The organism is Pseudomonas sp. TMW22089 (assembly GCF_022496645.1).
GTDB lineage: Bacteria > Pseudomonadota > Gammaproteobacteria > Pseudomonadales > Pseudomonadaceae > Aquipseudomonas > Aquipseudomonas paraversuta.
The window spans coordinates 171,596-228,364 of the sequence record NZ_SCFG01000006.1 but is presented as its reverse complement, the minus strand read 5'-3'; the positions used below and the strand labels follow the sequence as shown (position 1 = coordinate 228,364).

51 protein-coding genes and 1 pseudogene (2 of these 52 only partly in view) are annotated in these 56,769 nt (G+C 59.6%); 22 read left to right on the top strand and 30 right to left on the bottom strand.

All coding sequences use genetic code 11. The annotated features are described in order from the left end of the window. Nucleotides 1-332: the start of an AraC family transcriptional regulator gene (locus tag EQV90_RS08905; protein WP_240878001.1), read on the bottom strand. It extends 544 nt beyond the left edge of the window; only the first 332 of its 876 coding nucleotides appear in the window; its start codon is at nt 330-332; the stop codon falls past the left edge of the window. Nucleotides 333-466: 134 nt separating this feature from the next. Between EQV90_RS08905 and EQV90_RS08900 the strand changes: the two genes are divergently transcribed. Beyond that, complete coding sequence (locus EQV90_RS08900; RefSeq protein ID WP_003440013.1) at nt 467-1,363, top strand: DMT family transporter; 897 nt, start codon at nt 467-469, stop codon at nt 1,361-1,363. 109 nt (nt 1,364-1,472) lie between these two features. Here the strand turns inward: EQV90_RS08900 and EQV90_RS08895 are convergent, their stop codons facing one another. Beyond that, nucleotides 1,473-2,462 carry a D-glycerate dehydrogenase gene (locus tag EQV90_RS08895; protein ID WP_240878000.1) on the bottom strand — a complete coding sequence of 330 codons (990 nt, stop codon included), beginning with the start codon at nt 2,460-2,462 and terminating at the stop codon, nt 1,473-1,475. Between the two features lie 84 nt (nt 2,463-2,546). Further along, nucleotides 2,547-3,479, bottom strand: a complete 933-nt coding sequence (locus EQV90_RS08890) for a LysR family transcriptional regulator (protein WP_003440018.1) — start codon at nt 3,477-3,479, stop codon at nt 2,547-2,549. A gap of 213 nt (nt 3,480-3,692) precedes the next feature. Between EQV90_RS08890 and EQV90_RS08885 the strand changes: the two genes are divergently transcribed. The 4 genes from EQV90_RS08885 to EQV90_RS08870 are packed head-to-tail and all read left to right on the top strand — an operon-like array spanning nt 3,693 to nt 8,481. Next, the gene (locus EQV90_RS08885) at nt 3,693-5,204 is read left to right on the top strand and encodes an efflux transporter outer membrane subunit (RefSeq protein WP_003440021.1); all 1,512 of its coding nucleotides are present in this window, start codon (nt 3,693-3,695) and stop codon (nt 5,202-5,204) included. 23 nt (nt 5,205-5,227) lie between these two features. Next, nucleotides 5,228-7,414: an FUSC family protein gene (locus EQV90_RS08880; RefSeq protein ID WP_003440023.1), complete on the top strand. Its 2,187-nt coding sequence runs from the start codon at nt 5,228-5,230 to the stop codon at nt 7,412-7,414. Then, on the top strand, nt 7,404-7,604 hold the full coding sequence (locus EQV90_RS08875) for a DUF1656 domain-containing protein (protein ID WP_003440024.1): 201 nt from the start codon (nt 7,404-7,406) through the stop codon (nt 7,602-7,604). Before EQV90_RS08880 ends, EQV90_RS08875 begins: the two co-directional genes overlap by 11 nt. A gap of 10 nt (nt 7,605-7,614) precedes the next feature. Further along, the gene (locus EQV90_RS08870) at nt 7,615-8,481 is read left to right on the top strand and encodes an HlyD family secretion protein (RefSeq protein ID WP_003440026.1); all 867 of its coding nucleotides are present in this window, start codon (nt 7,615-7,617) and stop codon (nt 8,479-8,481) included. A gap of 52 nt (nt 8,482-8,533) precedes the next feature. Here EQV90_RS08870 and EQV90_RS08865 read toward each other — a convergent pair. Both EQV90_RS08865 and EQV90_RS08860 read right to left on the bottom strand, forming a co-directional pair. After that, nucleotides 8,534-8,928, bottom strand: a pseudogene (locus EQV90_RS08865) (DUF4440 domain-containing protein). A gap of 14 nt (nt 8,929-8,942) precedes the next feature. Further along, on the bottom strand, nt 8,943-10,166 hold the full coding sequence (locus EQV90_RS08860; protein WP_240877999.1) for an MFS transporter: 1,224 nt from the start codon (nt 10,164-10,166) through the stop codon (nt 8,943-8,945). Between the two features lie 109 nt (nt 10,167-10,275). Here EQV90_RS08860 and EQV90_RS08855 point away from each other — a divergent pair, with 109 nt between their 5' ends. Beyond that, nucleotides 10,276-11,160: a LysR family transcriptional regulator gene (locus EQV90_RS08855; RefSeq protein ID WP_240877998.1), complete on the top strand. Its 885-nt coding sequence runs from the start codon at nt 10,276-10,278 to the stop codon at nt 11,158-11,160. Between the two features lie 62 nt (nt 11,161-11,222). Here the strand turns inward: EQV90_RS08855 and EQV90_RS08850 are convergent, their stop codons facing one another. From EQV90_RS08850 to yaaA, 15 genes are all read right to left on the bottom strand, one after another. After that, a complete protein-coding gene (locus EQV90_RS08850) occupies nt 11,223-12,041 on the bottom strand; it encodes an SDR family oxidoreductase (protein ID WP_240877997.1) in 819 nt (272 codons plus the stop codon). A gap of 10 nt (nt 12,042-12,051) precedes the next feature. After that, nucleotides 12,052-12,516 (bottom strand): hypothetical protein, encoded by a 465-nt coding sequence (locus EQV90_RS08845; RefSeq protein WP_003440059.1) that lies wholly within the window; start codon nt 12,514-12,516, stop codon nt 12,052-12,054. A 153-nt stretch (nt 12,517-12,669) separates the two neighbouring features. Continuing rightward, a complete protein-coding gene (locus EQV90_RS08840; RefSeq protein WP_003440061.1) occupies nt 12,670-14,121 on the bottom strand; it encodes a mannose-1-phosphate guanylyltransferase/mannose-6-phosphate isomerase in 1,452 nt (483 codons plus the stop codon). A gap of 124 nt (nt 14,122-14,245) precedes the next feature. Continuing rightward, nucleotides 14,246-14,902, bottom strand: a complete 657-nt coding sequence (locus EQV90_RS08835) for an alginate O-acetyltransferase AlgF (protein ID WP_029612410.1) — start codon at nt 14,900-14,902, stop codon at nt 14,246-14,248. Between the two features lie 31 nt (nt 14,903-14,933). Next, nucleotides 14,934-16,112 carry an alginate O-acetyltransferase gene (locus EQV90_RS08830; protein WP_240877996.1) on the bottom strand — a complete coding sequence of 393 codons (1,179 nt, stop codon included), beginning with the start codon at nt 16,110-16,112 and terminating at the stop codon, nt 14,934-14,936. 12 nt (nt 16,113-16,124) lie between these two features. After that, entirely contained in the window at nt 16,125-17,675 is a 1,551-nt protein-coding gene (locus EQV90_RS08825; protein ID WP_240877995.1) for an MBOAT family protein, read from the bottom strand. Nucleotides 17,676-17,882: 207 nt separating this feature from the next. After that, nucleotides 17,883-19,004: a mannuronate-specific alginate lyase gene (locus EQV90_RS08820; RefSeq protein ID WP_202210995.1), complete on the bottom strand. Its 1,122-nt coding sequence runs from the start codon at nt 19,002-19,004 to the stop codon at nt 17,883-17,885. Nucleotides 19,005-19,012: 8 nt separating this feature from the next. Continuing rightward, on the bottom strand, nt 19,013-20,446 hold the full coding sequence (locus EQV90_RS08815; protein ID WP_240877994.1) for an alginate O-acetyltransferase: 1,434 nt from the start codon (nt 20,444-20,446) through the stop codon (nt 19,013-19,015). 11 nt (nt 20,447-20,457) lie between these two features. Next, nucleotides 20,458-22,029 carry a mannuronan 5-epimerase AlgG gene (algG, locus tag EQV90_RS08810; protein ID WP_240877993.1) on the bottom strand — a complete coding sequence of 524 codons (1,572 nt, stop codon included), beginning with the start codon at nt 22,027-22,029 and terminating at the stop codon, nt 20,458-20,460. Between the two features lie 26 nt (nt 22,030-22,055). Then, nucleotides 22,056-23,531 carry an alginate export family protein gene (locus tag EQV90_RS08805; RefSeq protein ID WP_010656006.1) on the bottom strand — a complete coding sequence of 492 codons (1,476 nt, stop codon included), beginning with the start codon at nt 23,529-23,531 and terminating at the stop codon, nt 22,056-22,058. Then, nucleotides 23,528-25,009 carry an alginate biosynthesis TPR repeat lipoprotein AlgK gene (gene algK / locus EQV90_RS08800; RefSeq protein WP_240877992.1) on the bottom strand — a complete coding sequence of 494 codons (1,482 nt, stop codon included), beginning with the start codon at nt 25,007-25,009 and terminating at the stop codon, nt 23,528-23,530. Before algK ends, EQV90_RS08805 begins: the two co-directional genes overlap by 4 nt. A gap of 2 nt (nt 25,010-25,011) precedes the next feature. After that, nucleotides 25,012-26,181: an alginate biosynthesis protein Alg44 gene (locus EQV90_RS08795; RefSeq protein WP_240877991.1), complete on the bottom strand. Its 1,170-nt coding sequence runs from the start codon at nt 26,179-26,181 to the stop codon at nt 25,012-25,014. A gap of 35 nt (nt 26,182-26,216) precedes the next feature. After that, a complete protein-coding gene (gene alg8 / locus EQV90_RS08790; protein ID WP_191985188.1) occupies nt 26,217-27,701 on the bottom strand; it encodes a mannuronan synthase in 1,485 nt (494 codons plus the stop codon). Nucleotides 27,702-27,773: 72 nt separating this feature from the next. After that, entirely contained in the window at nt 27,774-29,090 is a 1,317-nt protein-coding gene (locus EQV90_RS08785) for a nucleotide sugar dehydrogenase (protein WP_127196038.1), read from the bottom strand. Nucleotides 29,091-29,723: 633 nt separating this feature from the next. Further along, nucleotides 29,724-30,503, bottom strand: a complete 780-nt coding sequence (gene yaaA, locus EQV90_RS08780) for a peroxide stress protein YaaA (RefSeq protein ID WP_003440096.1) — start codon at nt 30,501-30,503, stop codon at nt 29,724-29,726. Between the two features lie 210 nt (nt 30,504-30,713). Here yaaA and EQV90_RS08775 point away from each other — a divergent pair, with 210 nt between their 5' ends. From EQV90_RS08775 to EQV90_RS08765, 3 genes are all read left to right on the top strand, one after another. Next, nucleotides 30,714-31,835 (top strand): polysaccharide deacetylase family protein, encoded by a 1,122-nt coding sequence (locus tag EQV90_RS08775; protein WP_240877990.1) that lies wholly within the window; start codon nt 30,714-30,716, stop codon nt 31,833-31,835. 329 nt (nt 31,836-32,164) lie between these two features. Continuing rightward, on the top strand, nt 32,165-33,559 hold the full coding sequence (locus EQV90_RS08770) for a PhoH family protein (protein WP_003440099.1): 1,395 nt from the start codon (nt 32,165-32,167) through the stop codon (nt 33,557-33,559). 182 nt (nt 33,560-33,741) lie between these two features. Continuing rightward, nucleotides 33,742-34,641 (top strand): LysR family transcriptional regulator, encoded by a 900-nt coding sequence (locus EQV90_RS08765; protein ID WP_003440101.1) that lies wholly within the window; start codon nt 33,742-33,744, stop codon nt 34,639-34,641. Nucleotides 34,642-34,847: 206 nt separating this feature from the next. Here EQV90_RS08765 and EQV90_RS08760 read toward each other — a convergent pair whose 3' ends face one another. Then, nucleotides 34,848-35,294, bottom strand: a complete 447-nt coding sequence (locus EQV90_RS08760) for a DMT family transporter (protein WP_240877989.1) — start codon at nt 35,292-35,294, stop codon at nt 34,848-34,850. A gap of 147 nt (nt 35,295-35,441) precedes the next feature. On the opposite strand from EQV90_RS08760, the gene moaC reads away from it, so the two are divergent. From moaC to moaE, 3 genes are read left to right on the top strand one after another with little or no spacing between them, the layout of a single operon-like run. Then, nucleotides 35,442-35,915 (top strand): cyclic pyranopterin monophosphate synthase MoaC, encoded by a 474-nt coding sequence (moaC, locus tag EQV90_RS08755; protein WP_010655998.1) that lies wholly within the window; start codon nt 35,442-35,444, stop codon nt 35,913-35,915. After that, complete coding sequence (moaD, locus tag EQV90_RS08750; RefSeq protein ID WP_240877988.1) at nt 35,912-36,157, top strand: molybdopterin converting factor subunit 1; 246 nt, start codon at nt 35,912-35,914, stop codon at nt 36,155-36,157. The genes moaC and moaD overlap by 4 nt, the downstream gene beginning before the upstream one ends. Nucleotides 36,158-36,159: 2 nt before the next feature. Beyond that, nucleotides 36,160-36,612: a molybdopterin synthase catalytic subunit MoaE gene (gene moaE, locus EQV90_RS08745; RefSeq protein WP_003440110.1), complete on the top strand. Its 453-nt coding sequence runs from the start codon at nt 36,160-36,162 to the stop codon at nt 36,610-36,612. Nucleotides 36,613-36,683: 71 nt separating this feature from the next. Here moaE and rhlB read toward each other — a convergent pair whose 3' ends face one another. Together rhlB and EQV90_RS08735 are read right to left on the bottom strand one after the other, a co-directional pair. Then, nucleotides 36,684-38,174, bottom strand: coding sequence for an ATP-dependent RNA helicase RhlB (gene rhlB / locus EQV90_RS08740; RefSeq protein WP_240877987.1), 1,491 nt, complete (start codon nt 38,172-38,174; stop codon nt 36,684-36,686). Nucleotides 38,175-38,258: 84 nt separating this feature from the next. Next, nucleotides 38,259-38,915, bottom strand: a complete 657-nt coding sequence (locus tag EQV90_RS08735; protein ID WP_003440112.1) for an alpha/beta fold hydrolase — start codon at nt 38,913-38,915, stop codon at nt 38,259-38,261. Nucleotides 38,916-39,334: 419 nt separating this feature from the next. On the opposite strand from EQV90_RS08735, the gene EQV90_RS08730 reads away from it, so the two are divergent. The 8 genes from EQV90_RS08730 (at nt 39,335) to EQV90_RS08695 (ending at nt 46,969) form a co-directional block, all read left to right on the top strand. Beyond that, a complete protein-coding gene (locus EQV90_RS08730; RefSeq protein WP_003440115.1) occupies nt 39,335-40,363 on the top strand; it encodes an amino acid ABC transporter substrate-binding protein in 1,029 nt (342 codons plus the stop codon). A 65-nt stretch (nt 40,364-40,428) separates the two neighbouring features. Next, nucleotides 40,429-41,610: an amino acid ABC transporter permease gene (locus EQV90_RS08725; RefSeq protein ID WP_160628355.1), complete on the top strand. Its 1,182-nt coding sequence runs from the start codon at nt 40,429-40,431 to the stop codon at nt 41,608-41,610. A gap of 10 nt (nt 41,611-41,620) precedes the next feature. After that, entirely contained in the window at nt 41,621-42,718 is a 1,098-nt protein-coding gene (locus tag EQV90_RS08720; protein ID WP_003440119.1) for an amino acid ABC transporter permease, read from the top strand. Between the two features lie 13 nt (nt 42,719-42,731). Then, complete coding sequence (locus EQV90_RS08715; protein WP_003440122.1) at nt 42,732-43,496, top strand: amino acid ABC transporter ATP-binding protein; 765 nt, start codon at nt 42,732-42,734, stop codon at nt 43,494-43,496. A gap of 390 nt (nt 43,497-43,886) precedes the next feature. Next, nucleotides 43,887-45,182 (top strand): CynX/NimT family MFS transporter, encoded by a 1,296-nt coding sequence (locus EQV90_RS08710; RefSeq protein WP_240877986.1) that lies wholly within the window; start codon nt 43,887-43,889, stop codon nt 45,180-45,182. Between the two features lie 65 nt (nt 45,183-45,247). Continuing rightward, a complete protein-coding gene (locus EQV90_RS08705; protein WP_240877985.1) occupies nt 45,248-45,718 on the top strand; it encodes a nuclear transport factor 2 family protein in 471 nt (156 codons plus the stop codon). Further along, on the top strand, nt 45,715-45,990 hold the full coding sequence (locus tag EQV90_RS08700; RefSeq protein WP_029612406.1) for a GIY-YIG nuclease family protein: 276 nt from the start codon (nt 45,715-45,717) through the stop codon (nt 45,988-45,990). The genes EQV90_RS08705 and EQV90_RS08700 overlap by 4 nt, the downstream gene beginning before the upstream one ends. Nucleotides 45,991-46,033: 43 nt before the next feature. After that, a complete protein-coding gene (locus tag EQV90_RS08695) occupies nt 46,034-46,969 on the top strand; it encodes a glutathione S-transferase family protein (protein ID WP_240877984.1) in 936 nt (311 codons plus the stop codon). Between the two features lie 507 nt (nt 46,970-47,476). Here EQV90_RS08695 and EQV90_RS08690 read toward each other — a convergent pair. Both EQV90_RS08690 and yejK read right to left on the bottom strand, forming a co-directional pair. After that, a complete protein-coding gene (locus EQV90_RS08690) occupies nt 47,477-47,827 on the bottom strand; it encodes a glutaredoxin family protein (protein WP_010655994.1) in 351 nt (116 codons plus the stop codon). Beyond that, the gene (gene yejK / locus EQV90_RS08685; RefSeq protein ID WP_003440136.1) at nt 47,827-48,831 is read right to left on the bottom strand and encodes a nucleoid-associated protein YejK; all 1,005 of its coding nucleotides are present in this window, start codon (nt 48,829-48,831) and stop codon (nt 47,827-47,829) included. The genes EQV90_RS08690 and yejK overlap by 1 nt, the downstream gene beginning before the upstream one ends. A 386-nt stretch (nt 48,832-49,217) precedes the next feature. Between yejK and EQV90_RS08680 the strand changes: the two genes are divergently transcribed. Beyond that, the gene (locus tag EQV90_RS08680) at nt 49,218-49,499 is read left to right on the top strand and encodes an HU family DNA-binding protein (RefSeq protein WP_003440137.1); all 282 of its coding nucleotides are present in this window, start codon (nt 49,218-49,220) and stop codon (nt 49,497-49,499) included. A 166-nt stretch (nt 49,500-49,665) separates the two neighbouring features. Here EQV90_RS08680 and rlmF read toward each other — a convergent pair whose 3' ends face one another. From rlmF to EQV90_RS08655, 5 genes are all read right to left on the bottom strand, one after another. Further along, nucleotides 49,666-50,682, bottom strand: a complete 1,017-nt coding sequence (rlmF, locus tag EQV90_RS08675; protein ID WP_003440138.1) for a 23S rRNA (adenine(1618)-N(6))-methyltransferase RlmF — start codon at nt 50,680-50,682, stop codon at nt 49,666-49,668. 98 nt (nt 50,683-50,780) lie between these two features. Further along, complete coding sequence (locus tag EQV90_RS08670; RefSeq protein WP_003440140.1) at nt 50,781-53,627, bottom strand: valine--tRNA ligase; 2,847 nt, start codon at nt 53,625-53,627, stop codon at nt 50,781-50,783. A gap of 173 nt (nt 53,628-53,800) precedes the next feature. Continuing rightward, nucleotides 53,801-54,184, bottom strand: coding sequence for a hypothetical protein (locus tag EQV90_RS08665; RefSeq protein ID WP_003440142.1), 384 nt, complete (start codon nt 54,182-54,184; stop codon nt 53,801-53,803). Nucleotides 54,185-54,191: 7 nt separating this feature from the next. After that, complete coding sequence (locus tag EQV90_RS08660) at nt 54,192-54,632, bottom strand: DNA polymerase III subunit chi (RefSeq protein ID WP_003440143.1); 441 nt, start codon at nt 54,630-54,632, stop codon at nt 54,192-54,194. A gap of 62 nt (nt 54,633-54,694) precedes the next feature. Further along, a complete protein-coding gene (locus EQV90_RS08655) occupies nt 54,695-56,185 on the bottom strand; it encodes a leucyl aminopeptidase (RefSeq protein ID WP_003440147.1) in 1,491 nt (496 codons plus the stop codon). 318 nt (nt 56,186-56,503) lie between these two features. Between EQV90_RS08655 and lptF the strand changes: the two genes are divergently transcribed. Then, a protein-coding gene (lptF, locus tag EQV90_RS08650) for an LPS export ABC transporter permease LptF (protein WP_003440150.1) crosses the window boundary here: on the top strand, nt 56,504-56,769 show its beginning. It continues 853 nt past the right edge of the window; 266 of the gene's 1,119 nt are visible here — the first part of the coding sequence; its start codon is at nt 56,504-56,506; the stop codon falls past the right edge of the window.

The window sequence follows — 56,769 nt, the reverse complement described above, 5'->3', positions numbered from 1 at the left end:
CAACCCAGGGCGAATTGCTCCTGGCTGACATACACATGGGCCAGGCGAATGGCGCCATTGATCACCCAGGCCGACTGATGATCGGCAGGCAGCACGCAGAGTTTGCCCGGCGCACCCGTTGCCCCCGGCTGCTCCCGGCGAAAGGTCCCGGTGCCGCCCGAGATGTAGCACGACAGGGTGTGGTGAGTCGGCGCCTGATAGTCGCGGGCATCGTGATGGTTGGTCCACAAGGCTGCGGCCATACCGTCACCGAGCTCGGCACTGTGCTCCAGACGGGCATTGGGCGAGCGGCTCATGGATTGAAAAACTTGCAGGGTATCGAATGCAGACATGGTGATTACTCCAACCCTTCGCATCCTACTCCGTCGCATCAGCGCTGCCAGCCCCGGGGCCACAAAAGCGCAAGAATCTGCAAGTGCGCCCCGGCATTGCATCGCAGACTGCAAGCCATCTCCAGGAGCTTGCCATGAACCTATCCCTGTACTTGTTGACCGTGTTGATCTGGGGCACGACCTGGATCGCCCTCAAACTGCAATTGGGGGTGGTGGCCATACCGGTGTCCATCGTCTATCGCTTTGGCCTGGCGGCACTGGTGCTGTTCGCGGTGTTGTTGCTGACGCGTCGGCTGCAAACCATGAACCGGCGCGGGCATCTGATTTGCCTGGCGCAGGGCCTGTGTCTGTTCTGCGTCAACTTCATGTGCTTTTTGACCGCCAGTCAGTGGCTGACCACAGGCTTGATCGCCGTGGTGTTTTCCACCGCCACGCTGTGGAACGCGCTGAACGCGCGGATCTTCTTCAAGCAGAAAATCGCCCGCAACGTAATCGCCGGAGGTGCACTGGGGTTGTTCGGGTTGGGGCTGCTGTTCTGGCCGGAGTTGAGCGGGCATACCGCGACCCCGCAGATCCTGCTGGGGCTGGGGCTGGCATTGATCGGCACCCTGTGTTTTTCGGCGGGCAACATGCTGTCGAGCCTGCAGCAAAAAGCCGGGCTCAAACCGCTGACCACTAACGCCTGGGGCATGCTCTATGGCGCCGGCATGCTGGCGCTGTACTGCGCCTTCAGCGGCATTGCGTTCACCATGGAATGGAACACCCGTTACATCGGCTCGTTGTTGTACCTGGTGATCCCGGGTTCGGTGATAGGTTTCACCGCCTACCTGACCCTGGTCGGGCGCATGGGCCCGGAGCGGGCAGCGTACTGCACGGTATTGTTTCCGCTGGTGGCACTCAATGTGTCGGCGTTTGCCGAGGGCTACCAGTGGACAGCCCCGGCACTGGCCGGTCTGGTACTGGTGATGCTGGGCAACGTGCTGGTGTTTCGCAAACCCCGGGTGGTACCTATGGCCGCAAAACTGGCCTGAACCTCGAACACCGCCCCCCTGTAGGAGCGAGCTTGCTCGCGAGCTGTTCCAAAAGCTCGCGAGCAAGCTCGCTCCTACAGGATCAGATCAGGATCAGATCAATGCCGTATCAGCCTTTAAAGACCTGCGGGTTCACCAGATCCTGCGGGCGTTCGCCCAGCAGGGCACTGCGCAGGTTGTCCAGGGCACGATTGGCCATGGCTTCCCGGGTTTCATGGGTCGCCGAGCCGATGTGCGGCAAGGTCACGGCGTTTTTCAACGCAAACAACGGTGACTCTGCCAGCGGCTCTTTTTCATACACATCCAGTCCCGCGCCGCGAATCGTACCGTTTTGCAGAGCTTCGATCAGCGCCGGTTCATCCACCACCGGACCACGGGAGATATTCACCAGAATCGCGCTTTTCTTCATCAGCCCCAGCTCGTGCCGGCTGATCAGGTGTCTGGTTTTTTCGCTCAGCGGTACCACCAGGCACACGAAATCGGCTTCGGCCAGCAACTGGTCCAGGCTGCGGAACTGCGCCCCCAGCTCTTGCTCAACGGCAGTCTTGCGGCTGTTGCCGCTGTAGAGGATGGGCATGTTGAACCCCAGGCGACCACGACGGGCGATGGCCGCGCCGATATTGCCCATGCCCACAATGCCCAGGGTCTTGCCATGTACGTCGCTGCCAAACAACGCAGGCGGTACGCTGGCCTGCCATTGCCCGGCCTTGGTCCATGCATCCAGTTCCGCCACCCGGCGGGCGCTGCTCATGATCAGGGTGAAACCCAGGTCAGCGGTGCTTTCGGTGAGCACGTCCGGGGTGTTGGTCAGCATGATCCCGCGTTCGTTGAAGTAGTCGACATCGTAGTTGTCGTAGCCCACCGATACGCTGGAGACCACTTCCAGTTGCCTGGCGTTCTCCAGTTGCTTGCGCCCCAGCTTGCGGCCCACGCCGATCAAACCGTGGGCGTGGGGCAGGGCTTCATCGAACTGGGCATTGAGATCGCCCAGCTTGGGATCGGGCACGATGACGTTGAAATCCTGTTGCAGGCGCTCGACCATCCGGGGGGTGACACGGCTGAAGGCAAGTACGGTTTTCTTGGTGCTGGAAAGGCTCATCTGAACAAGACTCATCGGCTGTCGGGAATGTAAGCACGCTAACATTCCCGCCGTTCATCCGCCAATACCTGAAGGTTTCAACTGTCAGCTATAGGTCGCCAGCTCAGTCTGATGGGCTGCCAGAATCTCCGGCAACGACCCGCGCATGTACTCCACCCAGGTTTTGATCTTCGCATCCAGGTACTGGCGCGAGGGGTAGATGGCGTACAGGTTCAGCTCCTGGGAACGGTACTTGGGCAGCATGCGCACCAGGGTGCCGTTGCGCAGACCTTCGATGGCCGCATACACCGGCAAAATGCCGACGCCCATGCCGCTGGTTATGGCGGTTTTCATCGCATCGGCCGAGTTGACCAGAAACGGCGAGGAGTTGATCAAGACCATCTCCTGACCTTCCGGCCCTTCGAATACCCATTTATCCAGCGCGATCACCGGGCTTACCAGGCGCAGGCAGGCGTGGTTGAGCAGGTCGCCGGGCTTGTCCGCGGTGCCATTGGTTTTCACGTAGCCGGGGGAGGCGCAGACGATGCTGTAGGTGATGCCCAGACGTTGCGAAACAAACCCGGAATCCGGCAGCTCGCTGGCGAGCACGATGGACACGTCATAGCCCTCGTTGAGCAAGTCCGGCACGCGGTTGGCCAGGGTCAGGTCGAAGGTCACATCAGGATGGGTCTTGCGATAGCGGGCGATGGCGTCGATCACATAGTGCTGACCGATGCCGGTCATGGTGTGCACCTTGAGCTGGCCGGCCGGGCGCGAGTGGGCGTCACTGGCCTCGGCTTCGGCTTCTTCGACATAGGCCAGGATCTGCTCGCAGCGCAACAAATAGCGTTTGCCGGCTTCGGTCAGGGCGATGCGTCGGGTGGTGCGGTTGAGCAGGCGGGTTTGCAGGTGGGCCTCAAGGTTGGAGACCGCGCGCGAGACGTTGGCCGTGGTGGTATCCAGCATGGCAGCCGCGGCGGTGAAACTTCCGGCTTCGGCTACGCAACTGAAGGCGCGCATGTTTTGCAAAGTGTCCATGGAGTGCTCTCAAGTAGGGGCAACGACAACAAGCAGCGACAAATTGTGACACGAAGTTTCAGCGTTTACTGGCAGGTTTGCATAAGACCAACGGATTATCCCAAGAATGGTAATAAAGATTCACATTAATGCCAGCTTATCGCTGCACCTGCCAGAGCCTAGAATTGTGTTCTTCAGTTTTATCCCTCCTTTCTCCCTCAGGTATTTGCAGCAGTGCAACGTCGCATCAGCAGAGAGCTTAAAGCCCTCAGTGTTCTGGCTTTATCGTTGGCATTAAACGGCTGCATCAGCTTCGGTGGTATCGGTCCAAAAGACACGATGCTCGCCGCTAATACTCTGGTCACCGACGAGGCCATTGAAAACGCCGCGCAAGACGCCAACTGGCCCAAGGCTCAATGGTGGCACGCTTATGGCGACCCGCAACTGGATGCCTGGATCAGCCTTGCAGTGCAGGGTAGTCCAACCATGGCCATGGCTGCCGCCCGTGTGCGTCAGGCCCGGGCCATGGCCGGGATCGCCGAGTCGGCGCAGTCGCTGCAGATCAATGGCGACTCGACGCTCAAACGCCACAACTGGCCGTCTGACCAATTCTATGGCCCCGGTGAGCTGGACAATTCCACCACCTGGGACAACAACGCGGCATTGGGCTTCAGTTTTTCCCTCGACCTGTGGGGCCGCGACAGCAACACCACCGAACAGGCCGTGGACATGGCGCACATGAGCGTCGCCGAAGCGCGCCAGGCGCAACTTGAATTGCAGAACAACGTGATTCGCGCCTATATCCAGTTGTCCCTGCACTTTGCCCAGCTCGACATCATCGAGTCGACCCTGCACCAGCAAGAGCAGATCCTCGATCTGGCGCAAAAGCGTCTGGACGGCGGCATCGGCACGCATTTCGAAGTCAGCCAGGCGCAAGCCCCGCTGCCCGAAATCCATCGCCAGATCGACGCCCGGGAAGAAGAAATCGCCCTCACCCGCAACCAGCTGGCCGCCCTGGCGGGCAAAGGCCCGGGGGAGGGTGCTCGTCTCAAGCGGCCGGTGCTGGCGCTCAATACCGCACTCAAACTGCCTTCCAGGCTGCCGGCCGAACTGCTGGGCCAGCGTCCGGACGTGGTGGCCAGCCGCTGGGAAGTGGCGGCCCAGGCCCGTGGCATTGACGTGGCCCATGCCGACTTCTATCCCAACGTCGACCTGGTGGCCAGTCTTGGCTTCATGGCCACCGGTGGCGGCGCCCTGGAGTTTCTGAGCGCGAAAAAACTCAACTACAACGTCGGCCCGGCGATTTCGCTGCCGATCTTTGATGGCGGCCGCCTGCGCTCGCAACTGGGTGTGGCTGCCAGCGGTTATGACATGGCCACAGCCAAGTACAACCAGACCCTGGTCACTGCGCTCAAGGGCATTTCCGATCAGTTGATCAAGCGCGAGTCCATGGACAAGCAGCAGGTGTTCGCCGCCGAGTCGGTTGCGGCAGCACAGAAAACCTATGACATCGCCATGCTTGCCTATCAGCGCGGCCTTACCGACTACCTCAACGTTCTCAACGCGCAAACCCTGCTGTTCCGTCAGCAGCAAGTGCAGCAGCAGGTCCAGGCCGCACGCCTGGTTGCCCATGCCGAGTTGGTGACAGCGCTGGGTGGCGGCCTTGGTGCCGGCAGCGATGTGCCGAAACAAGATCGTTACGTGCCCGACAAACCGCCAGCTGTCATGGCGCCGTTTGTACATTGATGCTCAACCCCGAGAGCCTGTAAATGAACCACTTGCCCGCCCCGGTACGCTGGCTGTATTCCCTGGAATGGCGCCGTGGCTTCTATGACTGGGCGCGCAGCGATGGCGTGACCTGGGTGCACATTTTCAAAGTATTGGTCGCGGCCTTTTTGACCCTGTGGCTGGCCATGCGCCTTGAGCTGCCACAGCCACGCACCGCGATGATCACCGTATTTATCGTGATGCAACCGCAAAGTGGCCAGGTGTTCGCCAAAAGTTTTTACCGGTTTTTGGGCACCCTGACCGGCTCGGCGGTGATGGTCGCGCTGATCGCTTTGTTCGCTCAGAACACCGTGTTGTTCCTTGGCTCGCTGGCGATCTGGGTCGGCATCTGCTCGGCCGGCGCGGCCCGTTGCCGTAACTTCCGGGCCTATGGTTTTGTCCTGGCCGGTTACACCGCAGCGATGGTCGGCCTGCCCGCACTGGCCCATCCCGATGGCGCCTTTATGGCCGCGGTCTGGCGAGTGCTGGAAATCTCCCTGGGCATCCTCTGTTCTACGGTGGTCAGTGCTGCGATCTTGCCCAAGACCGCAGGCGCGGCCATGCATGACGCGCTGTACAAACGCTTTGGGGTCTTCGCCGGTTTTGTGGCTGAAGGCCTGCGGGGGCAGTCCTCGCAAGAGGAGTATGAAGCCAGCAACGTGCGTTTTATCGCCGAGAGTGTTGGCCTGGAAGGCATGCGCAGCGTAACGGTGTTTGAAGACCCGCACATGCGTCGTCGCAGTGGCCGTTTGAGTCGTTTGAACAGTGAGTTCATGGCCATCACCACCCGCTTCAATGCTCTGCACCAATTGCTTGCGCGTCTTCGTAGCCGCGGTGTGGTGCAGGTGGTATCGGCCATCGAGCCGGAACTGGAATTGCTCGCGCAGTTGCTCGAAACCTACGCCGGGCGCTCGTTGACGGACAAGGACGCGGTGCTGCTGGCCGAGCAGCTGGAGACATTCAAGGCCGGCCTGCCGGGGCATGTGCGTGCACTGCGGGTGAGCTTCCTTGAAACCGATCCGGGCCCTTCGGATTTCCTGGATTTCAACACGGCCTATGAACTGTTGTTCCGCTTTGTTGACGACCTGCACAACTACGCACAGACCCACGCCTCGCTGGTTGATCACACCCACGAGCGGGAGCGTTGGGATCAACCCTTCATCTCGCAAACCAACTGGTGGTCGGCGGCCGCCTCGGGGATTCGGGCAGCGTTCATTCTGGTGGTGCTCGGCACCTACTGGGTGATGACGGCCTGGCCCAGCGGCGCCACCATGACCCTGATTGCCGCTGCTACCGTGGGGTTGTCCGCAGCCACCCCCAACCCCAAACGCATGGCGTTCCAGATGGCCTGCGGCACCTTTATCGGTGCGTTGGTGGGCTTTGTCGAAATGTTCTTCGTGCTGCCCCGCATCGACGGTTTCCCGCTGTTGTGCCTGGTACTGGCGCCGGTGATCATATTTGGCTCGTTCCTCACCTCGCGGGCCAAATACGCCGGGGTTGGCCTGGGCTTGCTGATCTTTTTCAGTACCGGCTCGGTTCCGGACAACCTGACGATCTACAACCCGTACCAGTTCATCAATGACTACATCGCGATGGTGCTGGGCATGCTGGTCTGCGCGGCAGCGGGGGCGATCATTCTGCCGCCCAACAGCCGCTGGTTATGGAGCCGTCTGGAGCAGGACCTGCGCGAGCAGGTGGTGTACGCCATCAGCGGCAAGTTGCGCGGTCTGGGTTCCAGCCTGGAAAGCCGTACCCGCGACCTGATGCACCAGGCCTATGGTCTGGCTGCCGGTCAGCCCAAGGTGCAGCGCCAATTGTTGCGCTGGATGTTTGTGGTGCTGGAAGTCGGCCACGCGATCATCGAGTTGCGCAAGGAGCAGGCAATTCTGCCTGTGCATCCGGCCTACGCCGAGTCTCAGCCATGGCGGCAGGCCATCCGGGTGATGGGCCGGGCGCTGGTGCGTCTGTTCATCGCGCCCAGTAACAGCAACCTTGAACGTGCACTGATTGCGGTTGATCACGCCATCGGCCGGGTTCAGGCCACCGATGAACCGTTCGCCCGTAACTTTGATACCTCGGCGCTGGTCCGGGTGCAGAGCTACCTGCACTTTATCCGTACCTCTCTGCTTGATCCGCAATCGCCGCTGGCGGCCTACGCCCGGCCGCAAGGAACTGAACATGCCTCGTGAAATCGCCTTCCACGGCGTCTACATGCCCAGTATGACCCTGATGTTTTTTATCGCGGCGGGGTTGGCATGGGGCTTTGACCGACTGATTTCCGGTTACGACCTGTACCGCTTCTTCTGGCACCCGGCGCTGCTGCGCCTGAGCCTGTTTGCTTGTCTTTTTGGCGCCATGGCGCTCACTGTATACCGTTGAGACCGATCCGATGAAAAAGTTTTTCAGCCTGCTTGCCACCTTGCTGGTTCTGGCCCTTGCCATATGGATCGGCCGCACCCTCTGGGAGCATTACATGAATACCCCCTGGACCCGTGATGGTCGGGTGCGGGCCGACATTATCAACGTTGCTGCCGACGTTAACGGCTATGTGGTCGGGGTACCGGTCAAGGACAACCAGTTGGTGAAAAAGGGCGACGTTCTGCTGGAAATCGACCCCGAGCACTACCAGATCATGGTCAAGCAGGCGCAATCGCTGGTGGCGTCCCGCAAGGCCACCTGGGAGATGCGCAAGGTCAATGCCCATCGCCGGGCAGACATGGACAGCATGGTGATCTCCCGCGAGAACCGCGACGACGCCAGCAACATCGCCGACTCGGCCCTGGCCGATTACCAACACGCCCTGGCCCAGCTGGACGCGGCGCAACTGGACCTCAAGCGGACCAAGGTACTGGCTACGGTGGACGGTTACGTGACCAACCTCAATGTGCATCGCGGTGACTATGCACGGGTCGGCGATCCGAAAATGGCGGTGATCGACATGGACTCGTTCTGGGTTTATGGCTTCTTCGAAGAAACCAAACTGCCGCACATTCGCGTGGGCGACAAAGCCGACCTGCAGATGATGAGCGGCGAAGTATTGAAGGGCCATGTTGAAAGCATTTCCCGGGGCATCTACGACCGCGACAACCCCGAGAGCCGGGAGCTGGTGGCCGACGTTAACCCTACATTCAACTGGGTGCGCCTGGCGCAGCGGGTACCGGTGCGGATCCACATCGACGAAATCCCCGACGGCTTCCTGCTGGCAGCGGGCACCACCTGCACGGTGATCGTGCAGCAGGATGCAGCAGCGCAATAATGCTTTTTTGTGGGAGCTGGCTTGCCAGCTCCCACAGGGCCTGCCCGGGGTATCAATCCGCGCTGAAGGTCTCATGCAAATGGCGCCACAGCACCTTGGCACTGGCGTCCTTTTCAAACACCACGGTGGCGCGTCGATCGGTACGGTTGCCGTTGTGTTCCTCTTGCAACTCGCGGTAGCTGACCACCGCGCCGTCCCCATACAGGGCGATGCCCTTGAAGTCACTCAGGGTGATCTTCAGCCCCGGACGGGCACCGCGCAGCTGTTCAAACAGCGCCTCTACAGCGTTCGCATCCAGCTCTTTGCCGCTGGGCGTGATCATCGAAAACTGCTCTGAAAACGCCCGAGCAAGGTGGGCAGCACCCCAGGCTCAAGTCCGGAAAACCAGCCTTCAATCTCGACGTGGGTTTCGGTTACAAGGTCGAAGTAGCGCGAATAGTCAGTCATCAATTTCTCTTCGGTCAGGGTGCCAGCAACGCCAGCACGCGTGGGGTATTGAGGCGTAACACTGCAAACAGCGGCAACAGGGTCAACGCGGCGCCGATGGCAAAGCATAGGGCAAAGGCGCGGGGCGTCGAGGTGAGCGCGGTCAAAGCCGCGAACAGGCCCATCATCAACGCCGGGCCGAGCAGAAAACTCAACTGCCGGTTGATATTCCACAGTGCGCTGGCATGGCCCATGCGCTGGGCACTGACATCAATAAACGCGGTGTTTTGCGCGGTACTGCTGCACAGGCTGCCGCCAAAGCCCATGAGTCCGTACAGCGCCATCGTCTGCCATGTGCTTGATGCATCCACCTGGATCAACAGCGCAATACCCGCTGCCTGGGCAGTCATGCCCAGCAGGAGCAGGGGTTTTGGCCCGAGGTGATTGAATTGATAGCGGCTCAGGCTAATGCCCAGGGCCGAGGCCAGTGCCCACGGCAGCATCAGGGCCCCGGTCTGCGCGGGGCTTAAACCCGATTGGTGAAAATACAAAATACTCACCAGCTGGGTGCCGATGAAAATCCCGGGGATGAACAGATAAGTGAGCATCGCCACCCGCAACAACGGGCTTTTCAGCAAGCCCCCCATGCTCCGGGCTCCGGTTGCCAGGCTGTGGTAATTCAGCGTCGGGCGTGGGGTCGGGGGCGACTCTGATTTGAGGCAGCAGCCGGCCAGCAACAGCGCCAGTAACGCCAGCGGCAAGTTGGCATAAAACACCCAGCGCCATGACCATGCCTCCACGATCCGCCCACCCAGGGTCGGCGACAGCGCGGGCACCAACAACGCCACCAGCAAAATCACCGAGGTCAGGCGAGCCCGTTCGCGTACGGGGAAATGCCGATAGACCATGGCCTGGCCGACCGGAATCAATAACCCGCCGCCCAGCCCCTGCAGCAGGCGCCAGCCAATCAGCGCCTCAATCGAGCCTGCCTGCGCCACGCCCCATGACGCCAGGCTGAACAGCAAGAGCGAGGCCATGATCAGGCGCTTTTCGCCAAACACTGCCGCCAGCCACACGCCGGGGATGATGACCAGGGTCAGGCCGAGCATGTAGGCATTGCCGACCCAGCCCAGCTGGCTGACCGAAGCCTGCAGTTGCTGGCTGATGTCGGGGTAGGCAATGGCGGCGGCGAACATGTTCAGCAGATCCAGTGCGAAGCCCAGTAAATACACCAGGGCGATTTTGTTGCGATAGGCCATGACCGGCTCCTTGATTGCGCCGGGCACAGTAGGCTGCTTTTGCGATTGGAGGAACGGCGTCCGGGCTGCTAGATTGTCAAAATTATTTTGACAATGGACGGTATTCAGCATGGTCAGCCTCGATCGATTCGACACCTTCAAAGCTGTGGTCGAAGCCGGCTCCCTGACCGCCTCCGCCGATTTGCTGGGCCAGACCCGCGCGGTGGTGAGCTTTAATATCAAGCGGCTGGAGGCCGAGCTGGGGGTGACCCTGCTCACGCGCAACACCCGGCGGCTGGCGCTGACCGAGGCCGGCGAGCGTTTTTATCTGCACTGCCTGAGCATGCTGGAAGCCGCGCAACTGGCGATAGACGAAGCCCGCAGCGAACACACCGAGCTCAAGGGCACATTACGCATTACCACCACTGTGGAATATGCACTGGCCAAGGTGGTGCCGGCGCTGGAGCTGTTTCGCGACCTGCACCGCGATCTCAAGGTGCAGTTGTCCACTTCATCGACCCACGCAGACTTGATCTCCGAGCGTTTTGACGTGGCCCTGCGGCTCGGCCGGGTGGTGGACTCCAGCCATCGGGCCGTGCAATTGAGTACTTTCGCTATTCTGCCCGTGGCCTCACCGGCATTTGTCGCCAGCGTGGCGCCCATCGACTCCGTGCATGCCCTTGAGCAGACCCCGTGGCTGGAGCACGGGCGGGTCGGGGAGTTGAGTATCAGCCATGTCGGCCATGCAGCGACTCAGGCCTATCAACCCAACCCCGCCAGGGCGCGGATCAAGGCCGACAATTCCTCGGTGTTACGCGCCTTTGCCCTGACCGGGCAGGGCGTGGCGATCCTGCCCGACTGGCTGATCGAAGACGACTTGCGCACCGGCCGCCTGATTCACCTGCTGCCTGAATGGCAACTGACCCGCCAGGGGGTGTACGCCCTGTATCCCGATACCCGCCATCTGCCGCTCAAAGTGCGGGTGTTTATCGATTTCATGAAGCACCAGAGCTAAAAAACGGCAGGCGCGAGCTTGCTCGCGAGCCTCTAAAGCTCGCTCCTACAGGTGACAGTTCTTCAGTTCCCGGTATTTAACCCGAACCGCTTCATGAGGATTTTTTGCAGCAGGCAGCCCGGCAGCAACGCGGCCAGCAGCGGCAGGGCACGGCTGCCATTGCCGTAACGCAATAGCGCCGGCGGCCTGGTTTTTTGCGTGGCGTTGAACACCGCTTCGGCAAGCGCTGCCACCGGCGTCGGCTTGTCTTGTGAAGCCCTGGCGCGAGCGCGGATACCTTCACGCATCGGCCACCAGGGCGAATCCTGGGCAATCAGCACTTCAGCCTCGGCGCAGGCATTGCTGGCGAACGAGGTATCGATGGCGCCGGGCTGTACTTCCAGCACGCGAATGCCAAAGGGTGCCAGTTCCATGCGCAGGGCATCGCTCAGGGCGTGCACGGCGGCTTTCGAGGCGCAGTAGGCTCCGGCAAACGGAGTGACCAGCACCCCGGAAACGCTGCCTATGTTCACCACCAGTCCGTTGTTGCGGCGCAATGCCGGAAACAGGGCACGGGTGACGCCGACCACGGAAAAAACATTGGTTTCAAACTGGCGCTGCATGCCCTCGACGCCGGCATCGAGCACCGGACCCATGGCGCCATAACCGGCGTTGTTGATCAGCATGTCCAGACCGTCATCGGCCAGACGTTCGGCCAGGAGCGCCAGCGCTGGCGGATCATTCACATCCAGTTGCACCGCGTTAAACCCGGCCGTGGCCAGTCGGGTCACATCTTGCGGTTTGCGGGCACAGGCCCAGACCTCATGGCCGGCCTTGTGGAAGACATCGGCCAGCGCGCGGCCAATGCCACTGGAACAACCGGTGATCAAGACACGGGGCATCAAAAAATCCTTAGTTGGAAAAGCTGCCTTGCAGGCGCTCTGCGCGAAATTCCAGGGTCTGCGGGCGATAGCCGGCGCGCAAGGTCGGCATGGGCAAACAGTCATGCCAGCTCGCAGCGCCTTGCAGCTCGCCGGGTCCGCGATAGCGCGGGGCAGTGTAGAGGTTGTCGGCGAGGTTGACGGTATCGCCCGGAGCATAGGCCGCGATACGCCAGCTCAGCTCGATCAGCGGTACGTCATTGCCATTGCGCAGGGTAACAGAGAGGGGGCGATCAGCCGGGCATTCGCCGGGTGCATAAGTAATGCGCAGCTCAAGCCGTGCCAGTTGCCGGGCTTCGCGGTTGTCCAGCCACGCCACTGAGGCTGCCACCAGACCCAGGCCGATCACTGCCGCCAGCGACACCGGCAAGGCCTTGGACGGATAGCGCAGCAGCAGGATGAGCCAGGTGAAGATCAGTAAAACGCCGATAAGCATGACGCTCGCCTTGACTGAAGATGAGCTGTCAGCATGAGGGGTGAAGCGCGCGGCATCAAGCACGATGCCGCTCTGCGGCACTTGTAATCGCTGCCGCAGGCTGCGAGGTCTTTTGTTCGCCGCAGAGCCGAAAGCAAGGGTCTGCGGCAGCGACTACTGGGCGATGGTCTTGATCGACACGCCACGGCCCACTGGCGTCGAGCGTCCGTATACATCTTCAAAGCGCTCGATGTCGTCTTCGCCCAGATAGCTGCCGGACTGCACTTCGATGATTTCCAGGGCGATTTTCCCCGGGTTGCGCAGGCGGTGGACCGAGGCAATCGGGATATAGGTCGACTGGTTTTCGGTGAGCAGGAACACGTTCTCGTCGCAGGTCACCTCTGCCGTGCCCGAAACCACGATCCAGTGCTCGGCGCGGTGGTGGTGCATTTGCAGCGACAGGCAGGCGCCGGGCTTGACCGAAATATGTTTGACCTGGAACCGCCCGCCCATGTCCACCGAGTCATATGAGCCCCACGGACGATAGACCTCGCAATGGTTCTGGGTTTCGCTGCGGCCTTGTTTGTTCAGAGTGTTGACCATCTGTTTGACCCCCTGAACCTTGTCCTTGTGGGCGATCATCATTGCGTCCTTGGTTTCCACCACCACAATGCTGTCCAGACCGATCACCGATACCAGTTTGCCGTTGCCGTGGATCATGCAGTTGGTACTGTCCTGAATGACCACATCGCCCTTGCAGACGTTGCCGTTGACGTCTTTTTCATTGACGTCCCACAGCGATGACCAGCAGCCCACGTCACTCCAGCCTGCGGTCAGCGGGACAACACAGGCGCGCAGGGTTTTTTCCATCACGGCATAGTCGATGGAGTTGTCCGGGCAGCAGGCGAAGGTGGCGTCGTCGATGTCGATGGTGTCGACATCCTGCTGGCTGCGCTCCAGGGTCAGCACACAGGTGTCATAGATATCCGGCTCATGCTGTTTGAGCTCTTCGAGAAAGCGGCTGGCGCGGAACAGAAACATGCCGCTGTTCCAGAAATAGCCGCCGCTTTTGACAAACTCGGCAGCGCGTTTGGCATCAGGTTTTTCGACGAAGGATGCGACCCGGCTGACGCCTTCGGGCAGTAAGCCGTCGGCTGCGGACTTGATATAGCCATAGCCGGTTTCGGGCTTGAGGGCCGGCACGCCGAACAACACCATTTCGCCGCGCTCGGCGGCCACGGTGGCCAGGGCCAGCGCCCGTTGCAGGGCTTTCTGGTCTTCCAGTACGTGGTCGGCGGGCAGTACCAGCATCAACTCGTCGCGGCCTTCATTGATCAGCATCATCGCCGTCAACGCCACGGCAGGCGCGGTGTTGCGCCCGAAAGGTTCCATGAGGATGCGCTGGGTCTCGAGCCTGCGGTTGGCCAATTGCTCATTGACGATAAAACGGTGGTCTTTGTTGCACACCACGATCGGCGCCTGCATGCCTTCGAATACCAGGCGTTCGAGGGTTTGCTGGAACAGGGTCTGCTCGCCGGTCAGGGCCAGAAACTGCTTGGGAAACTGCTTGCGCGACAAAGGCCACAGACGCGAACCGCTACCACCAGAAAGAATTACCGGAATCATGTTGTCTCTCCAAATCTGAAATAGGTTTTCCCCGTAGGAGCGAGCTTGCCTCGCGATTTTTTGATTGTTGAAACAACATCAAAAGATCGCGAACAAGCTCACTCCTACAGACAAGGGAAGGCTTTTAGCGGGTCGAAACCGGGCGCTTTACCCAGGTCGGCGAGACGCTGGCGCCGCTGCCGATGACGTACAGCACGGCGGCTTCACCGCGTTCCAGGGCTACAGGCTTGAGATCGGTGATTTTTTGCTCGCCATCGAACAGCGCAAAGCTGACCTTGACCGGGTTGATCTCGCGTTCGCCCCGGCCCTTGGCGGCCACGGCCTTGACCACCTCGGTCTTGCCGTCTGCGGTTTTCAGGGTCAGGGTTTTATCGGTGAGGTTCTGCACCCGCACCAGGGACTTCTGTTTGTTCTTGAACGGTGGTTCTTCAATCAATTGCGGCTGGCCGCTGGCGCTGTTGACCAGGGTGTAATAGTGATCGGCGGCCAGTTGCACCGACAGGTTCTGACTGCCGACTTTGGCGCTGTAATCACCCTGGGGCATAAAGCTGAACTCGCTGCTGCCCTGGGCGGGCACGTCGTCGAGGGCGGTGTTGCCCACGGAGGCACTGACTTGCTGGGGGCTGGCGTTGAAAATACGCACAAAGCTCGAGCCCTTCGGCGCAACCGGGCCGTAGAGGGCGGCATCACCGCCGGCCAAGGCTTGCATTGAGAGCAGGCTCATGCCCGCAACCAGCGCGAGGGATTTGGCGAGACGACGTGGAGCAGGTGTAAACGGCATGGCTTTGAATGACATCAGTAGTACCTCTCTTTCAGTTTTGCGCCCGGTCGGGCGTCTCGGATTCAGCAGTGTTCTGTGCGACTTGCGGTTGGCGGCCGGAGGCCTGTTTCAGACTCGCGACCCACTGCGGGTCGGCGTCGCCAATCTCGTTGTCCACCGGCAGGTAACGCTCGGGGAATTCCCAGATCAGCACCTGGGGCGGGCTGTTTTTGAACCCATCGCTCTGCAGGTAAGCGAGCATCGGCAGGATCGGCCCGTGGCCGTCTGTGGAGTCATTGATCACATCACTGCGCAGCGCCTGTTTCAGGGCGCCGACAAAGTTCCAGTTGGGGTTGGCGCTGTAGCTGGTACCCACCAGCGTCACCGGCACTTCGCTGTCGGTGAACAATGAATCTTCGCTGTCAGCAGCCGATTCGGCGGGGCGGGTACTGCGTTTTTCCAGGGGTTCGGACGGCGGCAGCAGGTTGCTGAACAACGGGTCCAGTGGCAGGAACCGCTCCAGGTCGCCGTTGTGTTGCACAACTTTTTGCGCCTGGGTCACAAACTGTTGCGGGCTGCCGCTGAGGGGGAATTGCTCGGCAATCGAAGCCCCCAGTTGTTGGGCCGCAATCAGTGCGCCGTCCGGCGTCCAGTGCGTGTCGGTACGCAAGAACACCTGGGCCCCGGCCTGCTTGGCCTGTTGCAGCGGGCCCAGCAGGTCTGGCGCCAGCACCTTGCTGGCGGCCAGGCGGGCATGGAAGTCACGGTACAGATCGGCATAAATGGCGGCCGGGCGCTGCTCACCCATATGTTCGGGATACAGGCGCACCTTGGTCGGCACCACGGCCATTACCAGTTTGATCCCGCGTTCCTCGAGGGTCCGGCGCACGCCCTCAACCAGGGCATAGTTGTCTGCCACGTGCTGCTCGGCATCGGGCCACGGCTTGAACTCCTCGTCGCTGTACAGCCATTGATCGCGGCCCAGCACTACGCCGGGGCGACCTTCGTTGAACAGGGTGAAATCCAGTGCTGCCCAGAGGTTGGTGCCCAGACGCTTGATCGGGAATTCATCGTCGTAACGGGTTTCGACGGCTTTGCTCCAGCGACCGTTGAGTACGGTGTCTTTGTCGGTGGTGTTGAAACCGATGAAGCTGCGCGTGGCCAGCAGCCCCAGGCCCACCAGCAGGCCGCAGAAGAAGGTGACGTAGAGGATGCGTAAAGTCCGGTTCATGGTCGGCTCCCCTTAGAACTGGAAGTAGAGGAACGGCGAAAAGCTTTGCGCCGAAAGTTTGAGAATCGAGGCGATGAACAGCAGCACGATCAGGCTGCGCATGGCGTAGCGCGGCCAGTCAGCGACCCAGTACGGCGGTTGCACAGTGGCCTCGGTGCCCTGGGTATAACCGGGCAGGTGCAGGCTGCCCGGCACATCGCCGGGGACGGCCTTGATCAGGCCCGGTTGCGCGGTGGCAGGGCCGTCGGCGTCTGTTTTACCGGCTGTTTTTGGCGTGTTGTACAGGTCGCGCAGGCCGAAAAAGGCCAGGGTCAGGTAGGCAACGATCAGGGTGGCAACCTGCAGGCCGGTGAGGTTGGCGCTGTTGAGTTCCGACAGTGACCACTGGCCGAAGCTGAACATGGCGCCATACATGCGAGCGGCGACGTGCAGGTTTTCGGAGCGGAAAATCACCCAGCCCAGCACCACGATGAAGAAGGTCAGTATCCAGCGGATCGGGTTCAGGGCCCGGGGATTGGTGTTCAGGCCCAGGGCTTTTTCCAGCGCCAGCCACAGCCCGTGCCAGGCCCCCCACAGGATGTAGGTGATGTTGGCGCCGTGCCACAAACCGCCGAGCAGCATGGTCAGGAACAGGTTGCGGTAGGTGGTCAGCGTGCCTTTGCGATTGCCGCCCAGGGTGATGTACAGGTAATCACGCAGCCAGGTGGACAGGCTGATGTGCCAGCGGCGCCAGAACTCGGTGATCGACTGGCTGATGTAGGGCTGCTTGAAGTTTTCCATAAAACGGAAACCCATCATCAAGCCCAGGCCGATCGCCATGTCGCTGTAACCGGAGAAGTCGAAGTACAGTTGCGCGGTGTACGCTAGCGCGCCGAGCCAGGCATCACCGGTGGTCGGGTCCTGCAGGGCAAAACAGTGATCGGCGACCACTGCCAGGGTGTCGGCGATGAACACCTTCTTGATAAAGCCCTGCATGAACCGCGTGGCGCCCTCGCTGAATTTATCCAGAGTGTGGGTGCGGTTGTTGAACTGGTCGGCCAGGTCGCGAAAGCGCAGCACGGGACCGGCAATCAGGTGCGGGAAGATCGCCACAAAGGCGGCAAAGTCGATGAGGTTGCGGGTAGCGGGGGTGTCACCGCGGTACACGTCGATGATGTAGCTGATGGACTCGAAGATGTAGAACGAGATCCCTATGGGCAGCAGTACGTTGGTCAGGATAAACGGGTCGAGGCCGACCGAACTCATCATGGCGTTGATGCTGTCGACGCCAAAGTTGGCGTACTTGAAGTAGCCCAGAATCGCCAGGTCGACCACTACCCCGAGCAACAGCCAGCGCTGGGCAGGTTTGGTGCGCACCCCGGCGGCCCCGACTTTGAGGCCGATCCAGTAGTTCCAGAGGGTGACGGCGATAAACAGTGCCAGGAAATCCACCCGCCACCAGGCGTAGAACCCATAGCTGGCGAGCAGCAGCAGCAGATTGCGATAGCGTTGCCCGCTCAAGTAATACAGCGCCAGAAATACTGGCAAGAACATAAACAGGAACACATTGGATGAAAAAACCATCCTGACTTCTCCGTGTTGACCAACAGTAAAGGGCCAGGCCCCCCCAAACCCCCCATGAAAAACTCGGGGGGGTAAATCGATGCAATCCCTTCTTCGCGTTTTCCCTTTTCCCCTCTGTAGGAGCGAGCTTGCTCGCGATCTTTTGACCTTTTGATCTCGAAGAGCTCGCGAGCAAGCTCGCTCCTACAGAAGGTTCAGGGTGGTGGGCTATTTGCCTTTTTCGTGGGCCGGGTCGTAGACCCTGGTCAAGTCACCACCCAGGCGAAAGGTCTTGAACGGTTGCATGCCGCGTTTCATTTCAATCACCTGCGGGGTGCAGGTGTAGAGGGTGCAGAACGGTTCGAGCCAGGCGAATTTGGCGTCGACTTTCAAGTCGGTCATGTCCTGCTTCTTGCCGTTCTTTTGTTCGAACTCATCCGGGTTCTTGACCCCGCTGAGCACGCGCTCGCCCAAGCGTTTCAGGGCGCCGTTGTTTTCGTTGCGCAGGTCCACGCCATTGACCAGGGCAAAGCTGGCGATCATCGACAGGGGCGGCAGGGCGTAGTTGTGATAGGCCAGGGCGCGTTGCTGGCGCTTGAGTTCGTTGGGCAAAAAGCCCTGGGCGTCGACTTGACTGGCGCCGACCCTGAACTCTTTCACCGACCAGTCGAACAGGTCGCGACGGTTGGTGGCGATGGCGGTGGCCATCACTGACCAGGCCGACCAGTACGAGTGGTTATTGGTTTTTTCCAGCGGCAGGTTGTCCCAGTCGCTGACCACCTGATCCGCCATTTTGCTGAACCAGGCCTCGATCACCTGCGCCTGCTGTGGATGCCGGGCCAGGGGCTGCGAACTGGAGAATTTCAGGCGGATATAAGACGAGGCCATGCTGCCCAGCGCCCATTTGCGCATCGACTTGCCGGTGTGATTGAAGTCTTTGCTCATCAGCGCATCGGCCTCGGCCCAGGCAGTGAGCCAGTTCAGCGTGCATTCAAGCTGTTGCGGGCGACCGTCACGCATGAACTGCATCACCTTTTTACTGGTACTGCGTTCCAGGGTGGTGATGCCGGAGGTGGCGTCGCGGAAGGCTTTTTCCGAGTCGACATTAAGTGTCGAGCGGGCCTTGTCCGAGCCTTCGTATTTGCTGCGAAATTCCAGCTTGCCGGTATACGGCTGCGGCATGGTCCCGCAGTCGTTTTTGAAATCGCCGGTTTTAAAGGCTTCCACCGGGGCGTAATAACCCTGGGGCGGGCGCAGTGCTCCGGCGGCGTTGGCGGTGCTGGCAAACATCGCCAGCCCGAGAAGGGCGGGGGTCAGTAATGAACGTAGTGTGATCGGTGCAGTTGGCATCAGATACCTCATCGTCCGGCCTGCGCGTCGGGATGCGCAGGGGAGGGGAATACGTTGCGTTTGCAGAGTCGGGCCTCGACTTTCTGCGGCTCGGCCCCGGCTTGCGGGCCCTCGATTTCAATGGCCAGCAAGTTCTGGCTGGCCCAGTCTTCGTCAGTGCGCAGCTCGAAGGCGAAACGCCCGTCGGTGTCGGAAGTGGTCGGCTTGTCGATTTTCAGATTCTCGTGGCGTCCGTTCATGTACCAGAGGGTGGCTTGCAAGGTTTTCACCGACGGATCGGCGAAGCGGATGTCGATTTGGTGATTGGCGTTGCGCAGGTCCAGGTTGCGGCTATTGACCAGCATCTGGTTCGCGCCGGGCTTGAGCGTGGTGCTGTTGCTCAGGAGCGCGGGCTTGCCTTGGCAACCGTTGTCGAGCAGGGCCAGCATTTGCCGGTAGGTGACCTCCTGATCGAGGCGATACAGCGGCGAGAACTCCCAGATCAGCACCTTGGGCGGGGTTTTCTGGAATTCTTCGCTGCCCAGGTACTGCAGCATCGAGCCTTCAAGGCCGCCACCGGGGAAGGCGACGTTGAGCACGTCGGCACCGATGTACTGCTCCAGAAAGCCCGAGAAGTTGTAGTTCTTACCGCTGTGGCTGGTACCCACCAGGGTGATCTGCGGGTTGCCCGAATCACCGAACAGGTCGCCGTCAGCGGCTTCGCCCCTGGGCTCGGTGCTGAACTGGTCCATGTACTGCACGGCATAGCTGGTGCCGCATAACTGGCCGGCCATGTTGTGCAGGGTGCCGGTCTTGCCCATGCGCCCGGAGATTCTGGTTTCGAATTCGCGCCGGGGAATATCGGCGAAAGCGGGGATTTTTTTCACCGTGTCGGCAACGATTCTGGCGGTGCGTTCGGCGCCGTAGGGTGTCCAGTGCTGGTCGCCGCGGAAGTAGAAATCGTGGGCCTGTTTTTCGTTGGTCAAAGGCGACAGGTCAGGCACGTGGTAGCCCATTTTGGCGAAGCGCCCGAGCATGGCCTGGTAGTTTTTCAGGGCCTTGTCGTAGTCGTAGCGGTCACGCTCGGCAGGCATCAGTTTGTTGCGGTTGACCAGCCCGCGGGTCGGTTGATACACCATCACCAGTTCCACACCTTTGCTTTTGAACGCATCGTGCAGTTGCTGCATGCGTCGGTAGCCGGCAGGGGTGGTATCGAATTCGGTGCGCAGGTCTTCCTGGGTGCGGAACAGCCAGTCGCCTTCAGCCTGCACCAGGGTGGTGAAGTTTTGCTGGTAGCGGGTGGTGTAGTTTTTCGCATCGTGGGCTTGGGGGCACAGGTTGCAGCAGGGTTCTGCGTTGAACGCCGGGGCTTGAATCTCATCTGCCTGCACGCCGGCACTGACAGCGAGGATGGCGGCGGTCAGGCCCGACAAGCTTAGAAATTTGATCATTTTGGGGGGCATAACAGTCATCCTCAGTCGCGCATTTCGGTCTGGCGTTCAACGGGGTCGATCAGCACGGCTTTTTGCTGGCGCACCAGCAGGTCGAGAATCTCGCTCTGACGCTCACCCAGAATGCCGTTGAAGCTGATGCCGCTGGATTTGCTCGGGGCCAGCATCGATACCCGATACAGCTCGATGCTCAGGGGCGAGTCGATACTCAGCGGGCCGCTGCCGTTACCGGCCAGCTCGCCGCCCACCAGGATCAGTGACACCTGGGTGTCGAACGGGTCGAGGTCGATATCGCGATCGGTATCGGTCAAATCCTTGATGTGGCCGTAGATGCCGGTCAGGCCGTTGGCCAGGGCGATGTTTTCGTACAGCCGGATATTCACGCTGTTGCGCACCCGGATTCCGTGGCGACGGTTGTTGATCACCTTGTTGCCCCACAGCAGGTTGTCGCCGCTCTCGTACAGGGTGATGCCGTCGGTGTGGTTCTGGAAAATCTGGTTGTCGGCAATCAGGTTGTTGGAACTGTTGCGGTCGATCACCAGGCCCGACAACTTGTTGTCATGGCTGCGGTTGTTGAAGATGAAGCTGTCGTTCACCTCGCGGGAAATGATGATCCCGTGCTTGCGCTGGGTCCCGAATACATCGTTGTCGGCGATGATCAGCCCGCGGGAACGGTCATGGGGGTCGATGCCGTAGACGATGTTGTCGCGGTAGGTGTTGCCCTTGACTACAAAGTCGCGGGTTTCATAGCAGTAGAAGCCGTACCACATGTCCGAGAATTCGGAGCCCAGGATCCAGCCGGTGGGCTCATAGCGCTTGACCACCTTGGCCATGTTGGGTGTGTACTGGGAAATACTCACCCCGTACGACTTGCTGTTGGCGTAGCCGAAGCTGGCCATTGTGCTGTTGACGATATAAGTCTCGGTGGCACCCCAGGCCAGCAGGAACGGGCGAAACTCTTTGGCATCACGGAAGGTCGCCGGGCCGTTGGCCTTTTCGCGCCAGCCGGTAACCTTGGTGTCGCGTACGAACAGCTGGCCGTCGTTGACCATGAACGCACCGGCTTCTTCGGACAGGCGCAGCTCCCTGGTGCTGCTGTCGATGTCCAGAATGCCCTTGTGCCCGACCACGATCGGCAAGCGTGCCAGGTACACCCCCGGTGCGGTTTCGCTGAAGTATTTTTTCGGCAGGCGGCGGGCCAGATCCTTGAGGTTTACATAGCCGTCGTCGATGAAAATTGCCTGGGGGATACCGCCCTGGCGCACCACCCATTCGGCCATCTTGTTGTCGCCGCCGATGAAATCCTTGAGGGCGTTTTCCTGCATCATGCGGCGCACGCTGACCTTGCCGGCGGTGCTGCGCACTATCTTGGCCGCAACTGCTTCGGCGGTGTAGCCGCTGATGTCGGGCAGTGCCGGTTTGGCTATTTCCAGCGGCGCACTGGGGGCAGTACGCACGGTATAGGTCCTGGCCTGTTGCAGCTCTTTGGCCAGGCCTGGGCGCAGTGGCTCGACATTGCCAAAGGCGACTGAACTTGCCAGCAGCAGGGCGCCGGCCAGCAGGCTGATTGCGCCTTTATTGGCAGGATGGTTCATCTCTCGCACTCCCGTTGGCGTGGTCATCAGAAGCGCCAGATCACGTCGACAAACGCGCGGTGCATGTATGAGTCGACGCTTTTGCCGTAGGCATCGCCGGGCTTGAATACACCGCCGCGAAAGCGCACCAGCGCCGAAGGTTCATCGATGGACTGGCTGAGGGCGGCCGGCAGCAGGCCTTGTTTGAAGTACTTGGTGACCACCAGATCCATTTCCTGACCGAGGTCGTTTTTGCCGTCGACCAGCGGCAGCGAGGTGCTGGAGAGCAGGCCGCTGGTGGGGTCTTCGCTGTTTTCTACGGCATTGATACCGTTGCTGCCCACCGGTTTGCTGGCGTCGACGCGCCAGAACTTGTGATAGACCAGGCTGGCGTCGTAGTCCTCGCGCAACTGCCACGAGGTGAACAGGCTGGCGCTCTGGATGTTCTGCATCTCGCCACGGAAGGCTTCGCCGAAACGGTGGACCCGCGAGCGGGTGCCGGTGAAGCTGGAGCGGTTGCTCTCAAGCCCGGTCTGCTGGTAGTCGGCGCTGGCCCGGGAGTAGGCAGCGCCCACTTGCCAGTTCGGATCAAGGCGCAAACGTACCCCCAGGTCGGTGGCCCAGCCGTCGACGTCGTCACTGGTTTTGGCGCCGGCGAGGGTGCGCCCGTCGACCGTCGAGGTGGCCAGGGTGTCGCGCTTGCCGGTCATGCCGGTGACGCTGGCCCAGTAATTGACGGTGTTGCTGTTGCGGTAGTTGTAGGCGTCGCTGTTGGCCTCGATACCGAGCCAGGTCAGGTCGCCGTTACGGGTTTTATCCAGGGCGTCGACTTCTGCGCCTTCGTGTTTGAGCTTGCCGTCGTCGTGGCTGTGGTGGGCGCGGACGCCGACCCATTGGCCGGGCTGCCATTGCGCCGAAATGTCGCCGTACAGGTGCAACCGGTCCTGATCGTCCGGGGCCAGTTCGCTGAGGTCGGTGCGGTACTCGCTGAAGCGCTGGGCAGCACCGAGGTTGGCCTTGAGCAGGGTGGTGTCGAAGGTCCAGTTCAGGGCTTCGATATTGGTATCGCGCCACATGCCGTCATCGTTGTGCAGGCGCTGGCGTCCGAGTTTGAGCTGCTCGCCGGGGTAAGCGGTGAAGCCTTTGTAGCCGATCCAGAATTCGCGCAAAGCCAGATAGCTTTTGTCCGGTTGGCGCGCGTCATTGCCGCTGCTCGATTGCTCTTGATCGGACTGCTGCAGGGTATCGGTTTCAATAATGTCGCTGGAGGTCACGGCCTGGCCCATGGCGTAGGCGCTCCAGTTACCGCGCTCGCCATATACCCAGGGGCGCAGGTCCAGACCCACGCCGTTGACGTCGCCTCCCTCGCGGGTGCCCAGGTCGCGGTCGTCTTCGGACTGGGCGGTGACTTTCAGGTCCAGCCCGAAATTCTGCTCGTCGGTCAGGGCGGCCAGGGTCGGACACGACCACAGCAGGGCGAAAGACAGACCAATGCCGGCTTTCACAAAGGGATTCAGGGTCATAGGGCTTCCTCGCCGTTTTCTTGTTCCAGCGACTGCACGGCCAGGGCGTTCTGGCTCAGGCTGGCACGCAGCGCTTGTTCTTTTTGCAGCAGGCGTCGGGCTTGTGCGCGCTGCTCTACGGGTAACTGCTCGTCGAGTTGCGCGGCCAGTTCGTTGCCCTGCGGGGTGTCCTGGACTAAGGCCAACTGGCTGAATACATAGGCATTGAGTAGGTTGGGGCGGGTGCCCTTGCCTTGGGAGAACAGCTGGGCGATGGCGAAGTCGGCGCTGTTCTGGCCGTTGCGGGCGGCCTTGAGCAAATGATCGAGGGCTTTTTGCGGGTAGACCTGGCCCAGGTAGCCCCGGCGGTAGATCTGCCCCAGGTAGTAATCGGCGGCCACTTCTTTATCCACTGCCTGCAGGAAATGCGCCTCGGCTTTTGCCGCGTCCGGGGTCAGCCACTTGCCGTCGTAGTACAGCTTGCCCAGCAACAGTTCGGCTCGCGGCTGGTCTGCGGCCCGGCCGTTGTCCAGGTACTCCTGCAATTGCGCGACATCGCCTTGTTCCGGGAAGTCGTAGAGCAGTTGCGCGAGGCTGACCCAGGACGCCGGGTAAACCGGTGCGATGTTCTCCAGCAACGACTTGGCCGTGTCCGGGTCGGGAGTGCCGAAGGCGGTCAGCACCCGGGCGACCCCGTCGATCCGCTGGGCTGATGCCGTGCCACGGCTGTAAGCGTTTTGCAGTTGCTTGAGCAGGTGTGCCTGTTGCTCGGTTTTGCCTTGTTTCTGATAAACCGTGGCCAGCTCGACGTAGCAGCTGTCATTGCTGGCCAGCGCCTGCTTGCAGATGGATTCGACTTGATCCAGATGCTGGTCGTAGGTGTCCTGGATGCGATAGAGGGCAATTTGTGCCAGGCCCGCCTGGGGATAGCCGGCCGCGAGCCACTGGCTGATTTGTTGTTGCGGGTTGACCTCGGGGAAGCTCTGCGGGTGCTGCAAATACAGCATGGCCAAAGGCGTGAGGCTGCTGGCGTCGCCGCTGGCAAAGGCTTGCTTGAGCAAGGTTTGCGCTTCGTGCAGTTCGGCTTCGCTGGCGCCTGGCTTGGCTGCCAGCAAGCGACCCAGGCGCGCCTTGGCCCGGGGCGAAGTTTTCGCCGCTGCCCGGTAGGTGGCTTCGGCTTTTTTCAATTGCCCGGCGTCGCGGCTTTGCATCCAGATATCGGCCAGGCCAACCTGGGCCTCGGTGTAGCCCAGGTCTGCCAGCACTTGGTAGTTCTGTTGCGCGGTGGCGATATCGCCGCGCTTGAGCGCTTCATTGGCCAGGCGTTGATCGGGCAGGCCGGAACAGCCGGCCAGGGCGATGGCCAGCAGACATAGCGCGGTAATCTTGTGGGAGCTGGCTTGCCAGCAATACGGTCCATGGGGTTGGCCTGCAACACCGGGGGGATGCAATCGCTGGCAAGCCAGCTCCCACAGCTGATTGGGGGTAGGGTTTGTCATGGTTAAAGACCCGCGGCCATGGCTTTGTCGATCAGCCAGTTCAGCGACGGCCCCCGGTCGCTGCTGACTTCAACCGGGCGGCCGGTGAGGGCGCTGTCGAGCGGGGCGTCCGGCTTGATTTGCACGCGGATGTCCGAGGACAGGTTGTCGCTGTCCAGGCTGGTGCTGCTGATGATCTTGCCGCTGCGCACGGCGTCTTCACCGGCCACCTGGAAGTTGACCCGGGTGCCGGGCAGTACGTTGCCAAACTGGCGATAGCTGAAGCGTGCTGCCACGTCGGCTTCACTGTTGCGCGGTACCAGTTTGAAAATCACGTCGCCCTTGCTGGCGTACTGGCCGTTGGCGACCAGTTGCTCGGCAACCACGCAGTCACAAGGCGAGGTCAGGGTGCCGGTCATTTGCTTGCCGAACAGGGTTTCGATGTTTTCGGGTTGTAGCTGGTTTTCGTCCAGATGGCCCTTGAGCACATCGAGCATGCTGGTGCTGAAGGTGGCCAGGGGCGCGCCGTTGGCCGCCAGCTGGTCATCCTTGATCAGGCTTTGCACGGTGCCGTCGCGGGGCATGGTGATGTTCAGGCCCTGCACGCTGACCAGTGCCGACTGGGCGTGGGTGACGAAGTACAGGCCGTAGACCGATTTGGCCACGAAGCCGAAGGCCAGCAGGCCGACGACAAAAATCCCGGCGCTGAAGGTGACGGCTTTGAACCGCCCGAATGGGCTCATGCCGCTGCCACCGTCCTTGACCTTGCGCGCCTTGGTGAAGTTGTCGCGCTGCAGGGTGGCCAGGACTTCGCCCATGGTCACGATGTCGCCGCTCAGGTGCGAGGTGATGAGGTGGCGCAAGGTGGCAATGTCTTGCAGGTCGAGGTTCTGGAACTGGCAGCCGACGCGACCGGTCTGGCGGTCTGCGTTGCGCACCAGCAGGTCGACGTCCATCGTCAGGCCCAGGTTGTCGATCACAAACTGTAAGCGCCCCTTGATCATGTCGCCGGCCTTGAAGGTCTGGTTGGCGGCGTTGAAGCTCAGGCCCCCGGCCGAGAGGTCAATCAGCTTGACCTCCATCGGCGTACGATCGGCGCCGGAAAAGTGCAGCCTGGCCGGGATTTTGACCCGCGCATGCTGACGCTGGGCTTCAGATTCGTGGACAACGTTGGCGTTTACTTGAGTGTTCATAAGGTCTTGTTCCTGGTTAATTCGATCGAAGCGGTTCAGACCATCAGCAACAGCACGGCGACGAAGATGCTGCCGGCGGAGAAGGTCATGGTCCGGGACGACCAGGTGTTGAACCAACGTTGAAAGCTGGCCAGATCACGGGTCAATTTGGTGTCCTGACGGGTCCAGGATTGCTGGTCGAGGCGGAAGAACACGTAGATCTTCACCAGGGCGCCAACGATCTGGTTGTAATAAAGAATCAGCGGGTAGGCCGGGCCGATCCGGTGCCCGGAGCAGGCGAGTAACAGGGTCAGAATCAGGCGGGTGAAACCGATCCACAGCAGGTAGGCGATGAGGAAACTGATGCCGTATCGGGCCGTGGCGATCAGCGCGGCGGTCAGGCCCAGCAAAGAGGTCCACATCGATACCCGCTGGTCGAACAGCACCAGGCTGGTGAACAGGCCCAGGCGTTTGACCCCCAGGCCCAGGGCCCGGGCGTTCTGGCGCAGGTTGTTGCCGTACCAGCGAAACATCAGTTTGCGGCTGGCCTTGATAAAGCTTTTTTCCGGCGGGTGTTCCACGGTGTAGATGGCGGCGTCCGGCACGTAGAAGGTGTCGTAACCCAGGCGCATCAGGCTGAACCAGCTGGACTTGTCATCGCCGGTCAAAAACTTGAAGCGGCCCAGGCGCCAGTGCTGCAGCGAGTCGCTTTCCACATCGGCGATAAAGGCCGGGTCGGTGACCACATTGGCGCGGAATACCGACATGCGCCCGGTCATGGTCAGTACGCGCTTGGACAGGGCCATGGAGCACATGTTGATATGGCGCTGGGCGAAGCGCAGCTTGTGCCATTCGCTCATGATGTAGCCGCCGCGCACTTCACAGAATTCGTTGGTGGTGAGGCCGCCGACATTGCCGAACAGTTGAAACCAGGGCACGGTTTTGCGTACTACGCCGGGGGCGAGCACGGTGTCGCCGTCAATCACTGCAACCACTGCGCGGTCATCCGGCAGATGGCGGGAGATGGCGCGAAAACCAAAGGCCAGGCCATCGCGCTTGCCGGTGCCGGCGATGCGTACGAAGTCCAGTTTGACCCGGGCTGGCGGGTTGAGGCGTTGCCACATGCTTTTGACCAGCAACTCATCGGATAGCTCGACCAGCGAGCAGACGATGGTGGTGGGCAGGCCGCAGTCGATCGCTTCACGAATCACCGAGCTGTACACCTGGGCGGTGGTCAGGGCGTCGATGCGAAAACTGGTGACCATCAGGAACACGTGGGAGGGGTCGGCAGACGTGCCCAGCTTGCGCACTTTGCGCCGCAGGTGCGGGTACACCACATATAAAAACAGCATGCCGCGCAGGAAGTGCGTGGCACCCATTGAGTAGCGCCAGATACCCACGGCGCCAATCAGGAAAATAAAGTTTTTCGACTCGGCGTCGAAGATCGATGTCGGCAGCGCCAGGGCGAGCCCCATCAACAGTGTCAGGTAAAACAGCCAACCGGCGGCCTGGAGAAGGCCGTTTTTAAGCCTGGGCATGATCAGTATCCGTTTGGGTTCTGCGCGGCCCCGCAGGAGCGAGCAAGCTCGCTCCTGCGGGGGGATATCGGTTTGTTACCAGCAGATGCCTTCAGTGCGGCCGGTTACGCTGGTGGCCCTGGACATGAAGCCCACCAGGTCGATCACTTGTTTGCCGTGGGGGGCGTTTTGCGCCAGGGCGCGGAATTTTTCGTCGCGGTTACCCAGGATGATCAGGTCGCTGTTGTTGATCACTGCGTCAAAGTCCGAGTTGAGCAGGGACGAGACGTGGGGGATTTTCGATTCGATGTAGTCTTTGTTCGAACCATGAACACGGGCGTATTCGACGTTGGTGTCGTAGATGCTCAACTCGAACCCCTTGCCGATCAGCATTTCGGCCAGTTCAACCAGCGGGCTTTCACGCAGGTCATCGGTACCGGCCTTGAAGCTCAGACCGAGCAGGGCGACTTTGCGTTTGTCGTGGCTGGCGACGATGTCGAAGGCGTTCTGTACTTGTGATTCGTTGCTGCGCATCAGTGAGTTGAGCAACGGTGCTGCAACGTCCAGGGAGCCGGCACGGAAGGTCAGTGCACGGACATCCTTGGGCAGGCACGAGCCGCCGAAGGCAAAGCCGGGGCGCATGTAGTACTGCGAGAGGTTGAGGGTTTTGTCCTGGCACACCACGTCCATCACTTCGCGGCCATCCACGCCGACTGCTTTGGCGATGTTGCCGATTTCGTTGGCGAAGGTCACTTTGGTGGCGTGCCACACGTTGCAGGTGTACTTGATCATCTCGGCCACTTCGATGTCCTTGCGGATAATCGGCGCGTCGAGTTCTTCGTACAGTGCCTGCAGCACATCCCCGGAGGCGGTGTCGAGTTCGCCGATCACGGTCATTGGTGGCTGGTCGTAGTCGGCGATGGCGGTGCTTTCACGCAGGAACTCAGGGTTTACTGCGACCCCGAAGTCGATACCGGCTTTTTTGCCCGAGCATTGCTCAAGGATCGGGATCACGACATTTTTCACGGTGCCCGGCAATACGGTGCTGCGTACCACGATGGTATGGCGCGAGGTTTTGTCACGCAGCACCGCGCCGATTTCACGGCACACCGCTTCGATGTAGTTGAGTTCCAGGTCGCCGTTTTTCTTGCTCGGCGTGCCGACGCAAATCATCGACAGATCGCTTTCACGAATCGCCGAGGCAAAATGGGTAGTACCGCGCAGGCGGCCGGTCCGGATGCCCCGGGCCAGCAGTTCGCCCAGGCCGGGTTCAACGATGGGCGACTTGCCGAGGTTGATCAGGTCGATTTTATCCTGGGAAATATCCACTCCGATAACTTCGTGGCCACGTGCAGAGAGGCAACCGGCGCACACGGCACCGACGTAACCCAAACCAAATATGCTAATGCGCATCGCGTATACCTCTGTCATCTAAAGTGTGGGCGAGCCAGGAATTACGGCGAATAAAGTCCGCAACGCCAGGAATCGGCATTGTTAATGTTCAAACTTTTTTAAGTTGTGCGAATGGCAGTCAACTGATGATTTACTGCAAGGCGTGCCGGGTGAAGGGGGCAGCCGTTTATTGTCGATTATCGTCTGTAAATCGTTGGTTTTTAAACGATTTAATGCCGCTCGTGATGAGGGGTGACGCTCATTTTTATCACGCTTACTTCAGTCGTATATACCTTCGAAGTTGGAGCCTTGGTTGTAAGTCATATCCTACAATCCTTGTAATAAATGTTACGGGTTCTCTGAGCGGCGCTTATGGACATAGTTCCAATCCGTTGATCGCGTTTTCTCGGAATATGAACATTTACGAAAAAGATGGCACTGGTCTCATATTGATGGCACTTGAGGTTTGGCCCTTTAATTACGGGTAGTTAGTTGTGGCTAATAGTTAAGTGCCATTACCGGACAAAAAACAGGGTGCCATTACGAAAAAAATTCACCGTTGTCGAGTGAATTTAAGTTCATGGAGCACAGAGACAGGATTTTTACAGCGCGACGCATGCTCTGTGGGGCAGAGCTGCGTCATAAGGGCGGGGGTTACTCGGGGGCGTGATCACGCAAGAAGACCAGCAGGTCAGGTTTTGACTGCTCGGCACTGTAGCGATAGCCCTGCTCATCGAACTGCTTGAGCAGTTCCGGGTTATTGATCCGCTCCTTGATCACAAAGCGGCTCATCATGCCCCGGGCTTTTTTCGCATAGAAGCTGATGATTTTGTGCTGACCGTTTTTCAGGTCCTTGAATTCGGTGTTGATGATGCGCGCGTTCAGGGCCGGTTTTTTGACCGCCGAGAAGTACTCGTTGGACGCCAGGTTGAGCAGCACGTCATCGCCCTGTTCGGCCAGAGCCTCGTTCAGCCATTCACTGATGCGCGTGCCCCAGAACGCGTAAAGATCCTTGCCCCGGGCATTGGCCAGCTTGGTGCCCATTTCCAGGCGGTACGGCATCATCAGGTCCAGTGGGCGCAGCAGGCCGTACAGGCCCGAGAGCATGCGCAGATGAGTCTGGGCGTAGTCAAAGTCGGCTTCACTGAAGTCCACGGCGTTGAGGCCTGTGTACACGTCGCCCTTGAAGGCCAGCAGCGCCTGCTTGGCGTTTTCCGGGGTGAAGGCCGGTGTCCAGCTACCGAAACGGGCGGCGTTGAGGCCCGACAGCTTGTCGGATAGATGCATCAGTTCGCCAATCTGTTGCGGGCTCAGCTCGCGCAATTGCTCGATCAACTCCTGGGAGTGGTCCAGGTATTGCGGCAGAGTGAACCGCGCAGTGGCCGGCGGCGTCTGGTAATCGAGGGTTTTGGCGGGTGAAATCACCATCAGCATGGGGTCGTCTCCTTTTAGCGTCGGGCGATTCTAGGCGCTGGCGGGTTTTGACTCCACCTATGGTGGTGATAGAAAGCCCTCGTCGCTGACAAGGTACGAGGTTGCAACAAGGGCCGAAGCAGCCTCAGCAAATCCTTTCGCAACCTCGTGCCTCGTCAGGGACTACGGTGCGGTTATAGTGCTGGCAGTTATTTAAAGGGGAACTGATCCGTGCGCATTGCTCTTTTTTTCTGCGCCTGGCTGCTGGGTTCGGGGGCTGTCGCCGCAACCAATGAACCCGCGACGCTGGACCGCAGCACCTGGCCCGAACAATTGCTCAGCCCGGCTTTGTTCGATGTGGCCTCGCGTGCCGAAATCCTGACCTTCGCCCGTGAATTGCTGACCAGCGAGGCACTTGATGACGACGCCCTGAAGCAGCGCCTGAATCTGAAAATCATCAACATCGACGAGATTGATGGCGTTCGGCGCAGGATGTGGCTGCGGCTGCTGGCCAATTATGATTTTGCCCAGCAAAGCTGCGACCAGGACGCATCGTTTTGTTATTACATCGACGACATGGCCAGTTTGCGTGAGCAGGCCGGCAAGTTCGAAGTCGCCGATGATTCGTTTTATGCCGCCTGGGCCGGGCCGAGTCGCGAGTTTCACCGGCGCTATCTGGATGAGCAATTGCGCCTGGCGGCACTGTTCCCGCAAATCAGCAGCGAAATAGGTCTGTTTGGCGATCAGGAATTCAACGGCGACGAGATGAATGACCGGCTGTTCATGCTGACCTTTGACAGCGGTCCGACACAGTTGCCGGGCAACACGGACTGGTTGACCGACTATCTGCGCAAGCAGTCCATCAGTGCCACTTTCTTTGTCTTGGGCAACGGTCTGCAAGGGCGACTCGATAAAAGCTCGGAAGCGGCAGTGCAAGCGCTGTACAAGGGGCAATGCGTGGGCGTGCAGGGCTGGGAGTATCGTTCCCATAGCCATTGGCAAGACTGGCAGGGTTCGATCTTGCGCAGTGTGGCGTTGGTCAGGCAAGTGGTGCCGCAGAACTACGTTCCCCTGTTTCGTCCGCCTTATGGGCAGCGTCGGGCGGACAGCGCCGGGTTCTTTGGGGCACAAGGCTTGAAAGTGGCGCTATGGGACATTGATTCCCGGGACCTGGCTGCCAGCCTGACCGCCGAACAGTCGGCGCAACGGGTGTTGAGCCTGATGCTGCTGTGGCGCCATGGGGTTATTGTCTTTCACGATACCCAGGACAAGGTGCGCAGTGCAGTGCCCTGGCTATTGAAGGCGACGGCGCAGAGCGGGCTTGGCTGGGAGGATTGCGCGAAGGCTATGTAGGAGCGAGCTTTTCAAACAGCTCGTTCCTGCGGGGCTGGGGTAACAAAAGATTACATATAGACCTCTGACTCTAGCTGCGCTTCGGGCATCCGCCAAGGCTATTCGTCAGTCTGAAAAATAAATTCCTTATTCGTTAAAAATCCTTTTTTTTGTCACACGTTTAGGAGTATTACGAAGACAGACCGCCGAAACCTGCACCACAGGTGGCGTCTTCCAGGACCCATCGGGAAGGGTATTCATCTGAACGCATCAGATGAGTTCGGCAGTCACTTCGAGGCGCAGCACTGTTGAGGTATTGCGTCGAATGGCTCCCACAAAGGTGACCGAGTATGGATGATCACGGACGCACTCCTTCTTCCAACCAGCCAATCCTTTATGTGCTCGATACCAATGTTCTGATTCACGATCCAAACGCATTGCTTAACTTCGAGGAACACCACGTCACCATCCCGATGACGGTGCTCGAAGAGCTCGACAAACTCAAAACCGGCAAATTACTGGTGGCTGCGGAGTGTCGCCAGGCGATCCGTCTGATTGATCAGACGCTGGGCGCGTCTTCTCCCGAAGACGTCGAGTTGGGCGTACCTATTCTGCGGGGCAAAAGCGGTCCCAAAGGCTTTTTATCGATTCTGATGAACAAGCGCCGGGAGCCCAACGCGCTGCTGCCTGAAAACCTCAACGACAACATCATCATCAACCAGCTGATCGATCTGCATACCCGTGACCCTGCGCGGCGTGTGGTGCTGGTGACCAAAGACATCAACATGCGCCTCAAGGCCCGGGCGTGCGGGATCGCCTCCGAGGACTACAGCACTGACCAGCTGGTTGACGACGTGGCGCTGCTGCCCCGTGGCTATCACACCATGACGGGCTCGTTCTGGGACCGGGTCAGCAAGGTCGAAACCCGTCAGGGCCATGGCCGTACCTGGCATCAGGTGCAGTTGATCGACAACCTGCCGGCCGTGCATATCAACGAGTTCATCATTGATGAACAGGGTTTTGTCGGCTGGATCAAAGAGATCCGCAAGGACCACCTGCTGATTCTCGACCTGCATCAGGAGCCGCTGCTGCATCAGGAAGCGTGGGGGCTCAAACCGCGGGATATCTATCAGGCGCTGGCGCTGTTTGCCTTGCTTGATCCGGACATTCATCTGGTCAACCTGTCGGGTGCGGCGGGTTCGGGGAAAACCATTCTGGCGCTGGCCGCCGCCATCGAACAAACCATGGTCAGCAAGCGCTACCGGCGCATTATCTGTACCCGCAGCGTGCAAGGGCTGGATCAGGAAATCGGCTTCTTGCCGGGCACCGAAGCCGAGAAAATGGAGCCCTGGCTGGGGGCCATCACCGATAACCTTGAAGCCTTGCATATGGAGGACGAAAACACCCATGGCAGCGTTGATTACATCCTGAGCAAGGTGCCGTTGCAGTTCAAATCCCTGAACTACATCCGTGGCCGCAGCTTCCAGCAAAGCCTGATCCTGATTGACGAGTGCCAGAACCTGACACCGCACCAGATGAAAACCATCATCACCCGTGCGGGCGCAGGTTCGAAAGTGGTGTGCCTGGGCAACCTGGCGCAGATCGATACGCCTTACCTGTCGGCCACCAGTTCGGGGCTGACCTACCTGACGGAGCGTTTCAAGGACTTCCCCAACGGTGTGCACATCGCCCTGCAAGGGGTACCGCGTTCGATTCTGGCCGAGTACGCCGAATCTCACCTCTAAGTTAACCCGGCAATAAACCTGTAGGAGCGAGTTTGCTCGCGAGCTTTTAAACAGCTCGCGAGCAAGCTCGCTCCTGCTTCAGTAGCCTGAGGTAAGCTTGCTCGGCTTACGCGCTGTTGCAGTCTGTTGTTCGGGTTCAGGCATGCAGCGCTCCCAGGAGTTGGCCAAGACAGGAGAGTCGGGTGTTATTGCGTAATATCGATTTGAATTTGTTGGTGGTGCTCGATGCGCTGCTGACTGAAAAACACGTGACCCGTACCGGAGTCCGTTTGCATTTGAGTCAGCCCGCCATCAGCCACTCGCTGAATAAACTCAGGGTGTTGCTCGATGATCCGTTGCTGATTCGCCAGGGCAACGAGGTGGTGCTCAGTGCGTTGGCGCAAAACCTTCAGGCGCCACTCAAGGAGATCCTGGGGCAGATTGAAACCTTGCTCGGCCAGTCCATCGACTTTGTGCCGGCAGACTCGCAACGTACCTTGCGCATAGCCATGTCCGATTACGGGGCCGCGATCGTGCTGCCAAAATTGCTGGTGCAACTCAGGGCGCAGGCGCCGGGCACCTCGCTGGTGGTAATCCAGGACAGCCGCCTTGGCATGCTTGAACAAGTGGGGCAGGGCAGGATCGACCTGGCCATCGGTGTGTTTCCCGCTCCGGGGGCGGATATCTGCACTGAGGTGCTGTTTGAAGAAACCTTTACCTGCCTGCTCGACCGTCGTTCTCTGCCTGAAAATGGTGTGCTTGATCTGGACAGCTACCTGGCGCGCCCGCACCTGCTGGTGTCTATGGACGGCAACACCCGGGGAGAGGTCGATAACGTCCTGCGGGCCCGGGGTTTAAAACGTCGGGTGGCGGTCAACGTGCCTCATTGGGGCACGGCCCCCGGGATGATTGCCGATACCGACCTGATCCTCACCGTGGCCACCCGCACCCTGACCAACGTGCCGTTTGGCGACACCCTGGTGGCAATGGCGCCGCCGCTGACGGTTGCCCCGTTCAACTATGTGCAGGCCTGGCATAACCGTTTTAACCAGGACCCGGCCCATCGCTGGTTGCGCGAACTGGTCAGGCAGGTGAGTGCCTGATCCTCTGATCTCCTGATCTCCTGATCTCCTGATCTTTCGATCTCCTGATCTTTCGATCTGTAGGAGCGAGCTTTTGATCTTGAAGAGCTCGCGAGCAAGCTCGCTCCTACAGTTTTGGCAGTTTTGGCAGTTTTGGCAGTTGGGGCAGTGTTGGCATTTGGAGTAGTTTTGGTGGCTAAGGCAGTTGAGACAGTTGAATCATTCCGTCAGCCCCGTGAGGCGATGACAAACCCCGCCAGCACTACGCTCACCCCGAGGATTTTCTGCAGGCCCGGAGTGTTCTTTGGCAGTCCGAGCAAGCCGAAGTAATCAATCACCAGGGAAATAATCAACTGGCCCAGCACCACTGCCATGATGAAATTGAGTGCACCCAGGCGCGGTACGCTGATCAGCGCGACGGTGATGTAGAACACGCCGGCCAGACCGCCGAGCCAGATCCACCAGGGGCCGCTCAGCAAGGCGCCAAGGTGGGGGCGCGGGACTTTGACGATAAGCATCACCAGCGCAATGGCGACACTGCTGACCAGCAATGAAATGACGGTGGCCCAGAATGGATGTCCCAGCGTCACCCCCAGCCGGGCGTTGCTGGCGGCCTGCAAGGGCACCGCAACGCCGGCCAGCAGGCTCAGGGCAATGGCAATAAATAGTGGCATGAGTACGGTCTCCAAAGTTTCAACCGTTGTACGGCCAAGACGCGCAGGTGGCCAATTCGATGTTCTGATGCTCGGTATTCGCGGGGTCGATGGCCTTGAGCCGGGCCCCGGGTTTACAATCGCGGCTCCCCTCTGGAGTACTCCCCTGTGCTGACTCATCTGGATTCCCAAGGCCGCGCGAACATGGTCGATGTCACCGATAAAGCCGTGACATCCCGTGAAGCGACGGCACAAGCGGTGGTGCGCATGCGCCCTGAAACCCTGGCAATGATCGTCAGCGGCGGTCACCCCAAGGGCGATGTTTTTGCCGTGGCGCGGATCGCCGGAATCCAGGCCGCGAAAAAAACCTCGGATTTGATCCCGTTGTGCCATCCGCTGATGCTCACCAGCGTCAAGGTTGAACTCAGTGCCCAGGGCAGCGATGCAGTACTGATCGTGGCGCGCTGCAAACTGTCGGGGCAGACCGGCGTCGAGATGGAGGCCCTGACCGCCGCCAGCGTCGCGGCCCTGACTATTTATGACATGTGCAAGGCTGTCGACCGCGGCATGAGCATCGAAAGCGTACGCGTGCTTGAAAAGCTCGGTGGCAAGAGCGGGCACTTTCAGGCTGATGCCTCATGAAACTAAAGGTGATGTTCTTTGCCCGTTACCGCGAAGCCCTGGGGCTGGATAGCGAAGCTGTCGAAGGCCCGTTCACCTCCATTGAGCAGTTACGCGGGCACCTGGTGCAGCGGGGCGGAGCCTGGCAAGTATTGGCCGAGCCCAACCTGATGTGCGCGCGCAATGAAGAGCTGTGCAAGCCTGACGAGCCCTTGGCGGACGGCGACGAAGTGGCGTTTTTCCCGCCCGTGACAGGAGGCTGAAGATGACGGTTCGGGTGCAAGCGGCAGCCTTTGATCCGGGGGCGCAGGTCAATGCGCTGCACGCGGCCAACCTGGGGGTGGGCGCGGTGGTGAGTTTTGTCGGCTATGTGCGCGACTTCAACGACGGGCGCGATGTGGCGGGGATGTTTCTGGAGCACTATCCGGGTATGACCGAAAAAGCCCTGGACAAGATCGTCCTGGAGGCCGAACAACGCTGGCCGCTACTCAGGCTTGAAGTGCTGCATCGGGTTGGCGCGCTTGAACCGGGGGAGCCGATAGTCTTTGTCGGTGTTGCCAGCGCCCATCGTCAGGCCGCATTCGATGCCTGCGCCTTTGTCATGGACTACCTGAAAACCCGGGCGCCGTTCTGGAAGAAAGAACAGACCGGCGATGGACCGCGTTGGGTCGAAGGTCGCGTGAGCGATGAGGAAGCAGCGGACCGCTGGAAGAAATAATACCCCTTGGGAGCGAGCTTGCTAACGAGCCGTTAAAAGCTCGCGAGCCAGCTCGCCCCAGAGGGAGATGATCAGGCCGTTACAGTCGGATCATGGGGCTTGCGCACGGCCCGTACTACAGGTCGCAGCAATTCAGTCGGCGGTGTTTCGCAGCTGATTTTTTTGCCCAGCAAGGCTTCGATCGACGGCAATTGATAGGAGTCGTCTTCACCGGCAAAACTGATCGAGACGCCGCTGGCGCCCGCCCGGCCAGTACGGCCAATGCGGTGCACGTAGTCGTCCGGCACTTCGGGCAGGGTGAAGTTGATTACGTGACTGATACCGTCGATGTGAATCCCGCGTCCTGCCACATCGGTGGCCACCAGTACGCGGATCTTGCCTTCGCGGAAACCTTCGAGGGTCTTGATGCGTTTGTGCTGCGGCACGTCACCCGACAGTTGCGCGGCGTTGATGCCGTCACGCACCAGGCGTTCTTCGATGCGGCGCACTTCATCCTTGCGGTTGGCGAAGACGATGACCCGCTCCCAACCGTTGTCGTTCACTAGGTTGAACAGCAACTTGTACTTGTCTGCCCCGGCAACCGCGTAAACGTGTTGCTCCACCATGTCGCTGGCGACGTTGAGCGCTTCGATTTCGACAATGGCCGGGTCGGTGGTCCATTGCTTGGCCAGGTTCATCACGTCCTCGGTAAAGGTCGCAGAGAACAGCAGCGTCTGGCGCTCGGCTTTCGGTGGGGTCTGGCGAATGATCTGGCGTACTTGCGGGATAAAACCCATATCAAGCATGCGGTCGGCTTCGTCGAGCACCATGACTTCGACCATGTCCAGATGCACTTCGCCGCGCTGGTTGAAGTCCAGCAGACGGCCCGGGGTGGCTACCAGAATGTCGCAATGGCGGGCTTCGAGCTGTTTCAGCTGCTTGTCGAAGTCCATGCCGCCGACGAATGTCATGACATTGAGGTCGGTGTACTTGGTCAGGTCGGCTGCGTCTTTGGCGATTTGCACCACCAGCTCGCGGGTCGGCGCAATGATCAGTGCGCGCGGCTCGCCCATGTAGCGTTCTTTGGGCGGCGGGGTCTGGGTCAGCTGGCTGATGATCGAAATCAGGAACGCGGCAGTTTTGCCGGTACCGGTCTGGGCGCGACCGATGGCGTCACGGTCGCTGAGGGTATAGCCCAGTACGCCAGCCTGAATCGGGGTGCAGTACGGAAAACCCAGGTCTTGAATGGCGTGCATCAGCTCCGGGGCGAGCTTGAAGTCGTGAAAACGGACTTTGCCTTCTTGTGGCTCGACCACGAAGTCTTCGAGTTTCCAGGGAGTGACCGGCGGCTTGGGGGCCGCTTCACGCCGTGGTTTTGCAACTTTGGGTTGTTCGATCTGAACCGGTTCAGGAGCGGGCTGTACGTCGGGAGTGTCCACCGAGGCTTGAGCAGGGGCAGAGCGGCCAGGCTGTTGCGCGTCGGTGCGCGGGCTGGTGGTGCTCGAAGGTGTCACTGAAGCTGATGCGAGTGGCTCAGCCTCGCTTTTACCGAATTTTTTTTTGAGTGCTTTGAGCACGGTCATCTCATCAGTTGGTTAAGGAGTGTACGCCGGGCAGTGTAATGCAAGTCGCGTGCTCGGCGTAGTGAACGACAGGATGTTTCGGTTTTAGCCCAGATGTTTGGCCAGCCAGGCACCGATGTCGCTGATCTCTTTGGGTAACACTTCATGACCCATTGGGTATTCCTGCCATGTTACGGCCACACCCGCAGCCTTCAATCGCTCATAGGCCGTGCGGCCCATGGCGTTTTGCACAACTTCGTCGTACTGGCCATGCAGGCACAGGGCCGGGATCCGTTGCTGACTGGCGGATAACGGCAGCACGTCAGTGAAGGTCGGGGCATAGGTGGAGAGGGCAAGTACGCCACCCAGTGCACCTTCATATCTCACATAGGCGGTGTGATAGACCACGGCGCCGCCCTGGGAAAATCCGGCGAGGAAAATCCGGCTGGCGTCTATTCCGGCCCTTTTCTGATCTTCGATCAAGCTGAGGACGGTTGCCGCGGACTCTTCCAGCTCTTCTTCGCTGATGGAACGCGCCGGGCTCATGGCCTTGATGTCGTACCAGCTGGGCATGGCATAACCGCCATTGATCGTCACCGCGCGGGTGGGGGCCTGGGGCAAAACAAAGCGGGTGGTCAATAACTTCTCTTGCAGCATCTCGGCCACCGGCATGAAGTCATAACGGTCGGCGCCCAGGCCGTGGAGCCAGATAACACAGGCATCTGCAGGCTTTTGGGGCTGGATAAACAGGGGTTCGGTCATGGCTGCTCCATCGTTGTGCGTGCGCGCGGCTTGGGTGCGCGGCAAAGGTGCGTGTTCGTCAGGAAATTACAGAAGATGTCGCCTGCTTGAACGTTTTATCAGCAAATGCGACCTGAAATGTTCAAGGCTTCAGAGTGGTACGCGCTTTGCTATGTGGACAGGGACGTTAATGCGTTCACCTTCGGCGGTAACACTAACAGGCTACTGCCGATGGAGGGACAGCAAAAGCCCGAGGTTGAAGTTAGACATGGAATTCAACAGCTCAAGGGAGCGCTTCGGTTCGAAGGCTGGTGCGATATACCCATCGCTCAAGGCTTATGCCGCGTGACCCAATAAAAAGCCGACACGGGTCAACATCGCCTCACAAGGGGGCGGCGGGTCTTGTTCAAACACAACAAAAGCAGTACTTGGAGGTTTGAATGAAGCAGTTGAAATCCACCCTGGCTTTGGCCACCGCAGCCATCGTGTTGAGCGTTAGCGGTTTTGCTCACGCAGGCGCGACGCTCGATGGCGTTAAAAAGAAGGGTTTTGTGCAGTGTGGCGTCAGCGATGGTTTGCCGGGTTTTTCGGTGCCTGACAAAGACGGCAAGATTCTGGGGATCGATGCCGACATCTGCCGTGCAGTGGCCGCCGCCGTGTTTGGCGATGCAACCAAGGTCAAGTTCAGCCAGTTGAACGCCAAGGAGCGTTTCACCGCGCTGCAATCGGGCGAAGTCGATGTGCTGTCGCGCAACACCACCTGGACCAGCTCCCGTGACGCGGGCATGGGCATGGTGTTTGCCGGGGTTACCTATTACGACGGCGTCGGCTTTCTGGTCAATAACAAGCTGGGGGTAAAAAGTGCCAAGGAACTGGACGGTGCAACCATTTGCATCCAGGCCGGTACTACCACTGAGCTCAACGTGTCGGATTACTTCCGGGCCAATAACCTGAAATACACTCCGATCACCTTCGACACCTCCGACGAAAGCGCCAAGTCGCTGGAAAGCGGGCGTTGCGACGTGCTGACCTCCGACAAATCGCAGCTATATGCACAGCGCAGCAAGCTGGCGAACCCGAATGACTACGTGGTGTTGCCGGAAACCATCTCCAAGGAGCCCCTGGGCCCTGTGGTTCGTAAGGGTGACGAGGACTGGTTCAGCATCGTCAAGTGGACCCTGTTCGCCATGCTCAACGCTGAAGAAGCCGGCATCACCTCGAAAAACGTCTTGGCTGAAGCCAAATCCACCAAGAACCCCGATGTTGCCCGCTTGCTGGGTGCTGACGGCGAATATGGCAAAGACCTGAAACTGCCAAAAGACTGGGTGGTGCAGATCGTCAGCCAGGTCGGCAACTACGGCGAAGTGTTTGAGAAAAACCTCGGCAAAAGCACTCCTCTGGCCATCGACCGCGGGCTGAATGCCTTGTGGAACAACGGCGGCATCCAATACGCACCACCTGTGCGCTGATGGACCTGTCACCCGGTGGGCCAACCACCGGGTGACGTTCTGATCCATTTTTTCAGGGGCACTTCATGCAGACTAAAGTCGGCGCACCCAAGCCGAGGCTCAGCCTCAGCGATCCACGTGTGCGTGCGTGGTTATTTCAGATCATCACCGTCGCGTTGGTGGTCTTCATGGGCTGGTATCTGTTCAACAATACCCAGACCAACTTGCAACACCGGGGTATCACTTCGGGTTTTGACTTTCTTGAGCGCAGTGCCGGGTTTGGTATTGCGCAGCATCTGATTGATTACACCGAGTCGGACAGTTATGCCCGGGTGTTCGTGATCGGCCTGCTGAACACGCTGCTGGTGTCGGTAATAGGTGTGATCCTGGCGACCATCCTCGGCTTTATCATCGGTATTGCCAGGTTGTCCCCCAACTGGATGATCAACAAGCTGGCGACGGTTTACGTCGAGGTGTTCCGCAATATCCCGCCTTTGCTGCAAATCCTGTTCTGGTACTTCGCGGTCTTCCTGACCATGCCGGGGCCACGTAACAGCCATAACTTTGCTGACACTTTCTATATGAGCAGCCGTGGCCTGAACATGCCTGCGGCCATTGGCACCGAGGGGTTCTGGCCGTTTGTGGTCAGCGTGCTGCTGGCGATTGTGGCAGTGGTGCTGATGGCACGCTGGGCCAACAAGCGGTTTGAAGCGACCGGTGTGCCGTTCCACAAGTTCTGGGCCGGGCTGGGCCTGCTGCTGGTGATTCCGGGGCTGTGCATGCTGATCTTTGGCTCGCCGGTGCACTGGGAAATGCCGCAGCTCAAGGGCTTCAACTTTGTCGGTGGCTGGGTGCTGATTCCGGAGCTGCTGGCGCTGACCATCGCGTTGACTGTTTACACGGCGGCGTTCATTGCCGAAATCGTGCGCTCGGGGATCAAGTCGGTCAGCCATGGCCAGACCGAAGCGGCGCGCTCGCTGGGCCTGCGCCCCGGGCCGACGCTGCGTAAGGTGATCATTCCCCAGGCGCTGCGGGTAATCATCCCGCCGCTCACCAGCCAATACCTCAACCTGGTGAAAAACTCGTCGCTGGCGGCAGGTATCGGTTATCCGGAAATGGTTTCACTGTTTGCCGGTACGGTGCTTAACCAGACCGGGCAAGCGATTGAAGTCATCGCCATCACCATGAGCGTTTATCTGGCCATCAGCATCAGTATTTCGCTGCTGATGAATTGGTACAACACGCGAATTGCGCTGATCGAGCGATGAGGACGGGACTATGACAACTCATGTTTTCAAACCCGACATGCCGCCGCCGGGTAACCGCATCGGCATCGTCGCCTGGGCCCGGGCCAATCTGTTTTCCAGTTGGCTCAACACCTTGCTTACGCTGTTTGCCTTTTACCTGATCTGGTTGATCGTGCCGCCGCTCCTGAGCTGGGCGATCTTTGACGCCAATTGGGTGGGCACGACCCGGGCCGACTGCACCAAGGACGGCGCCTGCTGGGTCTTCATTCAGCAGCGCTTCGGCCAGTTCATGTACGGCTATTACCCCCGCGACCTGCGCTGGAGGGTCGATCTGACGGTGTGGTTGGCCGTGATCGGTGTGGCGCCGTTGTTTATCTCGCGCTTCAAGCACAAGGCGATCTACGGTCTGGGCTTTTTGGTGCTGTATCCGGTGCTGGCTTACAGCCTGCTGCATGGCGGTTACTGGGGGCTGAGCAACGTGGCCACCAGCCAGTGGGGCGGCCTGATGCTGACCCTGGTAATCGCCACGGTCGGCATCGCGGGTGCTTTGCCGCTGGGGATTTTGCTGGCGCTGGGAAGGCGTTCGGACATGCCGGCCATTCGCGTGGTGTGCGTGACGTTCATCGAGTTCTGGCGCGGCGTGCCATTGATCACCGTGCTGTTCATGTCTTCAGTGATGTTGCCGCTGTTTCTGCCCGAAGGCATGAACTTCGACAAACTGCTGCGGGCCTTGATTGGCGTGATCCTGTTCCAGTCGGCCTATGTCGCGGAAGTGGTGCGTGGTGGTTTGCAGGCCATTCCCAAGGGGCAATACGAAGCCGCCGCCGCGATGGGGCTGGGTTACTGGCGCAGCATGGGGCTGGTCATTCTGCCCCAGGCCTTGAAGCTGGTGATCCCCGGCATCGTCAACACCTTTATCGCCCTGTTCAAGGACACCAGCCTGGTGATCATCATCGGTCTGTTCGACCTGCTCAACAGCGTCAAACAGGCTGCCGCCGACCCGACCTGGCTGGGTATGGCCACCGAAGGCTATGTGTTTGCGGCGTTGGTGTTCTGGATTTTCTGTTTTGGTATGTCCCGCTACTCCATGCATCTGGAGCGCAAGCTGGACACTGGCCACAAGCGTTAGGTAGGAGTGCGACATGAGTGAAGCAATCAAGAAACCTGCGAGCCCTGAAGGCATTATTCAAATGCAGGGCGTCAATAAATGGTACGGCCAGTTCCACGTGCTCAAGGACATCAACCTTAACGTGCAACCCGGGGAGCGGATTGTATTGTGCGGGCCTTCCGGTTCCGGCAAATCGACCACTATCCGTTGCCTGAACCGCCTCGAAGAGCACCAGCAGGGGCGTATCGTGGTTGATGGGGTTGAGCTGACCAACGACATCAAGCAGATCGAAACGGTGCGCCGTGAGGTTGGCATGGTGTTTCAGCACTTCAACTTGTTCCCGCACCTGACCATCCTGCAGAACTGCACGCTGGCGCCGATGTGGGTGCGCAAGATGCCCAAGCGCCAGGCCGAAGAGATCGCCATGCATTATCTGGAGCGGGTACGGATTCCGGAGCAGGCGCACAAGTTTCCGGGGCAGTTGTCCGGTGGTCAGCAGCAGCGGGTAGCGATTGCCCGGGCGTTGTGCATGAAGCCTAAAATCATGTTGTTCGATGAGCCGACTTCAGCCCTCGATCCGGAGATGGTCAAGGAGGTGCTGGATACCATGATCGGCCTGGCCGAAGACGGCATGACCATGCTCTGCGTGACCCATGAAATGGGCTTTGCCCGTACCGTGGCTAACCGCGTGATCTTTATGGACAAGGGTGAAATCGTCGAGCAGGCGGCTCCGAACGACTTCTTCGACAACCCGCAAAATGACCGGACCAAAATGTTCCTGAATCAGATTCTGCATTAACCGCACCCCCTGTAGGAGCGAGCTTGCTCGCGAGCTCTTCCGCGCCCCGGTAAACAGCTCGCGAGCAAGCTCGCTCCTACAGTTTTGTGGCGTTAGGCATCCCCCGTCTCCCGCAGAAAATGACCGGACCAAACTGCTCCTGAATCAGATTCTGCATTAACCGCACACCTCCCCGTAGGAGCGAGCTTGCTCGCGAGCTCTTCCGCTTCCCGCCAAGGCTTTTGCAGACCTTTTAGCCCGTGGTCGATTGCCCTTGCGCAGGGGGCTGACTACCATGTTGGGCAACTCATCAGAGGACTGTGCTGACAGGCGTACCGCATGTCAGACACTTCCCGCTATCAAGTCATGGCGCTCTGCCGGACTTCTTGACTGCCCAACACCGGAGATCCCATGCCGCGCAATGCCTCGCCATCGATAAACAATACCGAACCGGTGCGTCATCTGGATGATCTGGAGGAGTTGCTGATCGACGCCGAAGCCGACGACGAGCAAGTACAGCAAGCACCAGTGGCGGTGTTACGTCCCTGGCTGCTGCTGTTGGGTCTGGTGCTGGTGGCGTTGAACCTGCGTCCGGCGTTGTCGAGCATGGCGCCTTTGCTCTCACAAGTGTCTACCAGCCTGGGCCTGTCTGCTGCCCAGGCGGGCTTGTTGACCACCTTGCCTGTGCTTTGTCTGGGTGTGTTTGCGCCTCTGGCGCCGATTCTGGCCCGGCGCTTCGGTACTGAGCGGGTGGTGCTGGGTATTTTGCTGACGCTGGGCGGCGGGATTGTCCTGCGCAGCTACCTGGGGGAAGTCGGCCTGTTTGCCGGAAGTATTCTGGCGGGCGCCAGTATCGGTGTGATCGGTGTGTTGTTGCCCGGCATCATCAAGCGCGATTTTGCCGGACATGCCGGGACGATAATGGGGGTCTACACCATGGCCTTGTGCCTGGGGGCTGCCCTGGCGGCGGGTGCAACCGTGCCGTTGAGCAATTATCTGAAAGACAGCTGGGCGCTGGGGCTGGGATTTTGGGCGTTACCTGCGCTGGTGGCGGCCATTTTCTGGCTGCCCCAGGCCGGCAAGCGCCAGGGGGCGCACAAGGTGGCCTATCGGGTGAGTGGCCTGATACGTGACCCGCTGGCCTGGCAAGTGACGCTGTACATGGGTTTGCAGTCTTCTCTGTCCTACATCGTTTTTGGCTGGCTGCCTTCGATTCTGATGGGCCGTGGCCTGACCCCGACCCAGGCCGGGCTGGTGATGTCGGGTTCAGTCATTGTGCAACTGATCACGGCGCTGAGCGCTCCCTGGCTGGCGACGCGGGGCAAGGACCAGCGCCTGGCAATCGTATTGATGATGAGTATGACCCTGGCTGGCCTGTTCGGCTGTCTGTATGCACCGCTGGATGGCTTGTGGGGCTGGGCGATTGTGCTGGGTCTGGGGCAGGGCGGTGCATTCAGCCTGGCGTTGACCTTGATCGTGCTGCGCTCGCGCGATGCCCATGTGGCGGCCAATCTGTCGGGCATGGCCCAGGGGATCGGCTATACGGTGGCATCCATGGGGCCGTTGGCGGTGGGTGTGGTGCATGAAATGACCGGTGGCTGGAGTGCCGTGGGCTGGATTTTCGGGGTGATCGGCATCATCGCCATCGCCGCCGGGCTCGGGGCAGGGCGGGCGCTGTATGTGAATGCGCTGAGTGAAAAGATTTGAAGCCATAGTGTTTCGGCTCCTTGCAGATTATCTTTTGTAGACCCCTGAACCCCGCGGATCCTGCCATGAGCCAAGACCACCAAGCGTTGATTACTCGCTTCTATCAAGCTTTCCAGCGGCTGGATGCTGAGGCAATGAGTGCCTGTTACACCGAAGATGTATTGTTCAGCGACCCGGTGTTTGGTGAGTTGCGCGGTCGTCGTGCCAGCGATATGTGGCGCATGCTGACCTCGCGGGCCAAGGATTTCAGCCTGACCTTCGATCAGGTGCAGGCAGATGCCCAACGTGGCAGTGCGCATTGGGTAGCCACTTATATGTTTATCCCGACCGGGTTTACCGTTATCAACGATATTCAGGCGCGCTTTGTGTTTCGCGACGGAAAAATCTGCGAGCACCACGATCAGTTCGACCTGTGGCGCTGGTCGCGTCAGGCGCTGGGTACCAAGGGTTTGTTGCTGGGCTGGACGCCACTGGTGAAAAATGCCATTCGGGCTCAGGCGCGCAAAGGGCTCGAAGCCTTTGAGGCCAGTCGTTGAAGGTGAGTTCCAGACCCTGGTTTGTGTACCTGGTGCGGGCTGCTAACGGCTCGCTGTATTGCGGGATCAGTGATGATCCGGTGCGTCGTTTTGCCAAACATCAAAGTGGCAAGGGCGCGCGTTTTTTTGCTTCAAGCCCTGCCGTTGCCCTGGTCTATACCGAGTCCTGGCCCGATAAAGGTGAAGCGCTGCGTCAGGAACGACTGATCAAAAAGCTCAAAAAGAGTGCCAAGGAATGCCTGGTGCAAAGCCAGGCAGGGCAGTTTGATTAAGTGCGTTATGCTGCTGGCTTACTCTTTTGCGGCGGATAACTGAATGTCAGATTTGATTCTTCATCACTACGCGGCTTCCCCTTTCGCACAAAAGGCCCGCCTTCTACTGGGCTTCAAAGGGCTGTCCTGGCATTCGGTACATGTCCCGCCCATGATGCCAAAACCCGATCTGACGGCGCTGAGCGGTGGCTATCGCAAGACTCCGGTATTGCAGGTGGGGGCGGATGTCTACTGCGACACGGCTTTGATTGCGCGCCGGCTGGAGCAGGAGAAATCGACCCCCGCCCTGTTTCCTCTCGGTCAGGAAATGGTGGTCAGTGCCTTTGCTGCGTGGGCTGACTCGGTGGTGTTTCAACATGCGGTGAGCCTGGTGTTCCAGCCGGAGTCTGCCGCGGTACGGTTTGCCAAAATGCCCCCGGACATGCTCAAGGCGTTCGTGGCCGATCGCGCGGCATTGTTCAGCGGTGGCAGCGCCACCCGCATTCCCGCCGAACAGGCGGTATTGCAATGGCCAGTGATCATGGGCCGGCTCGAGCAGCAGTTGCAACACGAGCAGGGCGACTACCTGTTCGGTGAGCCCTCGATTGCCGACTTCGCGCTGGCGCACTCGCTGTGGTTCCTTAAAGCCACGCCGGTGACTGCACCTCTGGTTGATGCTTATCCGGCCGTTGCGGCCTGGTTGCAGCGAGTTCTGGACTTCGGCCAGGGCACACCGATTGAAATCACCGCCGAGCAGGCGCTGGCGATTGCCAAAGGCGTTGAGCCGGTTGCCTTGCCTGAGTTCGATTCGGCTTTTGGCTTCAGCAAGGGCCAGCGGGTTACGGTTGCGGCAACCGACTACGGGGTTGACCCGGTAGCGGGCGAGCTGGTCCATATCGGCGCAGAAGAGCTGGTAGTGCGTCGCGAAGACCCACGAACCGGGGTGGTGCATGTGCACTTTCCGCGGATCGGGTTTCGGATTGAGGCGGTGGATCAATAAGCTAGGGGCGCTTGAATCGCTGGCAAGCCAGCTTCCACAAAAGCAGCAGTGGTAATCGGTTTGCCTGAATTGCATCGCTGGCAAGCCAGCTCCCACAAAAGCAGCAGTGGTAATTGGTTTGCCTGAATTGCATCGCTGGCAAGCCAGCTCCCACAAAAGCAGCAGTGGTAATTGGTTTGCCTGAATTGCATCGCTGGCAAGCCAGCTCCCACAAAAGCAGCAGTGGTAATTGGTTTGCCTGGATTGCATCGCTGGCAAGCCAGCTCCCACAAAAGCAGCAGTGGTAATTGGTTTGCCTGAATTGCATCGCTGGCAAGCCAGCTCCCACAAAAGCAGCAGTGGGAATCGGTTTGCCTGGATTGCATCGCTGGCAAGCCAGCTCCCACAAAAGCAGCAGTGGTAATCGGTTTGCCTGGATTGCATCGCTGACCAGCTCCCACACACATTGTGGGAGCTGGCTTGCCAGCGATTAGATTCGGGAAATTACGGTTTTGCTGAGCAGCAGGGTTATTTCAACGCGGCCATTATCGCATCCGGGTTGAAGTCCCTGAGCAGTGTGCCGTTCACGTCCAGAATCGGAATTCCACGTCCGCCCAGTGCCTCATAGGCCTGGCGGGCGGCGGCATCCTTGTCTATATCAAACTCTTGATACGGGATGCCTTTCTGATCCAGAAAGCGCCGGGTGGCCTTGCAGTAGCCACACCACTCGGTGGAGTACAGCACCACCCGGGCACTGGCCCGGGTTTGCTCGGGCACCGCCGCCGAGGGGTCAAGCACTCGCTCGATCTTGCCCCAATTCTGAAAGATGACCACCACCACCAGAACAAACAGGACCTTCTTCAAGATGCCGTTGAGCATTACTTGTTGCGCTTGAGCTGGTCGAGCAACTGGGTGGGCAGGCCTTTGATGACCAGGGTTCCGGCTTCTTCGTCGAATTCGATCTTGGAGCCCAGCAGATGGGCCTCAAAGCTGATGGACAGGCCCTCGGCACGTCCGGTGAAGCGCCGGAACTGGTTCAGGGTGCGTTTATCTGCCGGGATCTCCGGGGACAGACCGTAGTCCTTGTTGCGGATATGGTCGTAGAAGGCTTTCGGGCGCTCTTCGTCGATCAGTTCGGACAACTCGACCAGGCCCATGGGTTCACCGATCTTGGCCTGGCTGCTGGCGTAATCCACCAGAGTCTTGGTTTTTTCCCGGGCCGACTCTTCAGGCAGGTCTTCGCTTTCGACGAAGTCGCTGAACGCCTTGAGCAGGGTGCGGGTTTCGCCGGGGCCGTCGACGCCTTCCTGACAGCCGATAAAGTCGCGGAAATACTCCGAGACTTTCTTGCCGTTCTTGCCCTTGATAAACGATATGTACTGCTTGGACTGCTTGTTGTTCTGCCACTCGGAAATATTGATCCGTGCGGCCAGATGCAACTGGCCCAGATCCAGATGCCGCGAAGGGGTGACGTCCAGTTCCGAGTTCACCGCCACGCCGTCGCTGTGGTGCAGCAGGGCGATAGCCAGGTAGTCAGTCATGCCTTGCTGGTAGTGGGCGAACAGCACGTGACCACCCACCGACAGGTTGGATTCTTCCATCAGCTTTTGCAGGTGCTCCACAGCCACGCGGCTGAAGGCGGTGAAGTCCGTGCCGCCTTCCAGGTATTCCTTGAGCCAGCCACTGAACGGGTGGGCTCCGGACTCGGCATGGAAAAAGCCCCAGGCTTTGCCTTGCTTGGCGTTGTAGCTCTCGTTGAGGTCCGCGAGCATGTTCTCGATGGCTTGGGACTCGGCCAGTTCAGAGTCGCGAGCGTGGAGAACAGCGGGCGTACCGTCGGGTTTTTTCTCAATTAAATGGACGATGCAATGACGGATCGGCATGGGTTTCTCGGCGAGTAATGAGAGGACAGGGTGCGCACCCCGCAAAGGCGTCAAGTGTACCCCACCTGAGCGCCGGGTCGGGGTTTGGGGCGCTTGAGACGGGTGTTGACGGTTTTTTTACGGTTTTAAGCCTATAAAGCTGACCAAATGGCTAGGTAGAGGCGGATATTTCGCTGTCTCTGTGCTAGTTTTGCCCGGTCTTGCGCTCGGAAACGGCGCAATGCATGCATTCAGCATGTGTCAGGTCGAACCAAACCCCGTTTTAGCTATCTACATCCGCGATTCGTCGTGAAAGCTGGCGGGTGTGCCAGACCCTTGAGATCTGGCTCGATGGCTGACATTGCACTCTGCAAACCAAATGAATTTGATAGGGAAGGAACATCTCAATGGCTATTACTAAAGACCAACTGATTGCCGATATCGCTGAAGCTATCGACGCGCCAAAAACTACCGCGCGTAACGCTCTGGACCAACTGGCCCAGATCGTTGCTGATCAATTGGAAAATGGCGGCGAAATCACTCTGCCAGGTATTGGCAAACTGAAAGTGACCGAGCGTCCTGCCCGCACTGGCCGTAACCCTTCGACTGGCGCTGCCATCGAAATCGCCGCCAAAAAAGTTATCAAGCTCGTTGTGGCCAAAGGCCTGACTGACGCTGTTAACAAGTAAGACTGTTTTAAAAAAGCCGCGCTTCGAATCACTTCGAAGCGCGGCTTTTTTTTGGGCGAAAATCCTGAAAACACCGTCTTCCCTTGTTGGAGCGAGCTTGTCTCGCGATCTTTTGATTTTGTAAAAGATCGCGAGACAAGCTCGCTCCTGCGGGGTTACAGGGTGCTTACTTCCAGTTCTTTTCGCGCCACATTTGCTGCTGGTCCTTGTCATGGAACGTCCAGGCTACAAAGCGGCTCTGCTTGTTACCCTGGGACATGTCGACGACCTGGCTTTCACGGGCACCGGCTTTTTTCAGCGCGGTCTGGATTGCCGGCAGGTTGGACGCCTTGGACACCAGTACGCTGAACCAAAGGATCTGACGGGCCACATGCACGCTTTCGCGGATCAGTTGGGTCACAAAGCGCTGCTCGCCGCCTTCACACCACAATTCGGCCGCCTGGCCACCAAAGTTCAGAACCGGCAGCTTGCGCTTGGGATCTGCCTTGCCCAGTGCGCGCCATTTACGCTCACTGCCGCGTGTAGCTTCGTCCAGGGAGGCGTGGAACGGCGGGTTGCACATGGTCAGGTCGAAACGCTCAGTGCTCTCCAGCAGGTCCAGCAGGATCTTCTGCGGGTTAGGTTGCAGGCGCAGGCTGATGGCTTTGTTAAGACCGTTGGACTGCACAATCGCCTTGGCCGCCTTGACTGCAGTCGGATCGACTTCAGTACCCAGGAACTGCCAGCGGTACTCGCTATGGCCGATCAGCGGGTAGACGCAGTTGGCGCCCATGCCGATGTCCAGCACGCGAACGTTCTGCCCGCGGGGGATTTCGCCGTCGTTCATGCTGGCCAGCAGGTCGGCCAGGAAGTGCACGTAGTCGGCGCGTCCCGGAACCGGCGGGCACAGGTAGTCGGCCGGGATGTCCCAGTGGGCAATGCCGTAGAACGCCTTGAGCAGGGCGCGGTTGAACACGCGTACCGCGGTCGGGTTGGCAAAGTCGATACTCTCTTTGCCGTACGGGTTGATGATGACGAATTCGGCCAGTTCAGGGCAGACCGAAATCAGTTGCGGGAAGTCGTAACGGCCCTGGTGACGGTTGCGCGGGTGCAGGCTGGGCTTGACGCGCGGCTCGGCCGGTTTGGCCTCGGCAGCGGACTTGGGCTTGTGGCGTGTGGCTTTGGAAGTGCGTGGGGTCGTCATGTTCAATTCATTCCACAAAAGCAATCGCGGGCAAGGCCGCCCCAGCAGGGTTGAACCCTGCGGGAGCGGCCTTGCCCGCGATCAGGTGCGCAGCGTTATTACAGGCTGGAAATCCGCGCGTGCTGTTCTGCCAGTTTGCTCAAGGCCTGTTCGGCTTCGGCCAACTTGGCACGTTCTTTCTCGATGACTTCGGCCGGAGCCTTGTCAACGAATGCGGCGTTCGACAACTTGCCGCCAACGCGGGCAACTTCGCCGTGCAAGCGCTGGATTTCCTTGTCCAGGCGCGCCAACTCTGCATCTTTGTCGATCAGGCCGGCCATTGGCACCAGCACTTCCATCTCGCCAACCAGAGCGGTGGCGGACAGCGGTGCTTCGGCGCCGTCTTGCAGCACGGTGATGGATTCGAGTTTAGCCAGCTTTTTGAGCAGGGCGTCGTTCTCGGTCAAACGGCGCTGATCTTCGCTGCTGACGTTTTTCAGGTACAGCTGCAAAGGCTTGCCAGGACCGATGTTCATCTCGCCACGGATATTGCGCGTGCCGAGCATCAGGCCCTTGAGCCATTCGATATCATCTTCGGCAGCCTGGTCGATGCGGGCTTCATTCGCCACCGGCCATGGTTGCAGCATGATGGTCTTGCCTTCGACACCGGCCAGCGGCGCGATGCGCTGCCAGATTTCTTCGGTGATGAACGGCATGAACGGGTGTGCCAGGCGCAAGGCCACTTCCAGTACCCGCACCAGGGTGCGACGCGTGCCACGCTGGCGTTCAACCGGAGCGTTTTCGTCCCACAGCACAGGCTTGGACAGTTCCAGGTACCAGTCGCAGTACTGGTTCCAGATGAACTCGTACAGGGCTTGAGCGGCGAGGTCGAAGCGGAACTGGTCGAGGTGACGGGTCACTTCGGCTTCGGTGCGCTGCAGCTGCGAGATGATCCAGCGGTCAGCCAGTGACAGTTCGTAGGCTTCGCCGTTCTGGCCGCAGTCTTCGCCCTTGTCCAGCACGTAGCGCGCGGCGTTCCAGATCTTGTTGCAGAAGTTGCGATAGCCTTCAACGCGGCCCATGTCGAACTTGATGTCGCGACCGGTGGATGCCAGCGAACAGAAAGTGAAGCGCAGGGCGTCGGTGCCGTAGCTGGCGATGCCGTCAGCGAATTCGTCACGGGTCTGTTTTTCGATCTTCTTCAGCAGTTTTGGCTGCATCAGGCCGGTGGTGCGTTTGGCCACCAGGTCTTCGAGCTCGATGCCGTCGATGATGTCCAGCGGGTCCAGGACGTTGCCCTTGGACTTGGACATCTTCTGGCCCTGACCGTCACGTACCAGGCCGTGTACATACACGGTCTTGAACGGAACTTGCGGGGTGCCGTCTTCATTTTTCACCAGGTGCATGGTGAGCATGATCATCCGGGCAACCCAGAAGAAAATGATGTCGAAGCCGGTAACCAGCACGTCAGTTGAGTGGAAAGTTTTCAGCGCGTCGGTTTTTTCCGGCCAGCCCAGGGTGGAGAACGTCCACAGACCCGAACTGAACCAGGTGTCGAGCACGTCGTTGTCCTGTTGCAGCGCAACATCCGGGCCCAGGTTGTTCTTGGCCCGGACTTCGGCTTCGTCGCGGCCTACATAGACCTTGCCCGACTCGTCGTACCAGGCCGGAATCCGGTGGCCCCACCACAGCTGACGGCTGATGCACCAGTCCTGGATGTCGCGCATCCACGAGAAGTACATGTTTTCGTACTGCTTGGGTACGAACGCGATGCGGCCATCTTCAACGGCGGCAATGGCCGGTTCAGCCAACGGCTTGGTCGATACGTACCACTGATCGGTCAGCCACGGCTCGATGATGGTGCCCGAACGGTCGCCCTTCGGTACTTTCAGCGCGTGATCGTCGACGCTCACCAGCAGGCCTGCGGCCTCGAAGTCGGCGACGATTTGCTTGCGCGCTTCGAAGCGGTCCAGGCCGGCATACTTGGCCGGCAGGGTGCCGTCGATGGTTTCGTTCAGTTTGCCGTCGAGGTTGAACACCTGGGCGGCAGGCAGTACCACCGCGTTTTTGTCGAAAATGTTCAGCAGCGGCAGGTTGTGGCGCTTGCCGACTTCGTAGTCGTTGAAGTCGTGGGCCGGCGTGATTTTCACACAGCCAGTGCCGAATTCAGGATCGCAGTAATCGTCAGCAATGATCGGGATGCGACGGCCAACCAGTGGCAGCTCGACGAATTTGCCGATCAGGGCCTTGTAGCGTTCGTCTTCCGGGTTTACCGCAACGGCAGCATCGCCGAGCATGGTTTCCGGACGGGTGGTTGCAACTACCAGGTAGTCCAGGCCTTCAGCGGTTTTGGCGCCATCAGCCAGCGGGTAGCGCAGGTTCCACAGGAAACCTTTCTCGTCGTGGTTTTCCACTTCAAGGTCGGAAATGGCGGTGTGCAGCTTGGTGTCCCAGTTGACCAGGCGCTTGCCGCGATAGATGAGGCCGTCTTCGTGCAGGCGCACAAAGGCTTCCTTCACGGCTTCGGACAGACCGTCGTCCATGGTGAAGCGTTCGCGGCTCCAGTCTACGGACGAGCCAAGGCGACGAATCTGACGGCTGATGTTGCCGCCGGACTGATCTTTCCATTCCCAGATCTTGTCCAGGAACTTCTCGCGGCCCAGGTCGTGGCGGTTCAGACCTTGTGCTTCGATCTGACGCTCAACCAGCATCTGGGTAGCGATACCCGCGTGGTCGGTGCCCGGCTGCCACAGGGTGTTGCGACCCTGCATGCGGCGGAAACGGATCAGGGCGTCCATGATCGCGTTGTTGAAGCCGTGGCCCATATGCAGGCTGCCGGTGACGTTCGGCGGCGGAATCATGATGGTGTACGGGTCGCCCGCGCCTTGCGGGGCGAAATAATTCTGTTCTTCCCAGGTTTTGTACCAGGAAGTTTCAATGGCGTGCGGCTGGTAGGTCTTATCCATGCGCGGCGGGACCCTATTGGCATTAATTCAGGAAAGCCGGCAAGTATAGCGGGGCGGGAGGCAGAGGGCGAGTTGTGCAGGGAACCTATTGCTTCTGCGGGAACGCTGCAGGGTAAAACCTGTGGGAGCTGGCAAGTCAGCTCCCACAGGAGCGGCATGTGCTACATCGCCGATCAGCTCTGATGCTGGGCGAGCAAGCGCTCCATATGTGCATCGAGGCGGCGTTTGATTTCGGTTTCGATGTGCGGGGCGAAGTCGTTGATCACGTCTTGCATGATCGCTTGCGCCGCAGTGCGCAGCTCTTTGTCCAGATGAACCAGCAGTGCGTCCGGCGCTTTTTCGGCTTTGGGGGCTGGCGCTATGCCGGCCAGCGGTATTTGCGCAGGTTCGGGCTCTTCGCTGATCACTTCAGAGAGCAACGGAATTTGCGCTTCTTCGCCACCCACCATTTCAGTCAGCAGGGGAGGTTGCAGATCTTCATCTCCCAGCAGCTGGCGAATGGATTCAAGATCATCGAGCAGGTGTGCGGCTTTTTGCGGCGAATTGGAGGTGTCCATCGTGTGCTCAGAGTCGTTGTAGCTTGTGGTCTTGCAGAGGATAGCCCTGTTCACGGTAGAAGCGGAAACTCTCCCGTGCGGCCAGTCGGACGGCGGGGTCTTCGACCACGACTTCAGCCACGCGGGCGAAGCGTTTGAAGAATTCGGGGACTTTAAGGTCCAGGTTGATCAGTAAATCCTGATGGCTGGCTGGTGCCTCGCCCAGGCCCATGAGTATCACGCCATCGGGCTGGTCTTCAGCGTTGCTGTGGGGGACGAAGCTTTCGCCCTTGAAGCGCCACAGACGCTCATCCAGATCCTGGCGTTGCGCTGCATCGCTGCAGTGCAGGTACACCCGGTGCCCGAGGCGCCAGGCTTTGTCCGCGAGTTTGCAGGCAAAATCCAGGCGTGCCGAAGGGTCGGCGCTGGGAAGGATATAAAAGTCGACTTTGCTTAATTCTGGGGTCATTGCAATTCCTGAATCGGGGCCGCGCCGCTATTAATAAGCAGCGCAGCCTTCGATTGTCAGCTTCAAGCGTTGGCGCGATCCAGCAGGTACTGAGTCAGCAGTGGCACAGGGCGGCCGCTGGCGCCCTTGTCCTTGCCGCCGCTGACCCATGCGGTACCGGCGATGTCCAGGTGCGCCCAGTGGAAGGCCTTGGCAAAGCGCGACAGGAAGCAGCCGGCAGTGATGGCGCCGGCTTTAGGGCCGCCGATGTTGGCCATGTCGGCAAACGGGCTGTCCAGTTGTTCCTGGTACTCGTCGAACAACGGCAGCTGCCAGGCGCGATCGTCGGCTTGCTTGCCGGCTTCCAGTAGCTGGCCGATCAGTTCGTCGTTGTTGCCCATCAGGCCCGAGGTGTGAGCACCCAGTGCAACCATGCAGGCGCCGGTCAGGGTGGCGATGTCGATCACGGCCTGGGGCTTGAAACGTTCGGCGTAGGTCAGGGCATCGCACAGCACCAGACGGCCTTCGGCGTCGGTATTAAGGATTTCCACGGTTTGCCCGCTCATGGTGGTCACGATGTCGCCCGGACGCGCCGCGCCGCCGCTTGGCATGTTTTCGGCACAGGCCAGAATGCACACCAGGTTGATCGGCAGTTTCAGCTCGAGCACGGCGCGCAGGGTGCCGAACACGCTGGCAGCACCGCCCATGTCGTACTTCATTTCATCCATGCCGGCACCCGGCTTGAGGCTGATGCCGCCGGTGTCGAAGGTGATGCCCTTGCCGACCAGTACAAACGGCTTCTCGGATTTCTTGCCGCCCGAGTAGTTCATCACGATCAGGCGTGGCGGCTGGTCGCTGCCCTGGCCGACGGCGTAGAACGCGCCCATGCCCAGGTCCTTGATTTTTTTCTCGTCAAGGATCTCTACTTTCAGGCCTTTGTGTTCCTTGCCCAGCTCTTTGGCCTGTTCGGCCAGGAAAGTCGGGTGGCAGATGTTGGGCGGCAGGTTGCCCAGATCGCGGGTGAACGCCATGCCGCTGGCAATGGCCTGGGCGTGGGTAACGCCACGCTGAACTTCAGCCTGTGCAGCCTTGATGGTCAGCAGGGTGATTTTTTTCAGGGCGCGGGGTTCTGCTTTCTGGCTTTTGAAACGGTCGAAGCTGTATTCGCCGTCGGCCAGGGTTTCTGCCAGCAGGCGGGTTTTACCGTAGCTGTCGCGACCCTTGACCACCAGTTCGTCGAGCGCCAGCACGGCATCACTGCCGCCCAGGCCTTTGAGTACGTTAAGTGCGGTGCTGATGATTTTGCGGAACGGACGGTCGCCCAGTTCTTCATCCTTGCCGGTGCCCAGCAACAAAACGCGTTCGGCTTTCAGGTTCGCCAGGCTGTGCAGCAGCAGGCTCTGGCCGGTTTTGCCGGTGATGTCGCCACGCTTGAGTACGGCGCTGATGGCGCCGCCGGTGAGTTCGTCAATGGCCTTGGCGGTGTGGTCGAGCTTGCGGCCTTCACCGATGGCGACCACGAGAGTGGCCGTTTTCAACGTTTCTGGGCTGACGCTTTTTACAACCAGTTCCATGTCCGGGTCCCTGAATCAAATGGTCAACGTGCGCACAAACGGCAGTGTTTGCTTGCCTGATAAATGAGGCGCCTCACCTGTGATCCAGGCGGGCGTCAAGGCAGGCAGTTTGAACCCCGTCAGTCGGGCCTGACAACCCTCGCTTGCGCGCATATTGCAGCTTTGAATACTTGGGTGAGCAAGCGCAGTGACAGGCGGGGTCATTCACAGGATAATGCGCAATCTTTTTCAATGGCCCGGCTCATCCATTTGAGCCTGTGTCGACTGGTTATGTCGCTTGTTTGGCCGCCTTAGCCTGACGACCCTGGAGTGTCTGGTTTGATCGTCTTCCGTTATCTGTCCCGCGAAGTCCTGCTTACATTGAGCGCTGTCAGCGCTGTGCTGCTGGTCATCATCATGAGCGGTCGTTTCATCAAATACCTGGCCCAGGCTGCATCCGGGGCTATGGATCCGAGCTCGTTGTTCTTGATCATGGGCTTTCGTCTTCCGGGCTTTATGCAGCTGATTCTGCCTTTGGGGCTGTTTCTGGGCATTTTGCTGGCATACGGGCGCATGTATCTCGAAAGCGAGATGACCGTGCTGTC

Excerpts from the sequence above, each read along its gene's own strand:
- EQV90_RS08900 (WP_003440013.1), top strand. The coding sequence starts at position 467 with ATGAACCTATCCCTGTACTTGTTGACCGTGTTGATCTGGGGCACGACC.
- EQV90_RS08895 (WP_240878000.1), bottom strand. The coding sequence starts at position 2,462 with ATGAGCCTTTCCAGCACCAAGAAAACCGTACTTGCCTTCAGCCGTGTC.
- EQV90_RS08890 (WP_003440018.1), bottom strand. The coding sequence starts at position 3,479 with ATGGACACTTTGCAAAACATGCGCGCCTTCAGTTGCGTAGCCGAAGCC.
- EQV90_RS08880 (WP_003440023.1), top strand. The coding sequence starts at position 5,228 with ATGAACCACTTGCCCGCCCCGGTACGCTGGCTGTATTCCCTGGAATGG.
- EQV90_RS08875 (WP_003440024.1), top strand. The coding sequence starts at position 7,404 with ATGCCTCGTGAAATCGCCTTCCACGGCGTCTACATGCCCAGTATGACC.
- EQV90_RS08870 (WP_003440026.1), top strand. The coding sequence starts at position 7,615 with ATGAAAAAGTTTTTCAGCCTGCTTGCCACCTTGCTGGTTCTGGCCCTT.
- EQV90_RS08860 (WP_240877999.1), bottom strand. The coding sequence starts at position 10,166 with ATGGCCTATCGCAACAAAATCGCCCTGGTGTATTTACTGGGCTTCGCA.
- EQV90_RS08855 (WP_240877998.1), top strand. The coding sequence starts at position 10,276 with ATGGTCAGCCTCGATCGATTCGACACCTTCAAAGCTGTGGTCGAAGCC.
- EQV90_RS08850 (WP_240877997.1), bottom strand. The coding sequence starts at position 12,041 with ATGCCCCGTGTCTTGATCACCGGTTGTTCCAGTGGCATTGGCCGCGCG.
- EQV90_RS08845 (WP_003440059.1), bottom strand. The coding sequence starts at position 12,516 with ATGCTTATCGGCGTTTTACTGATCTTCACCTGGCTCATCCTGCTGCTG.
- EQV90_RS08840 (WP_003440061.1), bottom strand. The coding sequence starts at position 14,121 with ATGATTCCGGTAATTCTTTCTGGTGGTAGCGGTTCGCGTCTGTGGCCT.
- EQV90_RS08835 (WP_029612410.1), bottom strand. The coding sequence starts at position 14,902 with ATGCCGTTTACACCTGCTCCACGTCGTCTCGCCAAATCCCTCGCGCTG.
- EQV90_RS08830 (WP_240877996.1), bottom strand. The coding sequence starts at position 16,112 with ATGAACCGGACTTTACGCATCCTCTACGTCACCTTCTTCTGCGGCCTG.
- EQV90_RS08825 (WP_240877995.1), bottom strand. The coding sequence starts at position 17,675 with ATGGTTTTTTCATCCAATGTGTTCCTGTTTATGTTCTTGCCAGTATTT.
- EQV90_RS08820 (WP_202210995.1), bottom strand. The coding sequence starts at position 19,004 with ATGCCAACTGCACCGATCACACTACGTTCATTACTGACCCCCGCCCTT.
- EQV90_RS08815 (WP_240877994.1), bottom strand. The coding sequence starts at position 20,446 with ATGCCCCCCAAAATGATCAAATTTCTAAGCTTGTCGGGCCTGACCGCC.
- algG (WP_240877993.1), bottom strand. The coding sequence starts at position 22,029 with ATGAACCATCCTGCCAATAAAGGCGCAATCAGCCTGCTGGCCGGCGCC.
- EQV90_RS08805 (WP_010656006.1), bottom strand. The coding sequence starts at position 23,531 with ATGACCCTGAATCCCTTTGTGAAAGCCGGCATTGGTCTGTCTTTCGCC.
- algK (WP_240877992.1), bottom strand. The coding sequence starts at position 25,009 with ATGACAAACCCTACCCCCAATCAGCTGTGGGAGCTGGCTTGCCAGCGA.
- EQV90_RS08795 (WP_240877991.1), bottom strand. The coding sequence starts at position 26,181 with ATGAACACTCAAGTAAACGCCAACGTTGTCCACGAATCTGAAGCCCAG.
- EQV90_RS08785 (WP_127196038.1), bottom strand. The coding sequence starts at position 29,090 with ATGCGCATTAGCATATTTGGTTTGGGTTACGTCGGTGCCGTGTGCGCC.
- yaaA (WP_003440096.1), bottom strand. The coding sequence starts at position 30,503 with ATGCTGATGGTGATTTCACCCGCCAAAACCCTCGATTACCAGACGCCG.
- EQV90_RS08770 (WP_003440099.1), top strand. The coding sequence starts at position 32,165 with ATGGATGATCACGGACGCACTCCTTCTTCCAACCAGCCAATCCTTTAT.
- EQV90_RS08760 (WP_240877989.1), bottom strand. The coding sequence starts at position 35,294 with ATGCCACTATTTATTGCCATTGCCCTGAGCCTGCTGGCCGGCGTTGCG.
- moaD (WP_240877988.1), top strand. The coding sequence starts at position 35,912 with ATGAAACTAAAGGTGATGTTCTTTGCCCGTTACCGCGAAGCCCTGGGG.
- moaE (WP_003440110.1), top strand. The coding sequence starts at position 36,160 with ATGACGGTTCGGGTGCAAGCGGCAGCCTTTGATCCGGGGGCGCAGGTC.
- rhlB (WP_240877987.1), bottom strand. The coding sequence starts at position 38,174 with ATGACCGTGCTCAAAGCACTCAAAAAAAAATTCGGTAAAAGCGAGGCT.
- EQV90_RS08735 (WP_003440112.1), bottom strand. The coding sequence starts at position 38,915 with ATGACCGAACCCCTGTTTATCCAGCCCCAAAAGCCTGCAGATGCCTGT.
- EQV90_RS08730 (WP_003440115.1), top strand. The coding sequence starts at position 39,335 with ATGAAGCAGTTGAAATCCACCCTGGCTTTGGCCACCGCAGCCATCGTG.
- EQV90_RS08725 (WP_160628355.1), top strand. The coding sequence starts at position 40,429 with ATGCAGACTAAAGTCGGCGCACCCAAGCCGAGGCTCAGCCTCAGCGAT.
- EQV90_RS08720 (WP_003440119.1), top strand. The coding sequence starts at position 41,621 with ATGACAACTCATGTTTTCAAACCCGACATGCCGCCGCCGGGTAACCGC.
- EQV90_RS08715 (WP_003440122.1), top strand. The coding sequence starts at position 42,732 with ATGAGTGAAGCAATCAAGAAACCTGCGAGCCCTGAAGGCATTATTCAA.
- EQV90_RS08710 (WP_240877986.1), top strand. The coding sequence starts at position 43,887 with ATGCCGCGCAATGCCTCGCCATCGATAAACAATACCGAACCGGTGCGT.
- EQV90_RS08705 (WP_240877985.1), top strand. The coding sequence starts at position 45,248 with ATGAGCCAAGACCACCAAGCGTTGATTACTCGCTTCTATCAAGCTTTC.
- EQV90_RS08695 (WP_240877984.1), top strand. The coding sequence starts at position 46,034 with ATGTCAGATTTGATTCTTCATCACTACGCGGCTTCCCCTTTCGCACAA.
- EQV90_RS08690 (WP_010655994.1), bottom strand. The coding sequence starts at position 47,827 with ATGCTCAACGGCATCTTGAAGAAGGTCCTGTTTGTTCTGGTGGTGGTG.
- yejK (WP_003440136.1), bottom strand. The coding sequence starts at position 48,831 with ATGCCGATCCGTCATTGCATCGTCCATTTAATTGAGAAAAAACCCGAC.
- EQV90_RS08680 (WP_003440137.1), top strand. The coding sequence starts at position 49,218 with ATGGCTATTACTAAAGACCAACTGATTGCCGATATCGCTGAAGCTATC.
- rlmF (WP_003440138.1), bottom strand. The coding sequence starts at position 50,682 with ATGACGACCCCACGCACTTCCAAAGCCACACGCCACAAGCCCAAGTCC.
- EQV90_RS08670 (WP_003440140.1), bottom strand. The coding sequence starts at position 53,627 with ATGGATAAGACCTACCAGCCGCACGCCATTGAAACTTCCTGGTACAAA.
- EQV90_RS08665 (WP_003440142.1), bottom strand. The coding sequence starts at position 54,184 with ATGGACACCTCCAATTCGCCGCAAAAAGCCGCACACCTGCTCGATGAT.
- EQV90_RS08660 (WP_003440143.1), bottom strand. The coding sequence starts at position 54,632 with ATGACCCCAGAATTAAGCAAAGTCGACTTTTATATCCTTCCCAGCGCC.
- EQV90_RS08655 (WP_003440147.1), bottom strand. The coding sequence starts at position 56,185 with ATGGAACTGGTTGTAAAAAGCGTCAGCCCAGAAACGTTGAAAACGGCC.